Origin of the sequence: Acinetobacter sp. UBA3132 (genome assembly GCF_002364825.1) — a bacterium.
GTDB classification, from domain to species: Bacteria; Pseudomonadota; Gammaproteobacteria; order Pseudomonadales; family Moraxellaceae; genus Acinetobacter; species Acinetobacter schindleri.
Window position 1 is genome coordinate 10765 of sequence record NZ_DEZM01000129.1, and the last position, 45552, is coordinate 56316.

Annotated in this window: 38 protein-coding genes and 5 tRNA genes; 18 read left to right on the plus strand and 25 right to left on the minus strand. The window is 44.5% G+C overall.

From position 1 onward, the window contains the following. The 8 genes from B4033_RS06555 to B4033_RS06590 form a co-directional block, all read right to left on the minus strand. A partial coding sequence (locus B4033_RS06555) for a hypothetical protein (RefSeq protein ID WP_286832774.1) occupies positions 1–615 on the minus strand: 615 nt, incomplete at its 3' end. A gap of 13 nt (positions 616–628) precedes the next feature. Continuing rightward, positions 629–1708, minus strand: a complete 1080-nt coding sequence (gene aroB / locus B4033_RS06560; protein WP_286832775.1) for a 3-dehydroquinate synthase — start codon at positions 1706–1708, stop codon at positions 629–631. 27 nt (positions 1709–1735) lie between these two features. Continuing rightward, positions 1736–2272, minus strand: a complete 537-nt coding sequence (gene aroK / locus B4033_RS06565; RefSeq protein ID WP_312323390.1) for a shikimate kinase AroK — start codon at positions 2270–2272, stop codon at positions 1736–1738. A gap of 36 nt (positions 2273–2308) precedes the next feature. Next, positions 2309–4441, minus strand: a complete 2133-nt coding sequence (pilQ, locus tag B4033_RS06570) for a type IV pilus secretin PilQ family protein (RefSeq protein ID WP_286832777.1) — start codon at positions 4439–4441, stop codon at positions 2309–2311. A gap of 61 nt (positions 4442–4502) precedes the next feature. Next, positions 4503–5030 (minus strand): pilus assembly protein PilP, encoded by a 528-nt coding sequence (locus B4033_RS06575; protein ID WP_004810006.1) that lies wholly within the window; start codon positions 5028–5030, stop codon positions 4503–4505. Next, the gene (locus B4033_RS06580; RefSeq protein ID WP_026056744.1) at positions 5030–5749 is read right to left on the minus strand and encodes a type 4a pilus biogenesis protein PilO; all 720 of its coding nucleotides are present in this window, start codon (positions 5747–5749) and stop codon (positions 5030–5032) included. The genes B4033_RS06575 and B4033_RS06580 overlap by 1 nt, the downstream gene beginning before the upstream one ends. After that, positions 5743–6384 (minus strand): PilN domain-containing protein, encoded by a 642-nt coding sequence (locus B4033_RS06585; RefSeq protein ID WP_004810012.1) that lies wholly within the window; start codon positions 6382–6384, stop codon positions 5743–5745. Before B4033_RS06585 ends, B4033_RS06580 begins: the two co-directional genes overlap by 7 nt. Next, positions 6384–7442 carry a pilus assembly protein PilM gene (locus B4033_RS06590; protein ID WP_004810013.1) on the minus strand — a complete coding sequence of 353 codons (1059 nt, stop codon included), beginning with the start codon at positions 7440–7442 and terminating at the stop codon, positions 6384–6386. Before B4033_RS06590 ends, B4033_RS06585 begins: the two co-directional genes overlap by 1 nt. A 169-nt stretch (positions 7443–7611) precedes the next feature. On the opposite strand from B4033_RS06590, the gene ponA reads away from it, so the two are divergent. After that, on the plus strand, positions 7612–10140 hold the full coding sequence (ponA, locus tag B4033_RS06595) for a penicillin-binding protein PBP1a (RefSeq protein WP_286832778.1): 2529 nt from the start codon (positions 7612–7614) through the stop codon (positions 10138–10140). 71 nt (positions 10141–10211) lie between these two features. Here the strand turns inward: ponA and B4033_RS06600 are convergent, their stop codons facing one another. The 9 genes from B4033_RS06600 to B4033_RS06640 all read right to left on the minus strand — a co-directional run bounded on the left by B4033_RS06600 (position 10212) and on the right by B4033_RS06640 (position 20677). Beyond that, positions 10212–11015, minus strand: coding sequence for a putative RNA methyltransferase (locus tag B4033_RS06600; RefSeq protein ID WP_286832780.1), 804 nt, complete (start codon positions 11013–11015; stop codon positions 10212–10214). 58 nt (positions 11016–11073) lie between these two features. Further along, the gene (gene mraY / locus B4033_RS06605) at positions 11074–12192 is read right to left on the minus strand and encodes a phospho-N-acetylmuramoyl-pentapeptide-transferase (protein WP_048881757.1); all 1119 of its coding nucleotides are present in this window, start codon (positions 12190–12192) and stop codon (positions 11074–11076) included. Next, a complete protein-coding gene (locus B4033_RS06610) occupies positions 12193–13596 on the minus strand; it encodes a UDP-N-acetylmuramoyl-tripeptide--D-alanyl-D-alanine ligase (protein WP_286832782.1) in 1404 nt (467 codons plus the stop codon). It abuts the gene before it with no gap. Positions 13597–13608: 12 nt separating this feature from the next. Beyond that, a complete protein-coding gene (locus B4033_RS06615; protein WP_286832783.1) occupies positions 13609–15105 on the minus strand; it encodes a UDP-N-acetylmuramoyl-L-alanyl-D-glutamate--2,6-diaminopimelate ligase in 1497 nt (498 codons plus the stop codon). A gap of 11 nt (positions 15106–15116) precedes the next feature. Next, positions 15117–16940, minus strand: a complete 1824-nt coding sequence (gene ftsI, locus B4033_RS06620) for a penicillin-binding protein PBP3 (protein ID WP_103800498.1) — start codon at positions 16938–16940, stop codon at positions 15117–15119. 15 nt (positions 16941–16955) lie between these two features. Continuing rightward, positions 16956–17288 carry a cell division protein FtsL gene (ftsL, locus tag B4033_RS06625; protein ID WP_004810026.1) on the minus strand — a complete coding sequence of 111 codons (333 nt, stop codon included), beginning with the start codon at positions 17286–17288 and terminating at the stop codon, positions 16956–16958. Between the two features lie 10 nt (positions 17289–17298). After that, a complete protein-coding gene (gene rsmH / locus B4033_RS06630; protein ID WP_286832784.1) occupies positions 17299–18210 on the minus strand; it encodes a 16S rRNA (cytosine(1402)-N(4))-methyltransferase RsmH in 912 nt (303 codons plus the stop codon). Between the two features lie 190 nt (positions 18211–18400). Continuing rightward, a complete protein-coding gene (locus B4033_RS06635) occupies positions 18401–19420 on the minus strand; it encodes a sulfate ABC transporter substrate-binding protein (protein WP_005223477.1) in 1020 nt (339 codons plus the stop codon). Positions 19421–19675: 255 nt separating this feature from the next. Continuing rightward, entirely contained in the window at positions 19676–20677 is a 1002-nt protein-coding gene (locus B4033_RS06640) for a sulfate ABC transporter substrate-binding protein (protein WP_286832786.1), read from the minus strand. 388 nt (positions 20678–21065) lie between these two features. On the opposite strand from B4033_RS06640, the gene B4033_RS06645 reads away from it, so the two are divergent. From B4033_RS06645 to B4033_RS06670, 6 genes are all read left to right on the plus strand, one after another. After that, a complete protein-coding gene (locus tag B4033_RS06645; RefSeq protein ID WP_004810034.1) occupies positions 21066–21395 on the plus strand; it encodes a hypothetical protein in 330 nt (109 codons plus the stop codon). 135 nt (positions 21396–21530) lie between these two features. Beyond that, positions 21531–23039 (plus strand): glutamate--tRNA ligase, encoded by a 1509-nt coding sequence (gene gltX, locus B4033_RS06650; protein ID WP_286832788.1) that lies wholly within the window; start codon positions 21531–21533, stop codon positions 23037–23039. Positions 23040–23096: 57 nt separating this feature from the next. Continuing rightward, positions 23097–23172 (plus strand) — tRNA-Ala (locus B4033_RS06655). 34 nt (positions 23173–23206) lie between these two features. After that, positions 23207–23282: transfer RNA gene (locus tag B4033_RS06660), tRNA-Glu, on the plus strand. A 165-nt stretch (positions 23283–23447) separates the two neighbouring features. After that, positions 23448–23789 (plus strand): hypothetical protein, encoded by a 342-nt coding sequence (locus B4033_RS06665; protein WP_004810038.1) that lies wholly within the window; start codon positions 23448–23450, stop codon positions 23787–23789. 175 nt (positions 23790–23964) lie between these two features. Then, positions 23965–24351, plus strand: a complete 387-nt coding sequence (locus tag B4033_RS06670; protein WP_004810040.1) for an SEL1-like repeat protein — start codon at positions 23965–23967, stop codon at positions 24349–24351. A gap of 58 nt (positions 24352–24409) precedes the next feature. On the opposite strand, the gene ettA is transcribed toward B4033_RS06670, so the two are convergent. Beyond that, positions 24410–26071, minus strand: coding sequence for an energy-dependent translational throttle protein EttA (gene ettA, locus B4033_RS06675; RefSeq protein WP_004810042.1), 1662 nt, complete (start codon positions 26069–26071; stop codon positions 24410–24412). A gap of 316 nt (positions 26072–26387) precedes the next feature. Between ettA and B4033_RS06680 the strand changes: the two genes are divergently transcribed. The 11 genes from B4033_RS06680 to B4033_RS06730 all read left to right on the plus strand — a co-directional run bounded on the left by B4033_RS06680 (position 26388) and on the right by B4033_RS06730 (position 39426). Then, positions 26388–27665 carry an O-acetylhomoserine aminocarboxypropyltransferase/cysteine synthase family protein gene (locus tag B4033_RS06680; RefSeq protein ID WP_286832791.1) on the plus strand — a complete coding sequence of 426 codons (1278 nt, stop codon included), beginning with the start codon at positions 26388–26390 and terminating at the stop codon, positions 27663–27665. A 294-nt stretch (positions 27666–27959) separates the two neighbouring features. After that, positions 27960–28847: an SDR family NAD(P)-dependent oxidoreductase gene (locus B4033_RS06685; RefSeq protein ID WP_004810045.1), complete on the plus strand. Its 888-nt coding sequence runs from the start codon at positions 27960–27962 to the stop codon at positions 28845–28847. A gap of 217 nt (positions 28848–29064) precedes the next feature. Continuing rightward, a complete protein-coding gene (gene hisIE, locus B4033_RS06690) occupies positions 29065–29847 on the plus strand; it encodes a bifunctional phosphoribosyl-AMP cyclohydrolase/phosphoribosyl-ATP diphosphatase HisIE (protein WP_286832793.1) in 783 nt (260 codons plus the stop codon). A gap of 15 nt (positions 29848–29862) precedes the next feature. Beyond that, the gene (locus B4033_RS06695; protein ID WP_286832795.1) at positions 29863–31365 is read left to right on the plus strand and encodes a UvrD-helicase domain-containing protein; all 1503 of its coding nucleotides are present in this window, start codon (positions 29863–29865) and stop codon (positions 31363–31365) included. 37 nt (positions 31366–31402) lie between these two features. After that, on the plus strand, positions 31403–32785 hold the full coding sequence (locus B4033_RS06700; protein ID WP_286832797.1) for an AAA family ATPase: 1383 nt from the start codon (positions 31403–31405) through the stop codon (positions 32783–32785). Between the two features lie 423 nt (positions 32786–33208). Next, entirely contained in the window at positions 33209–36046 is a 2838-nt protein-coding gene (locus B4033_RS06705) for a monovalent cation/H+ antiporter subunit A (protein WP_286832799.1), read from the plus strand. Positions 36047–36050: 4 nt separating this feature from the next. Further along, on the plus strand, positions 36051–36416 hold the full coding sequence (locus B4033_RS06710) for a Na+/H+ antiporter subunit C (RefSeq protein WP_004896306.1): 366 nt from the start codon (positions 36051–36053) through the stop codon (positions 36414–36416). Further along, a complete protein-coding gene (locus B4033_RS06715; protein WP_286832801.1) occupies positions 36416–38227 on the plus strand; it encodes a monovalent cation/H+ antiporter subunit D in 1812 nt (603 codons plus the stop codon). Before B4033_RS06710 ends, B4033_RS06715 begins: the two co-directional genes overlap by 1 nt. Continuing rightward, positions 38227–38745, plus strand: coding sequence for a Na+/H+ antiporter subunit E (locus tag B4033_RS06720; RefSeq protein WP_004896311.1), 519 nt, complete (start codon positions 38227–38229; stop codon positions 38743–38745). The genes B4033_RS06715 and B4033_RS06720 overlap by 1 nt, the downstream gene beginning before the upstream one ends. Then, a complete protein-coding gene (locus B4033_RS06725; RefSeq protein ID WP_004810060.1) occupies positions 38742–39017 on the plus strand; it encodes a monovalent cation/H+ antiporter subunit F in 276 nt (91 codons plus the stop codon). The genes B4033_RS06720 and B4033_RS06725 overlap by 4 nt, the downstream gene beginning before the upstream one ends. Before the next feature lie 10 nt (positions 39018–39027). Beyond that, a complete protein-coding gene (locus tag B4033_RS06730; RefSeq protein WP_286832804.1) occupies positions 39028–39426 on the plus strand; it encodes a Na+/H+ antiporter subunit G in 399 nt (132 codons plus the stop codon). A 145-nt stretch (positions 39427–39571) separates the two neighbouring features. Here B4033_RS06730 and B4033_RS06735 read toward each other — a convergent pair whose 3' ends face one another. The 7 genes from B4033_RS06735 to B4033_RS06765 form a co-directional block, all read right to left on the minus strand. Further along, positions 39572–39976, minus strand: coding sequence for a ribosome-binding factor A (locus tag B4033_RS06735; RefSeq protein ID WP_004810065.1), 405 nt, complete (start codon positions 39974–39976; stop codon positions 39572–39574). Then, positions 39976–42684: a translation initiation factor IF-2 gene (infB, locus tag B4033_RS06740; RefSeq protein ID WP_048881747.1), complete on the minus strand. Its 2709-nt coding sequence runs from the start codon at positions 42682–42684 to the stop codon at positions 39976–39978. Before infB ends, B4033_RS06735 begins: the two co-directional genes overlap by 1 nt. A 10-nt stretch (positions 42685–42694) precedes the next feature. Beyond that, positions 42695–44179, minus strand: a complete 1485-nt coding sequence (nusA, locus tag B4033_RS06745) for a transcription termination factor NusA (RefSeq protein ID WP_004810069.1) — start codon at positions 44177–44179, stop codon at positions 42695–42697. A gap of 35 nt (positions 44180–44214) precedes the next feature. Continuing rightward, complete coding sequence (rimP, locus tag B4033_RS06750) at positions 44215–44739, minus strand: ribosome maturation factor RimP (RefSeq protein WP_004810072.1); 525 nt, start codon at positions 44737–44739, stop codon at positions 44215–44217. 224 nt (positions 44740–44963) lie between these two features. Next, positions 44964–45040 (minus strand) — tRNA-Met (locus B4033_RS06755). A gap of 196 nt (positions 45041–45236) precedes the next feature. Continuing rightward, positions 45237–45313: transfer RNA gene (locus B4033_RS06760), tRNA-Met, on the minus strand. 62 nt (positions 45314–45375) lie between these two features. Beyond that, a tRNA-Met gene (locus B4033_RS06765) sits at positions 45376–45452 on the minus strand. Positions 45453–45552 lie beyond the last annotated feature (100 nt).

Sequence of the window (45552 nt, forward strand, 5' to 3'; positions counted from 1 at the left end):
TAATCGCACTTGATAGAGTTTCTGGTTAGACGTCAGCTCATCAGAACCTAAGTTATTCACATAAGGTTGATAATCTTGAATTTGCTGCACAGCTGGTTTGACTGATTTTGGCAAATCCATATTCAAATGATCCAGTGCCTGCTTCGCTTGATTTGCTGATTTATAAGCACCATAGAGTAAAACATATTGCTCAGGCATATTTTCGCCTGACAGTCGTAAATATATGAATTTACTACGATCTATCTGTTTTCTTAAGAAGTTTTTAATAATGATTTCATCAGAGACCCGAAACAGTTCAATCGCATACTGATTTTTAAATTGAGTAACATATTTGGTACCACGAAACTCGGCTTCATGGTTTGCATTTACAATGGTGCGTGTAGTCATATCCAGCGGATGAACTTCCTCATTTAATGCACCAAGATGGGTCATTGAAGCGACTTTTTCTGGTTGAATTAGTAGTTCGACCTCTGTTTCAGGCTTTTTCTCCACAGGAGTGACCTGATCCTTATCTGTAATGGCCCAAAAAATGAGCGCAACAAAAAGACAGCCTACCGCAGTCACCAGCCAAAAATAATGCTGAATCTTTTGCCATGGCGTATGGAGTGCTGTCATTTTCTAAAATTACCTATGCCTGATTGGCCAAAATGGCCTGCTTCATTAATTCTACATCAAAGTCTCGGGTGATAATCGCTTGTCCTAATTGTTCCAGCAATACCAGACGTAACTGTCCATTTAAGACTTTTTTGTCATGTGCCATATATCCCAGAAAATCATCCAGAGGAATTTTAGGGCAAACAATCGGAAGTTTGGCACGAGAAATGATTTTTTTTGTACGCGCGAGATCTGCTTCGGAAATCCAGCCCATACGCTGTGATAAATCAGCGGCCATGACCATACCGGTTGCTACCGCTTCACCATGCAGCCATTCACCATAGCCCAGATAAGACTCGATGGCATGACCAAAGGTATGACCGAGGTTGAGTAAAGCACGCTCACCTTGCTCTTTTTCATCATTCGCCACGATACGGGCTTTATGCGCGCAGGAACGATAAACAGCTTCAGCCAGCAACTGCTCATCACGAGCAATCAGACCTTCCATATTGGCTTCCAGCCAAACCAGGAAGTCCTCATCACCGAGTAATGCATATTTAATGACTTCAGCAAGACCTGCTGATAATTCACGATCTGACAAGGTTGATAACTGGGACATATCCGCCAGCACGACTTGTGGCTGCTGGAAAGCACCAATCATGTTTTTACCAAGTGAATGGTTGATCCCGGTTTTACCACCAACACTGGAATCCACCTGGGAAAGCAAAGTTGTTGGCACTTGAATAAAGTACACACCACGCTGGAAACAGGCTGAAGCAAAACCAGCCATATCACCAATCACGCCACCACCCAACGCCAATACCGTACAATCCCGGTTAAACCCCGCTTCAAGCAATGCATCAAAAATCAGGTTTAAATGTTGAATATCCTTAAATTTCTCGCCATCAGGCAAAATACAGGTCGCTACCGTTTTGCCCAGTTTTTCCAAGGCTGTCTTATAATGTTCCAGATATAGTGGTGCCACCGTATCATTACTGACAATCATCACCTGTTTACCATGAATATAAGGTTCTAACAGCTGCTGAGGATTTAAATCGCTACCAATAAAAATTGGGTAACGACGTTCACCGAGTTCGACATGTAAGGTTTGCATGATGGGGTAACCACTTTTTTACTGAGCTTATTTTTTCGGAAGGATGAGATTCAGAATACGCTGTGCCAGATCGCGTGCAGCGCCCTGATTGGTCTCAATAATATGGTGTGCGACTTCCCGATACAGCGGATCCCGAATTGCCAGCAGATCTTTAAGTTTCTGTTCTGGATTCTCAACTTGTAATAAGGGACGGTTTTTGTCGCGATAGGTTCGCTGGAGCTGGATTTCTACAGGAGTGTAGAGATAAACAACGATGCCTCGCTGTTTCAGATATTCGCGGTTAGACGCCTGAGTCACCGCACCACCACCTGTGGCCAAAACCAACTGTGGTCGTGAAGTTAACTCATCGATGACAACCGTCTCACGACTGCGAAAGCCCTGCTCACCCTCTTTTTCAAAGATCCAGGGAATCGTTGCACCTGTTTTACGCTCAATTTCATGATCACTATCCAGAAATTCTCGTCCTAACAATTCTGCTAAATGCCGTCCTACTGTTGTCTTTCCCGCCCCCATCGGCCCTACCAAATAGATATTTGGCAGGGATTCAAACTCTTTGCTTGGCAAGGAGTCACCTATTCATTTTGTTAATTTCAAAATATATTAATGATTTCTTGAAACACTGTCATTAACAATTCGAGGTGTAACAAAAATCAGGAGCTCACGCTTATTATCAGACTTAGTATCCTTACGGAATAAACGGCCTAAATATGGGATATCTCCTAAGAAAGGCACTTTGGTCTGTTGATTAAGATTTTCTTGTTCAAAAATTCCACCAAGTACTACAGTTTCACCATTTTCAACCAAAACATTAGTATTCAATCGATTCTTATTTAGATAGTATTCACCCAATGGTGTAACCCCAGCAATACTATCACTCGATATATCTAATGCCATTTGTACTTTACCATCGGGTGTAATACTTGGCGTCACATCCAGTTTGAGTACTATATCCTTAAACTCCGTGGTTGCCGTTGCACTTGCTCCACTACCTTCTGTGGATTGATATGGAACTTCTACACCTGATTCCACCGTTGCTTTCTGTTTATCCGCTGTTAATACTTTTGGGGTTGAAATCACTTCACCATATCCATCTGCCTGCAGAGCGGAGAGCTCCAGATCTAACATAAAGTCAGATAGACTAATCAAACCAAAAGCTATACGTCCAGCAGGGTTGGCAACACCCAGGTCCACATTCAGATTATCTGGACGTTGAATATTGTATTTCCATCCACCAAGCTCATCATCAAGCTCTGGCGTTCTAAGATCCCAAAGAGTAGTGTCACTTCCTCCCACTAATAAGTTATTATTATTAGTGATACCCTGAGACAAAATTCCCCATTTGACACCCATTTCTTTGGTAAATTCAGTCGATGCACGCACAATACGTGCTTCGACCATGACCTGCTTTACTTGCACATCCAGCAGGTCAACCATATTACGGATTTTATCGATAAAAGGCTGTGTGTCGTTGACAATCAATGTATTGGTGCGAGCATCAATTGACACTGAACCTCGCTGACTTAATAAACTTTCTTTATCATCATTTGAGCTGTTTGTAGAATTATTTGATGAATTATTAGAATTTTGCGCTGATTTATTTTGTGTAATCAGTTTTTCAATATCCGCTGCTTTGGCATAACTGAGTTGCATATACTCTGTCTGAATAGGAGCAAGCTTTACACTTTGTGCAAGTGCTTTGGCTTCTTCTTCTTCAGCTTTAATGAGCTCAGATACAGGCGCTATCCAGATTACATTACCATTACGACGTTTGTCCAAGTTCTTGGTCTTTAAAACAATATCTAAAGCCTGATCCCAAGGCACTTCCTTAAGACGCAAAGTAATATTGCCTTGTACGCTGTCTGCTGCAACCATATTAATGTCAGTAAAATCTGCTAGCAGCTGTAATACTCGGCGTACTTCAATATCCTGAAAATCTAAAGAAATTTTCTTACCTGTATAATGTTGAACAGCTTTTGGACGTAATGGATTTTTCTCTTCTGGGCGTTTTAAACTAATTGTCAGTTTATTATCGGTTTGATAAGCCATGTATTCATAGCTGTCTGAAGTTTGAATGGTAATCACTCCAGAGCCATTCTGGTTGACCGCATCTACTGTCGAAACAGGTGTAGCAAAATCATTCACATTCAGACGACGGGTTAAATGTGCCGGGATCTTGGAGCCTAATGCCCGTACAATAACTTTAGTGCCTTGCTGTTGTACATCAACCGGTGTATTACCACTCGCCAGATCGATCACGACCTGACCTTCACCTTTCGCCCCGCGCTGGAACCCAATATTGGTAATGCCTTGAGTATTTTGTTGTACGACTGGCTGTACAGGGATAACTGGATTGGTTGAATTGATTTTTAGAATAAAGGTATTGCCTTCAACACGCGTGGTAAATGCACCCGCATCAGCCAGATTCACAGTTAAACGTGCACGCTGGGCATCTGAAGTCACATCTACAGAACTTGCTTCTTTCGTTGCAACAGCAATACTGCTTTGTTTTAAATTCTGCTGTGCTTTATCAAAATCCAGAATCAGACGTGATGGTGATTCTAATTGATAAGCTTGTGGTTGAGGCGGCAAGCCATTAAACATCACGCGAATTTCAGTACCTTGTCCTGGAATCTGCATTGGTACCACATTGGTCATCGAAACCTGTGCACTTGCCGCCTGCATAACAGCAATGGCAACTGCCCCCATTGAAAACTGACGAAACACATGATTCATTGTATTAGCATCCCCAAAAATAAATTCTTTAAAACTTTTATTCATTGTTATTCCCTTTAACTTATGGCGCAGGCCCAATCAGGACCATACTGCGAGGGCGTTCCACATAGCCATCGCGTCCATCTGGAATAATCTCGATCAGATCAATTTGTGTCGGTGTGATATGGATCACCCGACCATGATTAAGTCCCATATAACTGCCACGCTGTACACGTTCAATTTCCCCATCTGGCGTATTAATTAAAGCCATAATCTGTCCAGCCTGGTTTTTGAGACTTCCTTTCATGGTCAAAGTTTCAAGCGGATAACTTTCTAAAGGTTGCAATTGACGTGATAGGTTTGGATAAACCCGTTTCCCTGCCATAATCTTCAGTTCTGCTGCCAATGAACTTGGCAAGAAAGGACTTTTTAGCTGATGTGCTGCATAACTAAAAGTTTCAACCGGAGCAAAATCGGGTGCTGGCTCAATGGGCAATGCGGGTTGATTGCGGATATTGGCCATTTCCTGATTGACCACATCAATACGTGATTCACAACCTGCCAGGATTAATCCGGCAGTAAGTGCTGAAGCAATTTTGATCATCTTCATTACTGTGCCCCCTGACTATTCGCAGCTGTTGTATCTGCCGATGCTGAGTTCGCACTACCGACATAACGATAGGTTTTTGCCTTCAAGGTATAATCTACAACCGGGATATCTGTTTTCTTCTCTTTATTTTCAGTACCCGTAATCGTAAAATCGTGTAGCGTCACGATACGAGACAATCCTGCAATACCGCTGACAAATGAACCAAAGGCATGATAATCACCCGTTGCTTCAATAGAAATTGGCTGTTCAATAAAGAACTCTTGCTTTACTTCAGGTTCAAGACGGATATTCTTAAACTTCAGTCCGGCATTGACACCACTCAAATTAATATCTTCAACCAGGCCTGGGATTTCAGTTTCCTTTGGTAACTGTTCAAGCTGCTGGTTAAAGCTTGCTTCCATATCCTGAAGTTGCTGTTGGTATTGTTGCAAATTACGCAGTTTGGAATCTTTCTCACGAAATTCATTTAACAGATTCTGTTCTTGTGCATTGGCCTGAGTAATTGATTCAATCTTGCCTCGAATCAGACCGAAATAAGCCAGCATCAAAACCAGGAAAACAATAAATACCCAGCAGGTAATCTTTACAGCCAGTGGCCAGCTACCATAGTTATTTGGATCGAGGGTATTAAATTGCTGAAAAAACTTTTCTACCGTCATTTTATTTTTTGGTACAACAACAGCTTCCTGACCTAATTCATCAAATTGTTCGCTCATGATGTCGCCCCTCCTGCTGCTGCAGCTGCTTGCGGCTGTTGTTCTGAAAGCACCGGTTGAGCAATCTGGTCCAGATCCACTGTCACTGTAAATGTGCCATAAGATTCTTCAACACGTGGAATAACAGAGCTTGGCGCCTTGTCCTTGTTCTCTTCCGCCACTAGGAATGCATTCATGAAAGCATTACGGTACCAGGTAGAAGCTTCGAGATTACGCAATAATTCTGCAACCGTATTTGGACTTGCTGCTTTACCTTCAATGGTGAACTTATCACCGACACGGTCAAACTTGGTGATATACATATCACTTGGGGTTACACGTACAATCTCGTCAATAAGATGTACGGCAATTGGACGCTGGGTTTGTAAACCTTGAATCAGTTTCATGCGTTCCACAATCGCATTACGCTGTTCCTGTAAACCTTCCAGAGATTTTAGCTGTACATCCAGATTCTGATTGGTACTGATGATGAGTTGGTTGGCTTGTTCTTGATCCTGTAATTTTTGATCATAGTAGAACCAGCTTCCTCCAGCTGCTGTTACCCCTAGCAACAAGGCCCCGACGCAATATGCGACAAATTCGTTATTTCTTTTTATCCTGAGTTCATCACGCCAAGGAAGTAAGTTAATTTTTGCCATTAATCAAAACTCCTCAATGCCAAACCACATGCAACCATGAGTGAGGACGCGTCATTTTCAATTTTTTTAATATCAATTTGAGGAGAAAAGCCCATTTGTAAAAATGGATTCGCGATCGTGACACGGTAACCAAGCTTTTGCTGTAATAATTTTGCCAGACCCGGAATATTGGCATTCCCTCCTGCCAACAGGATATGGTCAATTTCATTAAACTGAGAAGATGAGAAGAAAAACTGCAATGAACGAGCTGCCTGTTGCACCACAGCATCCAAGAATGGCTCCAAGACTTCAATATCATAGTCATCTGGCAATGCACGTGTTTTCTTGGCGCGTCCCGCTTCTTCAAAAGACAGACCATAACGATTCTGGATTTCCTGAGTCAGCTGCTTGCCCCCAAACACCTGCTCACGGGTATAAATAATCTTGTTGTTCCGCATGACTGATAGAGTTGTCATGCTATGACCAATATCCAGAATACCGACAGTATTTACGCCCATTGGTAAAGTATCGGCAAACACCCTGAAAGCATTTTCCAATGCAAAGCTTTCTACATCTGCAATCTTGGGTGTGATCCCCGCGATTTGCAGTACTTCAGACCGGGCTTCGACATTTTCAATACGGGTTGCGACCAACAGAACATTGACACGATTTGGATTAGACAATCGATCAGGCAAGACTTCAAAGTCAATGCTGGCTTCATCGAGTGGGAATGGAATGTATTGTTCGGCATCTTCACGAATTTGAACTTCGCGTTCATCACTTGTCATATCTGCATCCATTTCGATCGTTTTGGTGATCGCCATAGACGTAGGAATCGCAAATGCAGCCTGGTTAGATTGGGTATTGGCCAAGTTAATAGCACGAGCCAAAGCATCACCGACGGCTTCTGGATTTAAGATGTTTTTTTCAACAACACTACCTTCTGGTAATGGGACCAAAGCATAGCTTTCTACCCAGTACCGTCCGCTTTTCATAGAGAGTTCCAAAACTTTAACAGAAGTCGAGCTGATGTCGACGCCTATTAACCCCTTGTTTGGCTTACGATATAACCTGCGCACAATATCATTCCTATTATTTTTTTATCCCCAAAAATAAAGTAGCCTACTAGGTATAATCGGTCTAATAATTTTATCTAGATACAATAAGTCATCTAACATTATGTATATCTAAAGGATATACTGACCGCTCACTTAGTTTGCCATTAGCTCTTATTAAAACTTACTTGTTATGAAAAAGCTATCCAGTTCAGGCCTTGTTCATCCATTTTTTTTGATCATTATCATAATTATGATCTCAATTCCGATGGGCTTTTATGGCATGTACCTTTATATTGCTCCATCTTTGCCTGAAATGTCTATCCTTAAAAAGGCACCTTTACTTAAGCCTTTACAAGTATTTAGTTCCGATCAAGAGTTGATTGCAGAATATGGCGGCAAACTTTCTGTGCCTGTAGAATATGATCAGATTCCACCAGAATTTATTCATGCTTTCCTCGCTGCAGAAGATTCCAGCTTTTTCGAACATAGTGGCATCAGTTTTAAAGGCTTGGGCCGGGCATTAAGTGAAAGCGTCACGGGTTCCGATGTACAGACCGGTGGTTCGACCATCACTATGCAGGTGGCAAAAAACTATTATCTCAGTCCAGAACGAACACTGAAGCGCAAACTGACTGAAATTTTCCTGGCACGTAAAATCGAGCAAAACCTGACTAAAGAAGAAATTTTAACCCTCTATGTGAATAAGATTTTCTTGGGTAAAAATGCTTATGGCATCGCAGCAGCGGCTAAAATCTATTACAACAAAAGCCTGGAAGAACTTTCTCTTGCCCAGATGACAATGATTGCCGGTTTGCCGAAAGCCCCTTCCAAGTACAATCCGGTCGCCAATCCTAAACGTGCACTTGAACGTCGCAACTGGATTCTGGGACGTATGCTGCAGCTTGGTTATCTGAATCAGACACAGTATCAGCAAGCGATTGCGGAACCAATCAATCTGGATATGCCGGATCGTAGCACTCGCAATAAGTTTCCCTATGTCGGAGAGATGGTTCGTTCTGAACTGATCCAGAATTTTGGTGCACAGGCCATCGATTCTGGCTATAAAGTCTATACCACGATTAATAGTCAACGTCAGGCGTATGCTGAGCAATCGGTACAAGAAGGCCTTGAAGCCTATGACCGGCGTCATGGCTGGCGCGGTGCTGAAGCAAATGATCAACCCTTAAAAAAATTCCAGCCTTTTGCCAATACCTACCCTGCTCAAGTCACTAAAATCAATCCAAATAGTTTTGAAGCCTTAATGCAGGATGGAACCACCGTCACCGTTCCCTGGTCAGGAATGTCATGGGCGCGCCGTTACCGAAACGCCAATAGTGTTGGCGCTGCACCCAAGCGTGCGGCGGATATTGTTAAACTGAAAGATATTGTCCGTTTACGTCCTAATGCACAAAAAACTTCCTGGGCACTGGTACAGATTCCTAAAGTTCAAGGTCAGCTGATTGCCATCAATCCAAATAATGGTGCCATTGAAGCAGTAGTGGGTGGCTATAATTTTTATCAATCGACTTTTAACCGTGCCATTCAAGGCTGGCGTCAGCCAGGTTCGACCATCAAGCCTTTTGTTTATGCACTGGCATTGGAACGCGGCATGAGTCCGCATACCATGGTCAATGATGCGCCGATTACGATTGGTAAATGGACTCCCCGAAACTCAGATGGTCGTTATCTGGGCATGATTCCTTTACGTCGTGCCTTATACCTTTCACGTAATACCGTTTCTGTGCGCCTGCTACAAACGGTGGGGATTGAGCGCACCCGACAATTATTGATGGATTTTGGTCTGGAAGACAAACAGATTCCACGCAACTACACCATTGCCCTTGGTACGCCGCAAGTACTACCTATTCAGATGGCAACCGGTTATGCCACCTTCGCCAATGGCGGTTACCGTATCCAGCCGCATTTCATCAGCCGTATTGAAGATGCTTATGGTAAGACGATTTTTGAAGCAAAACCTGAATATGCCTGCATTTCCTGTATTAATCAGGAAGAACAAACGATTGCATCTGCTGACGTGGTGACGCCAGATGATGAAGTGATCGAAATGAATAACCGCTCACTGGAAACCAAAGCAGTAGCACCGAAAGTTTCGGCTGAACATAGCAATTACCGTCAGGCACAGCGTATTCTTAAATCCAGCTCTGCCTACGAAATGGCTAATATTTTACGTGATGTAATCCAGCACGGTACTGGCCGTGCAGCTTTACGCATTGGGCGTAGTGACCTGGGAGGTAAGACAGGTACCACTAACGATGCCAAGGATGCCTGGTTTGCCGGCTTTAATAGTAAGCTGGTAACAGTAGCCTGGGTCGGCTTTGACCAGCCAACAACTTTAGGTCGCCGTGAGTATGGCGGTGTAGCTGCCCTGCCAATCTGGACCGACTTTATGGCCAATGCGCTAAAAGGTACACCAGAATCTTGGGTGCGTCTGGATCGTAAAGCCAAAGCCCCAGTTAATCGTACTAAAGTCATCAATCAGGATTTAGAAGAAGTACAGGAAGACCACTCTTCTCCACCAATGGCCACTCCACTGTATCGTCCAGCCCCAGTCGTTATACCTAGACGTGAGCAAAATGATTTTGAAGATCTACCGGGTGAAGAATTGACTGTACCTGGTGAAACACCAGCAACGCAGGAACAACCATTACAGCCAAAGAAAACGGATTCTCTTGATAGTCTGATTGAACAGGTTCAGTAACTTCCCCGATTAAGCAGTCAAATAAAAAGCCCTCAATTGAGGGCTTTTTATTGTTTAGATAATAATCAGTATTATTTCTTTTGAAAAAGATAAATCTGGTATTGTGCCATTAATTCAAATTGTTCTTGCTGTTCAAGTGCCAGACGGCGTTCCGGCTTAACCTTATAGGCATATGGCGTCATCGCAATCAGGTTTTTCAAGTCTGCTTGTGGCAAACTCATAGGCGCTTCAACAATCTGTTCACTCACCAAATCAAATGCATCTTGCAACTGCCCGACAAACTTTTGTGGCTCGTGTGGTTTCACTTCTTCAAATAGTGCTTCTCGCATGGCATACAAATGCTGTGGTGCAGGAGTCACAACCATTAAATAAGATTTCGGCTTGAGTACACGCAGAATTTCCTGTTTCGGAATCGGGCTAAACAGGCTGGCACATAGATCTATTGATTCATCTAATACAGGCAAAGTTGCGCCTGTACCTACTACCCAAGTAATCTCTTTATTCAGCTTCGCTGCTACCTGAATCGCATTTTTGGCAATATCCACGCCTATACACTGCAGTACTTCCTGTTGCATGGCATCAGTGTAATACCCTTCTCCACAGCCAATATCCAGCAGATTTTCAATACGCAGTTCACGAATCTTTTGTACCACTGCTTGTTGCAACGGAGCATAGTGACCTGCACTTAAAAATGCACGGCGTGCCTGTACTGATTCAGGTGTATCACCCGGATTTTTACTGTGTTTATGCTGAACCACATGCAGATTCACATAGCCTTGCTTTGCTACATCATAGCTATGCTGATTGTCACAGCGCCAGGTCCCTTCATTTAGACGTAACTGCTCACGACATACTGGACACATGAGTAGGTTCATTTTATAGTTTCTCCAAAACAAAAAAGCCGGCATGCGCCGACTTTTTCAAATGCATTTCTTAGCGTAATTTTAAGGTCATTAGACCTAAAACTACCAGCATAATCGTAATAATCCAGAAACGGATCACCACTTGAGTTTCACGCCAGCCTTTCTTTTCATAATGATGATGCAAGGGTGCCATCAGGAATACGCGTTTATTGCGCATTCTTAATGAACCAATTTGCAGGAAAACCGAAATCGCCTCTACCAGAAACACACCGGCCATAATCGCAAATACGATTTCCTGACGTACCATCACCGCAATCGTCCCCAGCATCGCACCCAGCGACAAGGCACCAACATCACCCATAAACACTTGTGCAGGATGGGCGTTGTACCACAGGAATGCCAGACCCGCACCAATCATCGCGGCACAGATCACCACCAGCTCAGATGAATATTTTACATATGGAATATGCAGGTAGTTCGCAAAACGTACATCACCGGCAAGATAAGCAAAAACACCTAGACCAGCAGCCACCAGTACGATCGGCATAATCGCCAGACCATCCAGACCATCCGTCAGGTTAACAGCATTCGATGCGCCATTAATCACGAAATAGGTAAAGATAATAAAACCAATACCGAGTGGAATCATTGAGAGTGGAATCGTGTGATCCTTAAAGAATGGAATCAGCACATCCAGCATGTTGGCTGTCACGACCGGATTCGGTTGTTGCTGTGCAATCACATAAAGCGCAATACCGGCACCAATTGAACCTACAGAGGTCCAGAAAAACTTCTTGCGTGCAGGCAAACCGGCATTATCCTTATAACGGATCTTGATCCAGTCATCTGCCCAACCAACGGCACCAAAAATCACCATCACTGCAAGTACAATCCACACGTATGGATTCGATAAATCTGCCCAGAGTAAGGTCGAAATACCAATTGAGAGTAGAATCAGCACACCACCCATGGTGGGTGTACCCATTTTTTTGGCATGGTTTTCCGGTGCAAATGAACTGACTGCCTGACCATATTTCAATGCCTGTAACTTGCGAATCATCACAGGACCCAGCACCAAACCAATGGTCAATGCCGTCAAGACACTGAGCAAAGCACGTAATGTTAAATAACGAACCACCTGAAACGTGCTGTCATAGCCCGCTAGTTGTTCAAATAGCCATAACAGCATTTAGAGTTTCTCCATCAATGCAGCCATCAATGTTTCCATATGGGTAAAACGCGACCCCTTAAACAGGAATGACATCGGCTGAGGTTGATGTGTTTCAATCAAACGAATTAAAAACGGTAATGCCTGCTCCTGATTCAGGAAAGCCTGCATTTTCTTACCATATTGTGTACTACGCGCACCTTCTTGTGCGGCAGGTGCAAATTCACCGACTGCCACCACAAAGTTCAGGTCTTTTACCGAAACCAGATCGCGACCCAGCTTATAATGCTCAATTGCAGCTGATGCACCTAACTCACCAATATCACCCATCACCATGACACGGATACCTTCCTGCTGTGCTAAAACGTCAGCGGCAGCACGCATCGAGTTTGGGTTGGCATTATAGGTATCATCAATAAACACAAATTCTTTGTGCTTGATGAAGTTCAGACGACCTTTGGCACCTACTGCCTCTTCCAGGCCAGCCACAATATCATCCAGGCTGATACCAAGGGCTAAAGACAAGGCCGCAGCAGCAGTTGCATTCTGCACATTATGCTCACCAGCAAATGGCAGGTTCACTTTCTTATTGCCTTGAGATGTATTCAAGATAAAGCTTGCAGACTGCGGATGTAATTCCACTTCAGTTGCGCAGACCTCTCCACCCTGACCAAAACTTAAGGTCTTTTCGGTTTTTACAGCAGCTCGAATCTGCTCGGCATAATCATCCGCTGCAGGGATAATAGAGGTTTCAGAAATATGCGAATAAATTTCTGACTTGGCACGGCAAATCCCATCACGACCACCGAACTCACCCAGATGTGCAGTCCCGATGTTAATAATACCGGCCACGTGCGGCTGTACCAGACCAGCAGTATAGTCAATTTCACCCTGATGGCTGGCCCCCAGTTCCATCACTGCATATTGATGCTCTGGGCGCAGCTCCAGCAACATCACAGGCACACCGAGATCATTATTCAGGTTACCGCGCGTCACCAAAGTTGGTGCCAGACGAGACAAGATACTACCCAGCATTTCCTTGGTAGTGGTTTTACCGCTACTGCCAGTTAGGGCAATGACTTTGAGTTGTGGATTTTGCTGACGGCGGAAAGCCCCTAGACGACCCAGCGCCTGACGGGTATCGTCCACAACCAATTGGCAAATTTCAGCATCAACCGGATGATCGACAATGGCAATCTGGCAACCGTTTGCCGCAACTTGCGCTACGAAATCGTGTGCATCAAAGCGTTCACCTTTCAAAGCCAGAAAAGCATCACCGGCTTCTGCATCACGAGAATCCATCAGGATACGTTTAATTTCGCCTTCAGGCTGCTTGTCATTCAGCCAGTAACCCTGAGTCGCCTGTTGTAATTGTGCTGCAGTCCAAGGTACCAAAGGCACAGTACTGGTAGTTGAAGTATGCATAAATTCGTCCTATTACTGCGCTGGATATGCTGAATCAGAGTTACAGTGCTGCGCATCAATGGCCGCCTGTACTTCGACAACATCATCAAACCAATGGCGAACGCCATCGATTTCCTGATAATTTTCATGCCCTTTGCCTGCAATGACTACAATATCACCCGCTTGCGCATGTTTCACTACAAACTTGATCGCTTCACGGCGGTCATGAATTTCCTGATAAGTTTTACCAACGAAATCGATCCCTTGCTTCATATCCGCAAAAATCTGTTCCGGGTTTTCAGTACGCGGATTGTCAGAGGTTAAAATCGCAATATCCGAACCATTGAGAGCCGCTTGTGTCATCAATGGACGTTTACCACGATCACGGTCACCACCACAGCCAAATACCGCCCAGAGCTTGTTATTGACATGGCGTTTTAAAGTCACCAATACCTGCGTCAAAGCATCTGGCGTATGGGCATAATCCACTACAAACAAGCGCTCACCATCACGCAGTACCTGCATACGACCCGGTGCGCCTTTTAGATTAGGCACAGTCTCAATCAAATTTGCTAAATCAAAACCAGCCTGTTCTGCAACAACCAGACTCGCCACCAGGTTTTCAATATTGAAATGACCCAAGAGTGGACTGTGTACGGTGAATGTACCCTGCGCAGTGATCAGTTTAAATTCTGCACCAGAAATCCTATATTGAATATCCTGTACCTGATAATCAGCTACTTGTGACAAAGAATAAGTTAGAATTTTCGGTTGGTTTGGATTGGCTCTTGCAGCATTCAGCATCACCTCTGCATGTGCGTCATCAATATTGATGACTGCCACTTTCAGAGATTCAAAGCTAAATAAACGCGATTTTGCTTCTGCATAAGCTTCCAGCGTACCGTGATAATCCAGATGATCTCGACTTAAATTGCTATAAGCCGCAATTTCAATCGCACAACCATTCAGACGGCCCTGCTCCAGACCATGCGAGCTCGCTTCAATTGAAGCAAACTCCGCACCTGCCTGTGCATAGGCATGCAAGGCATTTTGCAATTGCAGGGCATCAAGTGTGGTATGAGAAGAGGCTTCCAGATTCGGCAAAATACCATTCCCTGTAGTCCCCATAACTGCACAGGCTTTAGTTTGCAGCATCAGCAACTCAGCAACCAGACGGGAAATCGTGGTTTTACCATTGGTACCGGTCACGGCCAGAATACGGGCAGCATTGACTGGCTGAATCGCTTGCAGATAGCGCTTCTGCCATTCGCCCATCAGGTGACGGACATTGGGTACTACTAAAGCTGGAGCAATGCCCAGATCTTGTTCTGAAATCACGGCCAGTGCACCCAATGACAGGGCTTTTTTGGCATATTCTGCAGTTTTTTCAGGTTGAGACAAGCTAGTCAGGGCAATAAAAATTTGCCCCAGTTTAACTTTGCGGCTGTCCAGCTCAAAGCCCTGAAAGGATTGTCGCATCCATTCAGCACTATCTTGAACGGCGTAGAGATCTTGAAATGTTATCGACATTGATCACCTGTTTACTGGACTTGGGGAGATTCTAAAGGTTTGTCCAATGGGACATTCAGCAAGCGTAAAGACTCTTGCATTACACGCGCAAAGACCGGCGCAGATACCGTACCACCATAGTAGGTGCCTTGTGGGTTTTCTACCACCACCACCATAGCGATCCGTGGGTCACTGACTGGTGCCACGCCGGCAAATAAAGCACGGTATTCATTGGTCGAATAACCTTTACGGTCAGCACGCAATTTATGCGCAGTCCCTGTTTTACCTGCAACCCGATAACCTGGCACTGTCGCACGAGTAGCGGTACCCCCTGGCAAGGTTGCAGTTTCCATCATCAGCAGAACCTGGTCTGCAATTTTCGGATCAATCATCTGCTCGCCTTTCGGCTGTTCTTCTAACTTGTACAGGCTTAGCGGGACTTTTACGCCCTTGTTAGCCAGCATGGCATAGGCATCAGCCAGTTGTAGCACCGTCGCATTCAGACCATAACCATAAGACATAGTCGCCACTTCAGACACGTTCCATTTACTAGGTGGCAGAATCAGACCGGCACTTTCACCCGGGAATTTCACGGCAGAACGCTGACCAAAACCAAGGCGTTTATAGAAAGTCGGCAAGGTTTCATAAGGCAGTGATAACGCCAGTTTGGCGACACCAACGTTAGAGGATTTCTGGATAATACCACCCAAGGTTAATTGCCCATAATTGTGGGTATCCCGGATTGTGTGATTCCCGACCCGCATACTCCCCGGGGTCGTATTCACCACTGAATTGGCTGTGTATTTACCACTTTCCAGCGCCATCGCTACAGTCAGCGGCTTCATGGTTGAACCCGGCTCGAAAGAGTCGACCGCACCGCGGTTACGCATCGCATCTTTGTTCAATAATCCGTTTTTATCATTCGGGTTATAAGCTGGCCATGAAGTCATCGCCAGAATTTCACCAGTCTTCACATCCACCGCGATTGCGGTTGCAGAACGGGCATTATTTGCAACACCTGCTGCAGTCAATTCGCGATACATAATGTACTGCAAGCGTGAATCGATGCTAAGCGTGATGTTTTCTCCTGCTTCAACTTCTTTAATAATTTCAGGGTCTTTAACGCGGTTGCCCTTCTTATCACGTACTATCTGCTGCTCGCCGTCTACACCTGACAGACGGGTATTCAGCTGCATTTCCAGGCCTTCGATGCCCACACTCTCACTGTTGGTCAAGCCAATAATCTGGGAGTTCGGTTGTGGCTGCGGATAGTAACGCTTATAGTTTTTCTCGGTGTATACACCCTGGAAATTACGCTTCATAATCAGCTCAGCCTGTTGAGGCGGAACTTCTTTTTTCAGAATCAGATAACGGGAACGTGGACGCGCTTCCATCTTCTGGCGCAGGTCGGCACGATCCATACCCACCGCATCAGCCAGTTCATCCAGGTTCAGGTTTTTATCTGGTAACTGACGTTTCAGCTTGCGGTTATTCGGATCCTTTTCCAAAGCCTGAATCGTTTCATCATAGAGTTTTTTATTATCAAAATAATCACGTGGATCAATCACTATCCGCATAATTGGAGTACTGATCGCCAGTGGCACGCCATTACGGTCATAAATTACACCACGCATGGCTTTAATTTTGTCGGTTCTTAAAATCTTGGCATTGGCCTTGTTCTGCAGGAATTCTTTATTAATCACCTGTACATAGAAAGCGCGCCCGATCAAAGCCAGAAAGCACAGCAGTACCACGGCCCACATAATATAAAAACGGCTAATATCAACGCTTAAAGCATTTTTTGTCGTCACGGACTGTTTTTTACGTGCCACTTGCTTGGTTTTCTTGTCTACCATGTCTGAGCGCTAGCCTTATTTTTTTACATCTGAAGTTTGTGGCAATGAAATCACCACGGTCTGTGAAACAGGAGGAGAATACATTCTGAGCTGGGTCACGGCACGTGTTCCAATCTGGGCGGTTGCACCAAAGGTCTGCTGCTCGATCAGCAAACGTCCCCACTCTGCATTGAGATCATCACGCTCACGCAGATAGCTGCTCAGTTTTCTATAATCCTGACGATATTCAAAGACTTGAAATACCACAAATACAGCACTGATGAAAACCATCATCAACAGAATGCCGTAAGTAATGGCTTTCTTCATCCCTGACTGATTCAACTTCCTTTCGACCACTTCAGTTTTCATTATTTGCCTATTAAGCTAAACGTTCTGCAACTCGGAGCCATGCACTACGTGAACGAGGATTGGCTTTCACTTCCTCATCACTTGCCTTGATACGGGATACTTTTTTCAGTCGACGTGTATCCTTGCGTTGTTGCGGCATCCCCCAGCCCGAGTCTTCCTCTAAGGTAGATTCTTTTTGAATAAATTGTTTAATTAAACGGTCTTCCAATGAATGGAAGCTAATAACCGCCAAACGGCCATGAGGTTTAAGTACTTCAACGGCTTGTGGCAGGAAAACTTCAATATCTTCTAATTCTTTATTAATAGCAATACGAATCGCCTGGAAAGTTCGAGTTGCCGCATGTTTATTTTTTTCCCATTTCGGGTGTGCCACTTTGACAATTTCTGCCAGCTTGGCTGTCGTATCAATATATCCGGCAGCCTTGATTGCTTTGGCAATCCGCCGGCTATATCGCTCTTCGCCATACTGGAAAATGATATTGGCCAAAGCGTCTTCTTCAATATTCACCAGCCACTCAGCTGCGGTCGGACCTTGTGAATTGTCCATACGCATATCCAGCGGACCATCTTTCATAAAGCTAAAGCCACGTTCAGCCTGATCCAGCTGTGGAGATGACACGCCTAAATCCGCCATCACCCCATCCACGCTTTCTATACCATGCTCAGCAAGTGCTTCTTTAAGGTCAGCAAAGCTGGCATGAATAATTTTAAACCGGGGATCTTCCTGTTCCAGGACCGCAGCTGTTTCAAGTGCCTGAGGGTCTTTATCAAAGGCATAAACACGGGCATTTTCATCTAATTTAGACAATAAGAGACGCGTATGGCCACCACGGCCGAAAGTTCCATCCACATAAATTCCCGTATTTCGATCAGCCACCAGGGCATCAACGGTTTCGTGAAGCAATACAGAAATATGGGACATAAAAACTCAATCAATAGGGCGAAAAATTTAACTGCACATTATCACTCTGTTTAGCTAAAGCTCCAAACGACTTTTTGTAGATAAATATTATTTTCCATAGAGAAAACCGTTTTTATTTTTACTCAAACGATAAAAAAGCTTCCTTGGAGGAAGCTTCTTTATTTATAAAATTAAATTTTAAATCAACAGATTAACGTTTTGAGTTATAAATCTGATCAAAGAGCGCCCCATTCACGAAATGAGTTTTCTGTGCATTGGCCCAGCCACCGAATACTTCATCAATGGTAAAAGTTTTAATTTTCGGGAACTGCTTCGAGTATTTCGCTAGAACTTCCTGATTACGTGGGCGGTAATAATGTTTCGCTGCCATTTCCTGACCGAGTGGAGAATATAAATAATTGATATAGCCTGTTGCCAACCATTTATTGCCATTTTTCTCAACAGTACGATCCACAATTGCCACAGAAGGTTCAGTCAGAATCGTCAGAGATGGGTAGATAATGTCAAACTTGTCTTTACCCAATGTCTTTTGCGTTACTAAAGCTTCATTTTCCCAGGTCAGCAATACATCACCAATATTACGCTCTGCAAAGGTAGTCATCGATGCACGTGCAGCTGAGTCCATGACTTTTACGTTTTTATAAAGCTTGCCCACAAACTCTTGAGCTTTGGCCTTGCTGCCACCCGGTTGTTTTTCTGCATAACCCCAAGCTGACAAATACACCCAACGTGGCAGACCACCAGTTTTCGGGTTTGGTGTAATAATTTCCACGCCCGGTTTAGTCAGATCTTTCCAGTCTTTAATTCCTTTAGGGTTACCCTTACGCACCATAAATACAATAGTCGAGGTATACGGTGCAGAGTTATATGGGAATTCCTTTTGCCAACCCGCTTTGATCTGACCGGATTTTACAATTTCTTCGATGTCATTGGCTAAAGCCAGCGTCACAACATCGCCTTTCAGACCATCAACAACCGAACGTGCCTGTTTACCAGAACCACCATGCGACTGTTTAAAGTTCACATTAATACCAGTACGGCTTTTCCAGTAAGCACCAAAAGATTTATTGAATTCGTCATAGAACTCGCGGGTTGCATCATAGGAAACATTTAAAAAATCACGGTCAGCTGCTTGCGTAGCCGTTGCGGTAAAGGTCAAACCTGTTGCCAATAAGGCAGCGCTAAATATTGATTTTAACTGAGTTTTCATGAGAGCACAGGGAGGATTATCTTGTATTCATATAACTATATGAAAAAAAGTTATTTTTCGCAATTCAGCAAACAAAGTGTATACAGGGTAATATTCTGTTATTTTTTGTTTTAATATCATGTTTTATATAATAAAAATTTTAACAATATAGAGCTATGCAGGTTTTATAGCATTTTATTCTTTAAATATGAAAAAAACGGATAAGCAATTTATCCGTTTTGCCGTCTTATCAAGTATTTAGAAAAACATGGCAAATTAGCGGTTTTCAGCAGAAATCTGGTCATAGATTGCACCATTTAAGAAATGAGTTCTCTGTGCCTTAGCCCAACCACCAAACACTTTATTAATTGTAAAGGTTTGAATTTTTGGAAATTGTTTTGCATACTTTGCAGCCGCTTTTTGGTCACGCGGACGGAAATAATATTTCGCTGCCAGTTCCTGTCCCTTCGGTGAATACAAGTAGTTCAAATAACCTTTAGCCAGATTCGCACTACCATTTTTCGCGACACTTTTGTCGACAATCGCCACCGATGGTTCAGCCAAGATCGAGATAGACGGATAAACAATTTCGTATTTGTCTTTACCTAAACCTTGAGTCACCAGCAAGGCTTCATTTTCCCAAGACAACAACACGTCACCGATGCCACGCTCAGCAAAAGTGGTTAAAGATCCACGCGCACCTGAATCCAGCACTTTGACATTGCTATATAATTTTTTCACCAGTTCTTTGGCCTGAACATCATTACCACCCGGCTGTTTCAGCGCATACCCCCAGGCAGACAGATAAATCCAGCTTGGTGCGCCACCGGTTTTCGGATTTGGGGTAATAATTTCGACCCCTGGCTTGGTTAGGTCATTCCAGTCTCTAATCTGTTTTGGATTACCCTTACGCACCAAGAAGACAATAGTCGAAGTATAAGGTGCTGAGTTATTCGGAAACTCTTTTTGCCAGCCTTTATTAATCAGACCAGCAGTGACGATTTCTTCAATGTCATTGGCCAGTACCAATGTTACGACATCTGCCTGTAAACCATCCACTACGGAACGGGCCTGTTTACCTGAACCCCCATGTGACTGCTTAAAGTTAACCGTTTGTCCGGTTTTTTGTTTCCAGAATTTGCCGAATTCTTCATTATATTCCTGATAGAACTCACGGGTTGGATCGTAGGAAACATTCAGGAAATCTTTGGCTATTGCCAGCTGTGCACTTACCCCCGAAAACACTGCGAAAAATGCAGATACAATTATTTTTTTCATTACAATAGCTCTTTTGTTTATCTAAAAAACACTATATAAACTTGAAATATATTTAACAATCATATGCTTATAATAATAATTTTAAAGATTTTCTTATTTTTAGATATCTTATAAATGACAATTCTCTGCATTTTTTATACTTATCGCCTATCAATTGATTACTTTAGGATATGATCTTCATAGTCTCTTCATAGTCCTGTGCTAAAAATAGCACCGTTATGAGGTGATCTCTGATTTTTCTCAATTTTCCATTGTCATATTTATTTTTTTTGTAAATTTTGTGACTTGGTTCTACTTTTTAGGGGTTAAATGTGATTGAATTGTATTCAACACAACAAAAACCCTAAGACTATAAATCCAGCACCACAACAAGAGAGGGAGTTTGGACATGAAATTTGCAACGTTCAAGACCGGCATCCTGAGCCTATCCATTTTATTTACCGCACAATTCAGCAACGCTGTTGTTGCGCACCCTGAGCTAGTTAATAATCCGGCTGCACTAACAGCTGCTGCCTCTAAACCAGCAGTAACAGTGACTAAGTCATCTCCTATTGTAAAGGCAATTCAGCAGCAAAAAACTGAAAAATCTCTGCATCCTGAAGAAAACCTGAAAGTTTTGACTGCAATTAAAGTACGTCCATCACAAAACTTTTTTGCCGATCAAAACCAGAGTTTTACTCGTTTTCTGCAAAATTTTTTCTTTAGCAGCAATTCCTGATTATCAGCTGACAGCTCGCAACATTTAAAACTGCTTCTGATCTAAAGCCATATCATTCAATGTTGAATTAAGCATTAAGTGATGTGGCTTTTTCGTTATAATAGCCAGAAATTTATATTTAGATTCCATCCGACTATGACTGTTCGTACTCGTATTGCCCCTTCTCCTACAGGTTTTCCTCATGTAGGAACTGCCTATATTGCCTTGTTTAACCTGTGCTTTGCCAAGCAGCACGGTGGTGAATTTATTCTTCGTATTGAAGATACTGATCAGCTGCGCTCTACCCCTGAATCAGAGAAAATGATTCTGGATTCTTTGCGCTGGTTAGGCCTGAACTGGTCTGAAGGTCCGGATATTGGTGGTCCACATGCGCCATACCGTCAGTCAGAACGTATGAGCATCTATAAAAAATATGCTGAAGAGCTGGTAGATAAAGGTCATGCCTTCTACTGTTTTGCGACTGCGCAAGAGTTAGATGAAATGCGTGCTGAACAGCAGGCACGTGGTGAATCACCACGTTACGATGGCCGTGGTTTGAAACTCTCTAAAGAAGAAGTCGCACGTCGTCTGGCAGCTGGCGAACCGCATGTGATTCGTATGAAAGTGCCAACTGAAGGTGTATGTACCTTCAATGATATGTTGCGTGGTGAAGTAGAAATTCCATGGGCGCAAGTCGACATGCAAATTCTATTAAAAACAGACGGTCTGCCAACTTATCATTTGGCAAACGTGGTCGATGATCACCTGATGCAAATCACCCATGTGATTCGCGGTGAAGAATGGATTCCTTCTGCACCGAAACACCAATTGCTTTACAAATACTTTGGTTGGGATATGCCAGTGCTGTGCCACATGCCACTACTGCGTAACCCGGACAAATCAAAACTGTCTAAACGTAAAAACCCGACGTCTATTAACTACTATAAAGACATCGGTGTATTGCCAGAAGCCCTGTTGAATTACTTGGGTCGTATGGGCTGGTCAATGCCAGATGAGCGTGAAAAATTTACGCTGGCTGAGATGATTGAACACTTTGACATTAATCGTGTTTCTCTTGGCGGCCCGATCTTTGATATTGAAAAATTAAATTGGCTGAATGGTCAATGGATTAAAGCGCTTTCTCCTGCCGAGCTTCTGGATACTTTGCTGGCCTGGAAAGCAGATCGTGCCAAATTAGAAGAAATTGCTGCTGCGATTCAACCACGTATCAACCTGTTGTCAGAAGCGGTGAACTGGTCAGCGCATTATTTCAACCATTTCCCGACACTAAATAAAGAACAGTTTGAAAGCAAAAAACTGACTGAAGAACAGGTACGTCAAAGTTTGCAGTTTGCAATTTGGCGTCTGGAAAGCCTGTTTACTTGGAATAATGATACGGTCAGCCAAACCTTGATGGATCTTGCGAACCAGATGGGCATCAAGTTGCGTGACTTTATGCCAGCTTTCTTTATTGCCATTGCCGGTTCAACTGCATCTACGCCCGTGATGCAAACCATGGTGACGATTGGACCGGACCTGACCTTTTCCCGTCTGCGTCATGCCCTGGAAATTGTCGGTGGTCCAAGCAAAAAAGAGCTGAAAGTCTGGGAAAAACTTAATGAAAGCTTAAAATTGCCGAAAAATGATGCAGTTGATGAAGCTTAATTAAATTTTTAGTTGACGTGTGAACGTTATATCCATAATATAGCGCTCACACAGACTGGGGTCATAGCTCAGTTGGTAGAGCGCTACAATGGCATTGTAGAGGTCAGGAGTTCGATCCTCCTTGACTCCACCAAAAGTCTTGCTTTACTAGTGTATTTGCCTCATTTGTCCCTATCGTCTAGAGGCCTAGGACATCGCCCTTTCACGGCGGTAACCGGGGTTCGAATCCCCGTAGGGACGCCATATTCAAGATCACCCTAATACATTAGGGTGATCTTAATAAAAAACCCAAGCATTGCGACTTGGGTTTTTTATTGTCTGAAATTTATTATGATAACTTTGAGCCACTTTTGGCTTTCTGTATGATTAAGATTAAAATAGACAAAATTGAAAAATTCTGGAGTTGCAATGCAATACCGTTGTCCAAAATGTCAAAGTCCTAAAATTATGCCGCTTGCACAACCAGGTCAGCCAGCAGCACGTCCAGTCGTGCCGAAAAGCTTGGTACTTCTTGTACCTGCCCTATTTGTCTTACTTCTGCTGGTGATCATCAGTATTGGTATGTGGATTTTTGGTGACGGCGCAGGCACTACCCTACAGACTGCAACAGTAATTGTATTCGTGATCTGTCTGATTGCAGGCTTTATGTTCTATAAAGACTTGCCTGACTTTAAAATTTCTATGCAGGCATTCATGCAAAGCCAGAAAAAATGGAAATGCCGTGAATGTAATCATGAATGGGAAATCTGATTTTTCTCTTTCGTATTTAAGGCTGCTTCGGCAGTCTTTTTTATGCCTTTCATTAGATTAGTTTTATCGGATTATCTAAAAATTTAAAAACATCATCAGACAAACTGGTGTAATTTATTCTTATAAAAAAGGATTCCAATTTATTGCAGGGATGCAACATAAAGGAAGAATAAAAATGCTTAAAAAAATTATAAATTTTCTATTTTCTTGTAATGATCCACCTATTCCATTCATTGAGGAGCAGCCCAGTGAAGCAGATACTTATTATTTGCAGGCTTTGCAATATGAGTCACTGTGCATGACCCTGCAACAACTACAGGCTATACCAGAGATTAGCCAACGCCTAACCCCAAAACACATCTATCAACGCAATGCTGTCTGGAACTACCTGAGTGCAGGGTTAAGAGGACATATGGAAGCACAATATCGACTTGGCGTGTATTATTTGCATGGGAAACTAGGTTTAGATCAAAATGATGAACAGGCCAGATTATGGTTAGATAAAGCCAGACAGCAAAATCATAGTAAGGCTGCACAACTTTTATCAGAAATAGAAAGCTGAATAACTTAAGAATATAGAATAAAAAACCAGCCCTAGGGCTGGTTTTTTTGCGCTTTAGTTAAGCACCAATTTTGCGGTATTTCTGACGTTTCGCAACCAGGTCATCACCATCGCGTTTACGACGGTATTCTTCGAATTCTGCATAGTTACCGGTGAAGAATTCAGGTGTTTCACCTTCGAATGACAAGATGTGCGTTGCAATACGGTCAAGGAACCAACGGTCATGCGAGATCACCATCACTGTACCCGGGAAGACAAGAATCGCGTCTTCCAGTGCACGTAAGGTTTCGATATCCAAGTCGTTTGACGGTTCATCGAGTAAGATTACGTTAGCGCCCATTTGCAGGATTTTTGCAAGCTGTAAACGGTTACGCTCACCACCGGACAACTGACCGACACGTTTTTGCTGATCTTGGCCTTTAAAGTTAAAACGGCCGATGTACGCACGTGATGCAATTTCGTATTCACCAATACGCAAGATATCTAAACCGCCAGAAACTTCTTCCCAAACAGTTTTGTTGTTATCTAAGGTGTCACGAATCTGCCCTACATAAGCAACTTTAACTGAATCACCTAAAGTTACTGTACCCGTATCAGGTTGTAATTCGCCTGTCATCATACGGAAGAGTGTGGTTTTACCCGCACCGTTTTCACCGACAATACCCACAATCGCAGCAGGCGGTACAACAAACGATAAATCTTTATAGAGCGTACGATCACCAAACGATTTGCTGATACCTTCAACTTCTACAACCTTGTTACCTAGACGTGGACCAGGTGGAATGTAGATTTCAGACGTTTCATTACGTTGCTGGAATTCACGTGAGTTAAGCTCTTCAAAGCGCTCCATACGTGCTTTGTTTTTCTTTTGCTGACCTTTCGCATTAGAACGAACCCATTCAAGTTCTTTCTTAAGTGCTTTAGCAAAAGATTCTTCTTGCTTCTGTTCCTGCTCTAAACGGGCATTTTTCTGCTCTAACCAAGAAGAGTAGTTGCCTTGGTATGGAATGCCCATGCCACGGTCAAGTTCAAGAATCCACTCTGCTACGTTATCCAAGAAGTAACGGTCATGCGTAATCGCAACGATGGTACCTGGGAAATCTTTCAAGAAACGCTCTAACCAGGATACAGATGATGCATCCAAATGGTTCGTCGGTTCGTCTAAAAGTAACATGTCTGGTTTAGACAGAAGCAGACGGCAAAGTGCAACACGACGGCGCTCACCACCAGACAATTTAGTTACATCAGCATCCCAAGCTGGCAGGTTTAATGCAGCTGCCGCCTGTTCAAGCTGGTTGTTCAGGTTATGCGCATCCCAAGTCTGAATAATCGCTTCTAGCTTTTCTTGCTCTTTTGCAAGTGCATCGAAATCTGCATCTTCTGCTGCATATTCAGCGAAAACTTCATCCAAACGTGCCAAAGCATCAAGTGCTTCACGTACGCCATCTTCAACATTACCACGAACGTCTTTGGTTTCATCCAAAGGTGGTTCTTGCTCCAGATAACCGATTTTGATACCCGGTTGCGCACGAGCTTCACCAGAGAAATCTTTATCTACGCCCGCCATAATACGAAGCAAAGTAGATTTACCCGCACCGTTCAGACCAAGCACACCAATTTTTGCGCCTGGGAAAAATGATAAGGAGATATCTTTGAGGATTTCGCGCTTCGGCGGAACCATCTTGGATACTCGGTTCATCGTATAAATATATTGGGCCACGTAGGACTCCTCAATTGAAAAACCAGATGGGAAAAAATGAATTTCCCCTGCTCAATCATGAGCGAAAAAATAATCGGCTATTATACGCAGAATGTCTACAAAACATAAGCCATTCCGGTGAAGTTAATGCCTTGTTACAAGTTTAATCCTGTTTATTTTTCAAACAGAATTTTTAGTACCTGAACTTGCATTATTTTGTTGATGTTATATCGTTAATTAAGATATTCATCTGAATAAATATGCACTTTTCTTCATATTTCAAGTGCTAATATTTGAGCAATTTTATTAAAGCAAAACACAAAGAAGACTAACGATCATGACTTATAAAGCAGAAACTTTAGCAATTCACGCAGGTTATAGCCCGGAACCCACCACCAAAGCTGTCGCGGTGCCAATTTATCAGACCACCTCTTATGCCTTTGACAATACCCAGCATGGCGCAGACCTGTTTGACCTGAAAATTCAAGGCAATATTTATACCCGTATCATGAATCCGACCACAGCAGTGTTAGAACAGCGTATTGCTGCGCTAGAAGGTGGTATTGGCGCACTGGCATTAGCATCCGGTATGGCCGCCATTACTTACGCGATTCAGACCATTGCTGAAGCTGGGGACAATATTGCTTCAGTGTCTACTTTATATGGTGGCACCTATAACCTGTTTGCACATACCCTGCCAAAGCAAGGCATTGAAGTCCGCTTCTTTGACTACCAAAACCCGGAAGCACTGCGTGGTCTGATTGACGACAAAACCAAACTGGTTTTTGTGGAATCAATTGGTAACCCACTCGGCAATATTATCGACTTGGAAGCGATTTCAAAGATTGCGCATGAATACGGCGTACCCGTGATTGTCGACAACACTGTAGCAACTCCTGTCTTGCAGAAGTCTTTTGATTTCGGTGCCGATATCCTGGTGCACTCACTAACCAAATATATTGGCGGGCATGGCAATTCGATTGGCGGCATTATTGTCGATAGCGGCAAGTTTCCATGGGGCAAACATGCAGCACGCTTCCCTGCCCTGAATACACCTGACCCAAGCTATCATGGCGTGAACTATGTTGAAGCTTTGGGTGAAGCAGCCTATATTGCCCGCGCCCGTGTCGTGCCATTACGTAATACTGGTGCGGCAATCAGCCCGCAAAATGTATTTTTAATTTTGCAAGGTTTAGAAACTTTAAGCCTGCGTATGGAACGTCATACTGAAAATGCACTTAAAGTTGCGGAATATTTGCAGCAGCATTCGAAAGTAAAATGGGTCAATTACGCTGGTCTGAAAGATCATCCTCAGCATGCTTTGGCGCAGAAATATGTGAAAGGGAAACCGTCTGCCATTCTGACTTTTGGTGTTGAAGGTGGTCGTGAAGGCGGTGCTCGTTTTATTGATGCCCTGCAGCTGTTCACCCGTCTGGTCAATATTGGAGATGCCAAGAGTCTGGCCTGTCATCCGGCCACTACGACTCATCGCCAGCTTAATCCAGAAGAACTTAAATCGGCTGGCGTGAGTGAAGATATGGTTCGTCTTTCTACCGGGATTGAACACATTGATGACCTGATTGCTGATCTGGAACAGTCACTCGCAGCCGTTTAAGCCCTCTTTTAAAGCAAAAAACTCCATCATTTCTGATGGAGTTTTTTTATCTGGCTTTACTTTTCATGAGCTTTATCTTATGGTTAGATCACAATAAAAATTAATTGAAATGTAGTTTAAAAATAGAGCAATTACTCTAAAATTTCTCTTATTTTCAACAACTTAATCTCTGGATTTTCCTGCATAATTCGTTATCATATACAGACTTCATTGTGTACGAACTTTCGTGCATACCTACGTACAAACCAAATAAGAAAAAACGTAAACCTACCGCATATTTCAGGAATAACAAACGTGAAATCCAGACTACAGAAACATCTACTGAAACGAGTTCAAGGCAAAACCATCCTCATTACAGGTGCATCCAGCGGCATTGGCCTGACAGCAGCACACCGTCTGGCAGATGCAGGTGCACATGTCCTGCTAGTAGCACGTACCAAAGAGACTCTGGACCAGGTAAAAGAAGAAATTGAAGCAAAAGGTGGTATGGCAACAGTTTTTCCGTGTGACCTGAATAATCTGGACGCCATTGATGAAGTATCCAAACAGATTCTGGCTTCTGTTGATCACATTGATATTCTGATTAACAATGCCGGTCGTTCGATCCGCCGTGCGGTACATGAATCAGTGGATCGCTTCCACGATTTTGAACGTACCATGCAGCTGAACTATTTCGGTGCTGTGCGTCTGGTGATGAACATCCTACCGCATATGATGATTCGTCGTCAGGGTCACATCATCAATATCAGTTCGATTGGGGTATTGGCAAATGCGACCCGCTTCTCTGCTTATGTGGCATCGAAAGCAGCCTTGGATGCATTTAGCCGCTGTCTGTCTGCAGAAGTCAATTCACATAAGATCGCGATTACTTCAATCTATATGCCATTGGTGCGTACGCCAATGATTGCACCAACCAAGATCTATAAATATGTTCCGACGCTTTCTCCTGAAGAAGCATCTGATCTGATTGCACATGCAATTGTGAAACGACCGAAAAAAGTTGCTACCGGTTTGGGCCGTCTAGCTTCAATTACTTATGCAATTGCACCAGACATTAACAATAAACTGATGTCGATCGGCTACAACCTTTTCCCAAGTTCATCTGCCTCTGTAGGTCAGCCACAGAAGCTCAACTGGGTGCAGAAAGCATATGCACGTATCTTCCCGGGTGAGCACTGGTAATTTCAGGCGAAAATGCACTTTGAACAAAGCCGCCTGCTGGCGGCTTTGTTATTTTGATCGGTCATCAATCAAGATACCCTGAGTTATCACGACAGATCCTGTCATTTCAGATGCAGATTTTTGCCGCAAATGATCTCAGATCACGTACACTATCGGACGGATATTTGATCCGCATGTATTAAACATTTAGATATTGATTCAACAAATGGACACCCTTATGAATAACCTGCAATGGCTCGATGAAGTAAAATTTAACGAACAAGGACTTGTACCTGCCATTGCACAGCATCATCAAACCGGTCGTGTATTGATGGTGGCGTGGATGAACCGTGAAGCACTGGCACTGACAGCTGAAAAAAATCAGGCCGTGTATTTCTCTCGTTCCCGCAACAAGTTATGGCATAAGGGCGAAGAATCTGGTCATTTCCAGACAGTGCATGAAATCCGTCTGGACTGTGATGCTGACGTGATTGTGCTGCAAATCGAACAGCATGGTGGAATTGCCTGTCATACTGGTCGTGAATCTTGTTTCTATCGCAAACTGACGCCGAATGGCTGGGAAATTGTCGATGCTCAAATCAAAGATCCTGCAGCGATCTATGGTGAAAAATCTGCAAACCCGCATACCATGGCGATGAATGCATCTAATGCCCAATCAGAACAGGTTGAAGTGTTGTCTTATCTGGGTGAGATGATGGCTGAACGTAAGCAGGCTGATCCCGATTCATCTTATGTTGCCAAGCTCTATCACAAAGGCTTAAATAAAATTCTGGAAAAAGTCGGTGAAGAAAGCTTTGAAACCGTAATTGCTGCCAAAGACTTTAAAACTGAAGCAACCGAAGACAATAAAAATGACCTGATCTATGAGGTGGCAGATCTGTGGTTCCATACTATCGTGATGCTGGGCTATTTCGACCTTGATCCACAACTGGTTTTAAATGAACTGGCACGTCGTCAGGGCTTATCCGGTCTGGTTGAAAAAGCCAACCGTTCACACTAAATTTTGAATTTACCTGTGTCTGAGCCAATTAAACCGACCGCAACCTATGAGCAGGCCACTGCCATTGATAACGCACGTCTGGGCAAATCTTTTAAAGTGATTGCCTATGCCGGCACAGGTAAAACCACAACTTTGCAAATGATCAGCGATGCCATGCCGCAGCGGCGTGGCATGTATCTGGCATTTAACAAATCCATTGCTGCGGAAGCACAAAATAAGTTCCATCGTGGTGTGGACTGCCGGACTTTCCACTCATTGGCCTATCGCAGTGTTCCACGTGGAGTCACGGATAAACTGCGCCTGCCCCGCCTCAGTCCAAGCTTCATTGCCAAGGAATATCGCCTTGAGCCGATGACCTTGCGCCGCATGATGGGTGGCCGTTATGAAAAATATGTCATGATGCCTTCGCGTCTGGCCAGTCTGGTCGCCAATGCGGTCGGTTATTTCTGTTCAACCAGTTCACAATACCCTGCTCCACGGCATATTCAGGCACCAAACTGGTTACATCCGGACGATGTCGAAGCCCTGCAAAAGAAACTCTATCCTGCGGTTGAACGTCGCTGGCTGGAATCGATTGATCCGAATCATCAGGCCGGAATCGGACATGATATTTATCTGAAACTCTGGGCATTGTCAGAACCGAGTATTCCAGCGGATTATGTACTGTTTGATGAGGCTCAGGATGCTGACCCCCTGATGTTGGGTATTTTGCTAAAACAGCGCAGCACCCAGGTGATCTATGTCGGGGATGCGCATCAGCAGATTTATGCCTGGCGTGGTGCAGTCAATGCCATGCAGCAACTGCCATTACCAGAATCCCGCCTGACCACCTCATTCCGTTTTGGTCCTGAAATTGCCCTGAATGCCAATGCAATTTTGGGAGCCTTGAATGAAACTGTGCCCTTACTCGGTAATCCGCATCTGAACTCTAAAGTAGTGAATAAACCACATACCAAAATGCGTGATGCGATTTTATGCCGTACCAATGCCCGCGCCATGGAACTGCTGCTTGCTGGACTTGTGCGTGGTGAAAAGGTCAGTTTACAGGCCGACCATGTCAAGCTGAACCGTTTTGTCGAAGCGGCTGCCATGTTAAAACAGGGCAAACGTGTGGTGGATGTGCCTGAACTGGCCTGGTTTAACTCCTGGCATGATGTACATGAATATTGCGAGACCAATGAAGGCAGTGACATTAAACCTTTGGTGAAACTGGTCGATGAGCATGGGACTGATCCGCTAAAAACTGCGCTAGCCAAGATCACGCCAATCGGACAGGCCGACTACATCATCTCCACCGCCCACAAAGCTAAAGGGCTGGAATGGGACCGGGTCCATATTGAAGATGACTACCAGTTTAAATTAAATGAAAAAGATCACAAGATTAGTGATGAAGAGTTAAGACTGCTTTACGTGGCCTGTACACGTGCTAAAGTAAGCTTAAATATTCACCACATTTATGACCTGATTCAGCAGCTAAAAATTAAAATGCCTCTATCATTACGGCAGGCAGCAGGCTAGTACGGCATGGATGTAGGCATCACGATACAGGTGGTCTATGCAAGTCGAATCCATACAACTCAAACATACCCTGCACTTTTCTGATATCCAGCTTGAATTTAAATATCATAAACTGCCCGTTACCTTAATTCTCGGTGATCAGGGTTCTGGTAAAACGGCGCTGCTGCGTAGCATCTATCAGGCACTGACCTGGTTCGCTGCGCGCTATCGTGACCTGCGTACTGCCGGCATGGTGATGCTGGATCAGGACATCATGCAACATCGTCTGCAATCCAAGATCAATATTCAGGTCCGTTTTCCTGAAGAAATTGGCTCTTTTGCAGAAAGTAGCGATCAACAGCAATCTTCTACCCAGCAGTGCAGCTGGCAGCTTTATAAAACTTTAAATAGTCAGGGTGTGGGACTGAGTAAGGTAGATACATCGCAACTCGAAGCGATGGTCACGTTGTATCAGAAAGCCCTCGCCAAAGATCCAATGCTGGGCTTACCGCTGATTGCCTATTATCCGGCTGAGCGTTTTGTCAATGAAATCAATCTGCTCAGTAAAAACAATCCGGCGATTTTACAGACAGTGTATGCCTATGAAATTGCAGCTATTCCCTTCACCACTTTTACCCGTTTTTTTGAATGGTTCCGGGAAATCAGCGACATTGAAAATGCCCAGAGTGCGCAGATTCTAGAGCAGATCCTGAGCCGCGCTTCGCAGCAGGATAAAAAACACAATATGGATGAACTGGTCAAACATATTGAACATGCCCAGATCCAGGTGAATACTCCGAGTTTAAATAGCCTGCGTGAAGCTTTGTCGATCGTTCTGCCTGAAGTCAGCAATCTCTATTTGCAGTACCAACCTAAAATGCAGCTGATGGTGAGCTACCAAGGACAAACCCAGACTTTACAGCAATTACCGAATAGCATCCGCAACTGGATTGCCTTAGTTGGAGATATTGTGCGTCGCCTGTGTCTGCTCAATCCGAAAAGCCTGTTTCCGTGCAAGGAAGGCAGTGGCATTCTACTGATTGATGCGATTGATCATCAGCTGGATCAGGACATGGCAGCAGTCATTCTGTCTCGTCTGCATCAAGCCTTTCCTGAACTGCAAATCATTGTGACAGGTAACCGTCCTGAGTTACTGGAACAGGCAGCGGATTTTCAATGTCTGTGTCTTGAAAATAAACAACTCTATCCAGTTCAAGTCGATACAATCCCAGCGCAATTTGATCAACTCTATGCGAATTTAGGCCTGGGTCAAGAAACCCTGAATACTGAGGAAATCGTGCTGCTCGAGCCCGAGCTTGAACAAGTAACGCCACTTTCAATCTTGCAACTGATTCAGCAAACATTGAATGAAGAGCAGCAACAGGAGTTGCTACGTTTACTGAATCAGAATGACCAGAAAATTCCCCAAATTCCGTTTTAAGCGAATAAGCTGGCTCTTGAATTAACCTGATTTAATTTTTCTGAATAGCTCCTTATCGAAGCAGACCTTCAAGGCTGTCCATTTTTTTCAATAGACTCTTCAAGTTTGATCTTTATTTTCAGTTCAATCCGGTCGATGTGCTCAAGCATACGCCCCATGTTTTCATGGGGTCATCGTATAATTGTTAAGTCGTACACAAAAAGATTGATGTTGTTGTTATCCTGTAATATGATCGGAATTACTTGCATTTTTCATTGTAAAATCGGAATTTGCTATCGTTTATAAGTTGCGCAATACAACTGTTTTTATTCTTTGAATACGATTTGGCTTTCAAGATTGAGAAATTTGGGCTGCTCCTTGCATTCCTGTAATCCTTGAAAGATAAAGATTCACCCTAGGTTCATGACGACCTAACTCACGACAATGGATACGAGTGTGCTGCCGATTATTATATTGTTACCGTTAGTATTAGGCACAACCCTTGTCTCGTGGCTGAAAAGATTTTCGCGCGGGGTAACGGCCTTAGGGGCCATTGGTGTCAGCCTCAGCAGTTTTGCATTATTACTCAGCCAGGCGCCTGCGGTGCTAGATGGCGCAGTCATTAGCGAAAGCTGGTCATGGCTGCCTCAACTTGGTATTGATTTCAGTTTCCGCCTGGATTCTCTGGGGCTGTTATTTGCTCTGCTGATCAGTGGCATCGGCACCCTGATTTTTATTTATGCCTACTATTATTTAAGTCCGAAGAACTCGCTCAGCAAACTTTATATCCTGCTGATGCTGTTCATGGCAGCCATGCTCGGCATTTCCTTGTCGAATAACCTGATTATTTTATTAATTTTCTGGGAACTGACCAGTATCTCCTCGTTCTTGCTGGTTGGTTACTGGAGCAATTATGAAGTAGCGCAACGTGGCTCACGCATGGCGTTAACCATTACCGGCATGGGTGGTCTGGCAATGCTGGGTGGTTTCGTTTTACTGGGCGAGATCACAGGAACTTATCAGATTGATCAGATCCTTGGGATGACCGAGCTGATCCAATCGCATAGCCTGTTTGTACCTACCCTGCTGCTGATTTTGCTGGGTGCCTTTACCAAAAGTGCGCAGTTTCCTTTCCATTTCTGGCTGCCAAATGCCATGGCAGCACCGACACCGGTATCTGCTTATCTGCATTCTGCCACGATGGTAAAAGCGGGCTTATTTCTGGTCGCACGCTTGCTGCCAATTTTTGCTGGCGCGGCACTTTTTCATAATATTGTTACCTTTATCGGTCTATTTACCCTGTGCATGGCAGCCTTTTTTGCCATCTTTAAGGAAGACCTGAAAGGCTTGCTGGCCTATTCAACCATTAGCCATCTTGGCCTGATCATGTGTCTGCTGGGGATTGGTTCACCACTCGCGGTGGCTGCTGCAATTTTCCATATCATTAACCATGCAACCTTTAAAGCTGCACTGTTTATGATTGCCGGCATTATTGACCATGAATCGGGTACACGCGACTTACGCAAGTTGTCCGGCTTGTGGCAATTACTGCCTTTTACTGCAACACTTACCATGATCACTGCTGCCTCAATGGCAGGTGTCCCATTAACGAATGGTTTCCTGTCCAAGGAAATGTTCTTTACTGAACTGCTGGCCAACCTAAGTGGTCCAGTAATGATTGGCTCTGCCATTGTCGCGACTTTAGCCGGTATTTTCGCGGTAGCCTATTCGATTCGTCTGGTCCACGGTGTATTCTTCGATGGTCCAATTGGACGCCATGTACCGAATAAAAATGCACATGAACCAGCATTTGGCATGCGTGCGCCAGCAACTTTACTGGCAACCTTATGTATTCTGGTCGGTATTTTGCCTGCCTTACTGGTTGAGAAAATTGTTAATAGCACTGCCCGGGCTGCTACACAAAACCTGGCGTTTGAAGGTACCCACCTTGCCATCTGGCATGGTTTTAACGCACCACTCTTAATGAGTGTAATCGCCCTGATTGGTGGAATCCTGTTCTATTTCTCGCTGGCCAAAGGTGGCTTGATTCGTGAAATTGATCTTGATCCGAGCTTGGGCAAATTTCAGGGCCGGATTTTATTTGACCTATTCTTAAAATCATTATTGCTAAATTCACGTCGTTTTCGCCGTGCCACTGAAAATGGCAAACTGCAAAGCTATCTGCTGTGGATTGTGATCTTTACCATAGGTCTGGTTGCTGTACCTTTGCTGACTCATCCGATTGGTACTGGCGCACGTGAACTGACTCATGCACCGGCTTTAGCGATTATCTTATGGCTGCTATTATTCTCAGCCTGCTGGATGATGCTGTGGTTCCATCACGAGCGGATTAAAGCCGTACTGATCAGCGGTGCAGTCGGTCTGGTCGTGACCATGATCTTTATCGGTTTCTCGGCACCAGATTTGGCCCTGACCCAGATTACCGTCGATGTAGTTACCACAGTATTGCTGCTGATGAGCCTCTCTCTATTACCACAGCTCACCCCTTATGAATCCAGCCCGACCCGACGCTGGCGTGATGCCATTATTGCAATTACAGGTGGTCTGAGTATTGCCTGGGTAGCCTGGCTCGTTATGACACGAGATCATAATTCAATTTCCTGGTTCTTTGCCCAGCAGTCAATTCCGCTCGGCGGCGGCACCAATGTGGTGAACGTGATTCTGGTGGATTTCCGTGGTTTCGATACCTTCGGTGAAATCACCGTACTCGGTATTGCGGCGATTGGCGTATTGAGCCTGATGGATGGTATGCGTGCCCATGGTACTACCATTACTCAAGGTTTGACTTACCGTTTTAACCCCTCCCCGCTGATGCTGCGAATTACTGCTTCCTGGATTTTGCCAGTTGCACTGGTGGTGAGCCTGTATATTTTCATGCGCGGCCATAACCAGCCTGGCGGTGGTTTTATCGCAGGTCTGGTGACTTCTTTAGCCTTGATTATTCAGTACATTGCCATCGGTCAGGATCATGCAGAAAAAATGCTTGGTGCTAAATCTGGCCGTCTCTATGAAATCTGGATTGGTAGCGGTTTGATGTTTGCTGGCCTAACTGGTGTTGCCGCCTGGTTCTGGTCACGTCCATTCCTGACCAGTGCGCATATTTATGTCCATCCCCCAATACTAGGCGATATGCATCTGGCTTCTGCAGCGCTGTTCGACGTCGGGGTTTATGTCACCGTGGTCGGCGCGACCATGTTAATGATTTCTGTGCTTGGGGATTCACGTCACTCGTCTATGACTGGCCCGGTACCAAGAGGATAATGCAATGATCAGTCTAGAATTTTTATTGGTCTCTGCAATTGGACTCCTGACAGCAACCGGGATCTACCTGATCCTGCGTGCCCGTACCTTCCCTGTAGTATTGGGTCTGGCAATGATCGGTTATGCCGTCAACCTGTTTCTGTTTGCCATGGGACGTATTCAGCTCAATGCACCTGCAGTCCTTACAGAAACCACCAAAACTACGGACCCACTGCCACAGGCATTGGTACTGACTGCTATTGTAATCGGATTTGCCACCACGGCATTCATTGTTCAGCTGGCACTTCGCAGCCGTTATGAATCAGGGACAGACCACGTTGATTCCAAAGAAGAAATACCAAACCATGACCCACGTGAGGATGAGCCTTAATGACTGATCTTTATAACTTCTGGGTCCAACATACACCTATTTTCAGTATTCTCCTGCCAGCATTCACTGCATTCATTCTGCTGTTATTAGGCAATCCTGGTGCAGGTTCACTGGCGACAGACTGGCGTCAACCTTGGCGTCGTGGCATCAGCCATGTCTCAACGCTGCTCGGCCTGGTGGTTTCAGTCAGTTACTTGATAAGCACCAGTCAGGGACAAATCAGTGTTTATACCCTAAGTGAATGGTCTGCTCCATTTGGAATTGTACTGGTTCTGGATCAGCTGTCTGCCTTGATGCTGGTACTGACCTATGCACTGGCTGTGCCGATTATCTGGTATGCCAGTCGTGACTGGGACATGCGCGGGCGTTATTTCCATGCCATGATGCATTTCCTTTTGATGGGACTCAGTGGAGCTTTCCTGACAGGTGACTTGTTCAACCTGTTTGTATTCTTTGAAATCCTGTTGATGGCATCTTATGTCCTGCTTCTGCATGGTCAAGGCAAGGCTCGTTTCCAGCTGGGTATTCACTATGTCACAATTAACCTGCTGGCTTCTGCCCTGTTTCTGATTGGCTTAGGCATGATCTACGGTAGTGTTGGCAGCCTGAATATGGCCGACGTTGCCCGACTGATGCCAACGCTGGAAAATGATCAGCATAAAATTGCAGTCGCTGGTGCACTGCTGTTATTTGTGGTGTTTGGGATCAAGGCTGCCATGCTGCCTGTCGGCTTCTGGCTTCCGAAAACGTATGCAGTGGCAACCACACCGGTAGCAGCCCTGTTTACCATCATGACCAAGGTGGGTATTTATGCCATCCTGCGGGTCAATGGTACGGTCTTTGATGATGAATACAGCCATCAGATTCTGATGAACTGTCTGATGGTCATCGGTCTAATCACCTCCTTATATGGTGCTGTGGCTGCTATTGGCACAGATCGTTTGCGTCGCTTTATTGGTTTTATGCTGCTGTCTTCAGTGGGTACTATTCTGATTGCAATTGCCTTGAATAATTCAGCAGCTTGGGCTGGTGGTTTGTACTATATGGTGCACAGTACCGTGATTGCTGCTGCTTTCTATATGCTTAGCGGCTGGATCACCTCTCAGCGTGGTGAATTTAAAGATCATTTTAAAATCGCACCACAGATGAAACAGAATACCCTGGTATCGATAGTCTACTTTATCATTGCCTTGATGATGGCCGGTCTGCCACCATTTAGTGGTTTCTTCGGTAAGGTCTTTATCTTGCAGGCTACGACAGGCTCACCTTATCAAATGATCATCATTATTACGGTGCTACTGGTTAGCTTGCTGAGTATTCTAGCCTTTACCCGGGTTGGTTTTATCCTGTTCTGGCGCGCCAGCAAACCGGATGATAATGTCCATTCTGAAGCCTTTACCCAGTACGAAACCCTGCCAAGCCGGGCACCTTTGCGTAATGATAAGGTGATTTACCTGTTGCTCGCCGGACTGACAGCCTATGTGGTATTTGCTTCACCTGTCTATAATTATGTGTATCGCACTGCTGTACAGATTAAAGATAACCCAGTCTATGAAGCGGCATTATTAAAACGTGATGCTGAAGGCAAGGTCATTAGCGTGCAGCCATTTGATCCGGAATATTTGCCTGAAACCAAATATGGTGGGGAAAATCCAGATCCAAATGCACATCTGATTCCATATGTAATTTCACCGGCAACTTTAGAAGGTGAAAATATTTCTGAATTCAAACAGCGTCAGATCAATGAACAGTATATTGAACAGAAAAATGCGCCAAGCGATAACCAGCTTAAACCGCAGGAGGGACCATAATGAAAGCATCGTTCTTACGCCGCTGGTTCCCTCATCCACTGGTTTCCGTCATTGTCGGAGTAAGCTGGTCTTTACTCAATCATAGTCTAGATGCCGGTACACTCGTCACCGCATTAGTCCTTGCAGTACTAATCCCACGAATGGTATTCCGGTTTATTGACTACACACCGAATATTCACTGGCTACCCGCCATTCGTTTGTTCTTTGTGGTGATCTGGGACGTTATTGTTGCCAATATTAAAGTCGCTATTCTGGTCTTGGGGCCAACCAAGAATTTGCATCCCAAATGGTTCCGTGTTCCTTTGGATACTGAACATGAAGAAGTAAATGCCTTACTGGCAATGATCATTACCACAACGCCAGGTACGGTATCTGCCGGAATTGATCAGGATCGTGGCGACATTCTAGTGCATGCCTTAAGTACCGACGATGAAGCTGCTGAGATTGAAGTTATCAAACAGCGCTATGAACGTCCACTGATTGAGATTTTTAGCGCTCAGACTGGAGAAAATGCATGACGATTTTGCCTTATGCCTTACTGATTTGTCTGGGTGCCGTGACCATTTCCATGTTCCTGTGTCTGGCACGTCTGGTCATAGGACCCTCAATTGTGGACCGACTATTGGCTCTGGATACTCTGTTCCTGAATGCTACCTGTCTGGTCGTCATCCTCGGTATTTACTGGGCCAGTACCTTTATGTTTGAAGGTGCTTTACTCGTGGCAATGTTAGGTTTCGTCTCTACGGCTGCGCTGGCACGTTACTTTACCACTGGCCATGTGATCGATTAGGAGTTTTCAGATGCAATTATACCTAGAAATTCTGATCTCGATTTTCCTGCTGATCGGTTCATTCTTTATGCTGGTCGGCGGGATTGGTATGGTTCGATTACCCGACCTGTTTATGCGCCTGCATGCACCGACCAAGTCCAGTACCTTGGGCCTCGGTAGCTTCCTGATTGCTGCGATGATCTATTCTGCAAGCTTTGGCCGTTTTGGTTTTGCTGAAGTACTAATTACCCTGTTTGCCTTTATTACAGCACCAGTTTCGGCCAATCTGATGGCTCAGGCAGCACTGCACTTACGTTTGCGCTCAATGAGTGGTGAAGTACCGGAAGCACTGGAACGTCCCCTGCCCTGGCAGAAAACCCCTCGTCGTGCTTTCTTTGAAAAGAAGAATTGCGATGATGATTTAAAATAGTAAGGGCTTTTATTTACCTCTGTTCTCCTTCTGGGAGAAAAATAGAAAGCGGATATAAATAAGCATGAAAGTCTTTTTCCTTTATTTCTCAAGCCTAATAAAAAAGCCACCCGAAGGTGGCTTTTTTATTACACTTGATCAGTGTTTATTCTTCATCTTTCTTGTCTTCAGCTGGAGGTAAATCCTTCACAGCTTCAGCAATCAGACCAAACATATAGTTACCATATGCATTGGTTTTGTCGTAATGGAAACGCAGACGTGGCGTAATACGTGTCTTGATACGACGGCTTAGTTCGTGGCGCAAGAAACCAGACGCTTTGTTTAACACATCCAGCGTTTCTTTATTTGCCGCTTCACTTTGCTCATCACCCAGTTCACGACCCATTACAGTCACATAAACTTCAGCATAGCCTAAATCAGGGCTGACTTTCACCGCCGAGATGGTCACCAGACCACCTAGACGTGGATCTTTAAGCTCCTGACGAATCAGTTCAGAGAGTTCTCTCTGAACTGTATCAGCCATACGCTTAAGACGCTGACTACCCGCCATTAAAGACTCCGTTTAATCAGTTGAACATCATACACTTCGATCTTGTCGAGAGGTTTGATGTCTTTATAGCCTTTCACTGCAAGACCACATTCCATACCGGCACGAACTTCTTCAACCACTTCTTTATAGCGACGTAGAGATTCAAGTTCACCCTGGAACACAACCACGTCATCACGTAATACGCGAATCGGTTTGTTACGGTGTAAAGTACCCTCAAGTACCATACAGCCCGCAGCTGCACCAAATTTACTAGAATGGAATACTTCACGTACTTGCGCAACACCAAGAATTGTTTCACGGTGTTCAGGTGCAAGCTTACCGCTCATGGCTGCTTTCACATCGTCGATCAATTGGTAGATTACTGAGTAGTAACGGATATCGATACTGTCAGCATCTGCTTTTTGACGGGCAGTGTTGTCGGCACGGACGTTAAAACCTAGAAGTACAGCTTCAGAAGATTCAGCAAGTGTTACGTCAGACTCGGTGATTGCACCTACACCTGAACCAATAATACGTACTTTAACTTCGTCGGTTGCCAGGTCAGCAAGCGCAACGTGTAATGCTTCCAATGTACCACGTACATCAGTTTTCAGAACCACATTCACAATCGGCACATCTTTCTTGCCCATTGATGCCATGATGTTCTCAAGACGCATTGCAGATTGACGCTCAAGACGTTTTTGACGTTCACGATCCATACGCGCATCAGCAACTTCACGTGCTTTTTTCTCATCATTCACAACAAGAACTTCGTCACCTGCCATTGGCGCTTCTGGAAGACCCAAGATTTCTACTGGAATCGAAGGACCTGCAGATTGAATACGTTTACCGTTTTCATCTGTCATGGCACGAACGCGGCCGTATGATGAACCTGCAAGAACAAGATCACCTACTTTCAAGGTACCGTTTTGTACAAGGATCGAGGTTACTGCACCACGAGAGTTATCAACACGTGCTTCAATAACGACACCTTGTGCAGCACCTTCTTCAGAAGCTTTAAGCTCTAGAAGTTCAGCCTGAATTAAAATCAGATCAAGAAGCTCGTCGATACCGGCACCTGTGTGCGCAGAAACCATGGCCACAGGAACGTCACCGCCCCACTGTTCGGGCACGATTTCTTTGGTCGTCAATTCATTCAATACGCGATCTGGATCAGCAGATTCTTTATCCATTTTGTTGATCGCAACGATGATTGGCGTACCCGCAGCACGCGCATGGTCAATTGCTTCAGCAGTTTGTGGCATTACACCATCATCTGCCGCCACAACTAACACCACGATATCTGTCGCTTTCGCACCGCGTGAACGCATTGCTGTAAATGCTGCGTGTCCCGGAGTATCCAAGAAAGTGATGATGCCTTTATCAGTTGTTACATGGTAAGCACCGATATGCTGTGTAATACCACCCGCTTCACCCGCAGCCACTTTGGCACGACGAATACGGTCAAGCAGCGATGTTTTACCATGGTCAACGTGACCCATGATGGTAACAACAGGTGCACGTGTAGATTGCACACCACGCGCCTCTTCAGCTTGTTCCATCAGCGTATCTTCTGCTGCAGTTTCAGAAACCAGTACCGGATGATGACCCATTTCTTCAACGATCAGCGCAGCAACTTCCTGGTCAATCGCCTGGTTCTGAGTAACCAGTTCGCCCATTTTCATCAGTGATTTGATGACTTCACGAACTTTAACTGCCATTTTCGCAGCCAGGTCAGCAACGACAATCGTTTCACCGATTTCAACGTCATAAACTTGTTTCTTAACAGGTTTTTCGAAGCCATGTTTGTTCGATTGACTTGTTTTCAGACCACGTTTATGTGAGTTATCACGGAAAGATTGCTCTTCACCACGACGACCGCCTTTCTTAGATGAGCGAGTATTATTCGTGTTCGTACCACGTTTAATTTCACGGTCTTCTTTTGCGAAAGAGTCTTCGTATGCTTGGCCAACCAGACCAGCAGCAAGAGGAGAATCATCAACAACACGAATCGTTGCTGTGGTATCTTCCGCCGTGTACTTAGAGGCCATTTGACGCATTTGTTCAAGCGTACGTTGTTGCGCTTCTTCAGCAGCCTTACGACGTGCAGCTTCTTCAACAGCTTTGAGTTGTGCTGCTTGCGCTTCACGTGCTTTTTTCTGTTCAGCAGTTTCAGTCGGTTTAACAACCTGCTTCACAATTGGTTTGTTTGTAGATTTGCGTTTTACAACTACAGCCGCTTTAGAAACTTCTTGCTTGTCGCTGGTTTGTTTCGCAGCAGCACGCATTGCTTCTAATGCTTTGCTGGCATTGTTTGCACCTGATTTTGGTGCATCAGCTGGCTTCGGCGCTGCTGGTTTTTGCTCAGCTTCAGCTTTTGCTTGCTGTTCAGCTTGCGCTTTTGCCAGTGCTTCTGCCTTGATTTGTTCTGGATCAGGCTTAGTAAATGTATGTTTCTTGCGAACTTCTACATTAATGGTTTTTGCCTTACCCGAAGTACTGGCTACTTTAGCCGTACTGGTCGTTTTACGTTTCAACGTGATTTGTCCTGCATGACCATCCGAACCTTGTGATTTTTTCACATGGCTCATCAGGTGATCTTGTTGTTCGGCGGTAATAATTTCGTCAGATTTGCTCTGTGGTAAACCTGCCTCACGAACCTGTTCCAGGAGCTTCTCAACTGGGCGACCCAATTTGAGGGCTAACTCTTTAATCGACTTGTCCGTCATATACTACCTCCTAGTTAAACCATGATTCGCGCGCTTTCATAATGAGCTGGCCCGCTTTTTCAGCGCCTAAACCTTCAATATCTGCGATATCGTCAGTTGCCTGATCTGCAAGGTCATCCACTGTTACCACACCACGAGCTGCTAGAGCTTGCGCGATCTCTGCTGTCATGCCATCCATTGCAACAAGTTCTTCACTTGGCGCTTGTACGTTTTCTTGCTGTTGTAATGCATCAGCAAGTGCAACTTCTTTTGCACGGCTTTGCAGTAGTTCAACCAGTTCCGCATCCAGTTCGATTTCATCAAACGTTTCTGCAGGTACGTATGCAATTTCTTCAAGCGAGGTGAAGCCCATTTCTACCAACGCCATAGCCAAATCTTCAGCAATATCCAGACGTGTTACAAACATGTCTAGATATTTTTGCGCTTCGCTTTGTTGACGTGCGTAGTATTCTTCTTCCAGCATCATATCCAGCTTGTAGCCAGTCAGTTCTGATGCCAGACGAACGTTCTGACCCTGTGAACCAATCGCACGAGCCAACTGATCACTCGTTGCGAAAATGATGTCTGCAGTACGTGCATCTTCATCGATAACAATACTGGATACATCTGCTGGTTCAAGTGCGCTTGCGATGTACTGAGCAGGATCATCTGACCATACTACGACATCAATACGCTCACCATTGAGTTCCTGTTGTACTGCCTGGATACGTGTACCACGCATACCAATACAAGCACCAACCGGATCAATACGGTGGTCATTTGTTTTCACTGCAATTTTGGCACGTACACCTGGCTGGCGTGCGGCTGCCTTGATTTCAATGATTTCTTCCGAGATTTCTGGAATCTCTTTTTTCATCAATGCGATCAGCATTTCAGGTTTAGCACGAGAAAGCTGTAGCTGAGCACCACGACCTTCACGGTTGACATTGAAAAGAATCGCATTCACGCGTTGTTTCGGGCGAAGGATTTCCTTCGGAATCATTTCTTCACGTGCAAGATATGCTTCAGCATTATCCCCTAAGTCAATAATGAAACCGTCTTTGGTTTGTTTTTTCACTTCACCGTAGATCAGCTCACCGACTTTAGATTCATAAGCATCAGCAACCAGTGCACGTTCTGCTTCACGAATCTTTTGTACAATCACCTGTTTAGCAATCTGTGCAGCAATACGACCGAAATCGATTGACTCAACTTCCAGCTCACGAATGTCACCGATTGACCATTTTGCCGGATCAACATCAGAGATGGCATCCTGACAAGCTGGCATTTCATGATCTTCGTCTGCAACCACTTCCCACTGACGGAAAGTACGGTAGTCACCAGTTTTACGGTCGATTTCTACACGTAAACGTGCTTCTTCCGAGTTGGTTCCTTCGTAGAACTTTTTCTTGGTCGCTGCAACTAAAGCTTGTTCTAGTGCTTCAAAAATTGCTTCACGAGGTACACCTTTTTCGTTACTAACCGTTTCAACGACGGTAAGAATTTCACGTGCCATATGTCACCTATTCGTTCAGATTCTTATTGATTTAGTTAATCTTGATAGACCAAATTTGCTTTATCGATATTGTGACTGTCGATGTCCAGAACCTGCTGCTTTTCTACTTCTACCTGAATCATTTCATTTTCAAGGTCGACTGCAACCAGTTTTGCCTGGAATTTACGACGGTTGTCCACCGCACTGATCAGACGTAAGGCAACGGTCTGACCGATATAATCTGCCATTTGCTGAAGCTGGAAGAATGGACGGTCCCAGCCTGGAGACGACACTTCAAGTGCATATTCACCTGAAATCGGATCATGTACGTCTAGCATCGCGCCCACCTGTTGGGTGACGCGTACGCAGTCCTGCACACCAATTCCGCGGCCCTGCTCCACTTCACCGTCTTCATTGATGACCGGTTCAGCAGTTGGATCGACTGGCTTGTCGATATAAATACGTAATAGAGAACGTTTACCCTGAGGAACAAATTCAATTCCCCAAAGATCTACATCACAGGCTTCAACTGCAGGTGCAATCAAGTCCTGAAGTGCTTGAGTTTTATTTGATAGCTTCATTTACTCTCGTCATCTGGTGCGATTTTATGATCTATTTGACCACTACAAACCAATACAAACTATAGTAGTAGTGAAACATGGAGATATGACCAAATTTTGTCGACACTACACGATAGCCAATAAAAAAGGGCGTAAATCGCCCCAATTAATGCACAATTTCGGATTTTTTCAAATCCCACTGTGCAAAAAGGCCCACCATAGTTGTGAGCCTCTTTTAAGAAACTTGGTAGCGGGAGCTGGATTTGAACCAACGACCTTCGGGTTATGAGCCCGACGAGCTACCAGACTGCTCCATCCCGCATCAACGTGCAAAAATTATATACAAAAGACGATAAGTTTTCAATCAAAACTATCTCTATCGATATGTTGGTCTTTTGTCGCTGAAAAATTGGTAGCGCTCACTGGACTTTAATCCAACGATCTTCGAGATTTTATAAAGAGTTGAGCCCGACGAGCTTGCAACTGATTAAAATAACGAAACCACACTTTCCAAAAAGTGGTAGCGGGAGCTGGATTTGAACCAACGACCTTCGGGTTATGAGCCCGACGAGCTACCAGACTGCTCCATCCCGCATCAGCGTACAAAAAACTTTTCAGTTCATAGAACTGCCTTTAAAGTTTGCATCTTTAAAGGATTGGTAGCGGGAGCTGGATTTGAACCAACGACCTTCGGGTTATGAGCCCGACGAGCTACCAGACTGCTCCATCCCGCAACAACATGCAAATAACTCTTCTCAACTTAAAACTGGTTTCAAGTTGCCTCTTTAAAGTTTGCGTCTTTATAAAAGGATTGATTGGTAGCGGGAGCTGGAT

Excerpts from the sequence above, each read along its gene's own strand:
- aroB (WP_286832775.1), bottom strand. The coding sequence starts at position 1,708 with ATGCAAACCTTACATGTCGAACTCGGTGAACGTCGTTACCCAATTTTT.
- pilQ (WP_286832777.1), bottom strand. The coding sequence starts at position 4,441 with ATGAATCATGTGTTTCGTCAGTTTTCAATGGGGGCAGTTGCCATTGCT.
- B4033_RS06575 (WP_004810006.1), bottom strand. The coding sequence starts at position 5,030 with ATGAAGATGATCAAAATTGCTTCAGCACTTACTGCCGGATTAATCCTG.
- B4033_RS06585 (WP_004810012.1), bottom strand. The coding sequence starts at position 6,384 with ATGGCAAAAATTAACTTACTTCCTTGGCGTGATGAACTCAGGATAAAA.
- ponA (WP_286832778.1), top strand. The coding sequence starts at position 7,612 with ATGAAAAAGCTATCCAGTTCAGGCCTTGTTCATCCATTTTTTTTGATC.
- B4033_RS06600 (WP_286832780.1), bottom strand. The coding sequence starts at position 11,015 with ATGAACCTACTCATGTGTCCAGTATGTCGTGAGCAGTTACGTCTAAAT.
- mraY (WP_048881757.1), bottom strand. The coding sequence starts at position 12,192 with ATGCTGTTATGGCTATTTGAACAACTAGCGGGCTATGACAGCACGTTT.
- B4033_RS06610 (WP_286832782.1), bottom strand. The coding sequence starts at position 13,596 with ATGCATACTTCAACTACCAGTACTGTGCCTTTGGTACCTTGGACTGCA.
- B4033_RS06615 (WP_286832783.1), bottom strand. The coding sequence starts at position 15,105 with ATGTCGATAACATTTCAAGATCTCTACGCCGTTCAAGATAGTGCTGAA.
- ftsI (WP_103800498.1), bottom strand. The coding sequence starts at position 16,940 with ATGGTAGACAAGAAAACCAAGCAAGTGGCACGTAAAAAACAGTCCGTG.
- ftsL (WP_004810026.1), bottom strand. The coding sequence starts at position 17,288 with ATGAAAACTGAAGTGGTCGAAAGGAAGTTGAATCAGTCAGGGATGAAG.
- rsmH (WP_286832784.1), bottom strand. The coding sequence starts at position 18,210 with ATGTCCCATATTTCTGTATTGCTTCACGAAACCGTTGATGCCCTGGTG.
- B4033_RS06635 (WP_005223477.1), bottom strand. The coding sequence starts at position 19,420 with ATGAAAACTCAGTTAAAATCAATATTTAGCGCTGCCTTATTGGCAACA.
- B4033_RS06640 (WP_286832786.1), bottom strand. The coding sequence starts at position 20,677 with ATGAAAAAAATAATTGTATCTGCATTTTTCGCAGTGTTTTCGGGGGTA.
- B4033_RS06645 (WP_004810034.1), top strand. The coding sequence starts at position 21,066 with ATGAAATTTGCAACGTTCAAGACCGGCATCCTGAGCCTATCCATTTTA.
- gltX (WP_286832788.1), top strand. The coding sequence starts at position 21,531 with ATGACTGTTCGTACTCGTATTGCCCCTTCTCCTACAGGTTTTCCTCAT.
- B4033_RS06665 (WP_004810038.1), top strand. The coding sequence starts at position 23,448 with ATGCAATACCGTTGTCCAAAATGTCAAAGTCCTAAAATTATGCCGCTT.
- B4033_RS06670 (WP_004810040.1), top strand. The coding sequence starts at position 23,965 with ATGCTTAAAAAAATTATAAATTTTCTATTTTCTTGTAATGATCCACCT.
- B4033_RS06680 (WP_286832791.1), top strand. The coding sequence starts at position 26,388 with ATGACTTATAAAGCAGAAACTTTAGCAATTCACGCAGGTTATAGCCCG.
- hisIE (WP_286832793.1), top strand. The coding sequence starts at position 29,065 with ATGAATAACCTGCAATGGCTCGATGAAGTAAAATTTAACGAACAAGGA.
- B4033_RS06700 (WP_286832797.1), top strand. The coding sequence starts at position 31,403 with ATGCAAGTCGAATCCATACAACTCAAACATACCCTGCACTTTTCTGAT.
- B4033_RS06705 (WP_286832799.1), top strand. The coding sequence starts at position 33,209 with ATGGATACGAGTGTGCTGCCGATTATTATATTGTTACCGTTAGTATTA.
- B4033_RS06710 (WP_004896306.1), top strand. The coding sequence starts at position 36,051 with ATGATCAGTCTAGAATTTTTATTGGTCTCTGCAATTGGACTCCTGACA.
- B4033_RS06715 (WP_286832801.1), top strand. The coding sequence starts at position 36,416 with ATGACTGATCTTTATAACTTCTGGGTCCAACATACACCTATTTTCAGT.
- B4033_RS06720 (WP_004896311.1), top strand. The coding sequence starts at position 38,227 with ATGAAAGCATCGTTCTTACGCCGCTGGTTCCCTCATCCACTGGTTTCC.
- B4033_RS06725 (WP_004810060.1), top strand. The coding sequence starts at position 38,742 with ATGACGATTTTGCCTTATGCCTTACTGATTTGTCTGGGTGCCGTGACC.
- B4033_RS06730 (WP_286832804.1), top strand. The coding sequence starts at position 39,028 with ATGCAATTATACCTAGAAATTCTGATCTCGATTTTCCTGCTGATCGGT.
- B4033_RS06735 (WP_004810065.1), bottom strand. The coding sequence starts at position 39,976 with ATGGCGGGTAGTCAGCGTCTTAAGCGTATGGCTGATACAGTTCAGAGA.
- infB (WP_048881747.1), bottom strand. The coding sequence starts at position 42,684 with ATGACGGACAAGTCGATTAAAGAGTTAGCCCTCAAATTGGGTCGCCCA.
- nusA (WP_004810069.1), bottom strand. The coding sequence starts at position 44,179 with ATGGCACGTGAAATTCTTACCGTCGTTGAAACGGTTAGTAACGAAAAA.
- rimP (WP_004810072.1), bottom strand. The coding sequence starts at position 44,739 with ATGAAGCTATCAAATAAAACTCAAGCACTTCAGGACTTGATTGCACCT.